This window comes from uncultured Nostoc sp., assembly GCF_937863485.1.
Classification (GTDB): Bacteria; Cyanobacteriota; Cyanobacteriia; order Cyanobacteriales; family Nostocaceae; genus Nostoc.
Genome location: NZ_CALMFY010000243.1, coordinates 1 through 56,987 on the forward strand (window position 1 = coordinate 1; position 56,987 = coordinate 56,987).

The 56,987-nt window shown below is 42.1% G+C and carries 57 protein-coding genes, 2 tRNA genes and 3 pseudogenes (1 of these 62 running past the window's edge); 41 read left to right on the forward strand and 21 right to left on the reverse strand.

The genetic code is table 11. The features are described 5' to 3' along the window. Positions 1-55 precede the first annotated feature (55 nt). Positions 56-304: a hypothetical protein gene (locus Q0541_RS33030; RefSeq protein WP_298921086.1), complete on the forward strand. Its 249-nt coding sequence runs from the start codon at positions 56-58 to the stop codon at positions 302-304. 96 nt (positions 305-400) lie between these two features. Here the strand turns inward: Q0541_RS33030 and Q0541_RS33035 are convergent, their stop codons facing one another. Next, complete coding sequence (locus tag Q0541_RS33035) at positions 401-952, reverse strand: DUF2267 domain-containing protein (RefSeq protein ID WP_298921087.1); 552 nt, start codon at positions 950-952, stop codon at positions 401-403. Between the two features lie 284 nt (positions 953-1,236). Between Q0541_RS33035 and Q0541_RS33040 the strand changes: the two genes are divergently transcribed. Next, complete coding sequence (locus Q0541_RS33040; RefSeq protein WP_298921089.1) at positions 1,237-2,034, forward strand: dienelactone hydrolase family protein; 798 nt, start codon at positions 1,237-1,239, stop codon at positions 2,032-2,034. Positions 2,035-2,282: 248 nt separating this feature from the next. Beyond that, entirely contained in the window at positions 2,283-3,167 is an 885-nt protein-coding gene (locus Q0541_RS33045) for a glycoside hydrolase family 75 protein (protein WP_298921091.1), read from the forward strand. Between the two features lie 390 nt (positions 3,168-3,557). Here the strand turns inward: Q0541_RS33045 and Q0541_RS33050 are convergent, their stop codons facing one another. Next, positions 3,558-4,517 carry an orange carotenoid protein N-terminal domain-containing protein gene (locus Q0541_RS33050; protein WP_298921094.1) on the reverse strand — a complete coding sequence of 320 codons (960 nt, stop codon included), beginning with the start codon at positions 4,515-4,517 and terminating at the stop codon, positions 3,558-3,560. A 1,030-nt stretch (positions 4,518-5,547) separates the two neighbouring features. Between Q0541_RS33050 and Q0541_RS33055 the strand changes: the two genes are divergently transcribed. The 14 genes and pseudogenes from Q0541_RS33055 to Q0541_RS33120 all read left to right on the forward strand — a co-directional run bounded on the left by Q0541_RS33055 (position 5,548) and on the right by Q0541_RS33120 (position 17,981). Then, the gene (locus tag Q0541_RS33055) at positions 5,548-6,282 is read left to right on the forward strand and encodes an SDR family oxidoreductase (protein WP_298921097.1); all 735 of its coding nucleotides are present in this window, start codon (positions 5,548-5,550) and stop codon (positions 6,280-6,282) included. A gap of 141 nt (positions 6,283-6,423) precedes the next feature. Continuing rightward, the gene (locus Q0541_RS33060; protein WP_298921099.1) at positions 6,424-6,630 is read left to right on the forward strand and encodes a hypothetical protein; all 207 of its coding nucleotides are present in this window, start codon (positions 6,424-6,426) and stop codon (positions 6,628-6,630) included. Positions 6,631-7,310: 680 nt separating this feature from the next. Then, the gene (locus tag Q0541_RS33065) at positions 7,311-8,183 is read left to right on the forward strand and encodes a restriction endonuclease (protein WP_298921101.1); all 873 of its coding nucleotides are present in this window, start codon (positions 7,311-7,313) and stop codon (positions 8,181-8,183) included. 55 nt (positions 8,184-8,238) lie between these two features. Then, positions 8,239-8,514, forward strand: a pseudogene (locus Q0541_RS33070) (XisI protein); the annotation flags it as partial. Positions 8,515-8,552: 38 nt separating this feature from the next. Further along, positions 8,553-8,756 (forward strand): hypothetical protein, encoded by a 204-nt coding sequence (locus tag Q0541_RS33075; protein WP_298921103.1) that lies wholly within the window; start codon positions 8,553-8,555, stop codon positions 8,754-8,756. After that, on the forward strand, positions 8,702-9,280 hold the full coding sequence (locus Q0541_RS33080; protein ID WP_298921105.1) for a hypothetical protein: 579 nt from the start codon (positions 8,702-8,704) through the stop codon (positions 9,278-9,280). The genes Q0541_RS33075 and Q0541_RS33080 overlap by 55 nt, the downstream gene beginning before the upstream one ends. A gap of 205 nt (positions 9,281-9,485) precedes the next feature. Continuing rightward, a tRNA-Met gene (locus Q0541_RS33085) sits at positions 9,486-9,561 on the forward strand. Then, positions 9,561-9,635, forward strand: a tRNA-Met gene (locus tag Q0541_RS33090). Before Q0541_RS33085 ends, Q0541_RS33090 begins: the two co-directional genes overlap by 1 nt. Before the next feature lie 662 nt (positions 9,636-10,297). After that, the gene (locus Q0541_RS33095) at positions 10,298-11,821 is read left to right on the forward strand and encodes a slipin family protein (RefSeq protein ID WP_298921108.1); all 1,524 of its coding nucleotides are present in this window, start codon (positions 10,298-10,300) and stop codon (positions 11,819-11,821) included. A 273-nt stretch (positions 11,822-12,094) separates the two neighbouring features. Then, positions 12,095-13,042: a DNA adenine methylase gene (locus tag Q0541_RS33100; RefSeq protein ID WP_298921110.1), complete on the forward strand. Its 948-nt coding sequence runs from the start codon at positions 12,095-12,097 to the stop codon at positions 13,040-13,042. Continuing rightward, positions 13,005-13,748 carry an HNH endonuclease gene (locus tag Q0541_RS33105; RefSeq protein ID WP_298921112.1) on the forward strand — a complete coding sequence of 248 codons (744 nt, stop codon included), beginning with the start codon at positions 13,005-13,007 and terminating at the stop codon, positions 13,746-13,748. The genes Q0541_RS33100 and Q0541_RS33105 overlap by 38 nt, the downstream gene beginning before the upstream one ends. 258 nt (positions 13,749-14,006) lie before the next feature. Beyond that, entirely contained in the window at positions 14,007-14,960 is a 954-nt protein-coding gene (gene ppk2, locus Q0541_RS33110; RefSeq protein WP_298921114.1) for a polyphosphate kinase 2, read from the forward strand. 587 nt (positions 14,961-15,547) lie between these two features. Then, complete coding sequence (locus tag Q0541_RS33115; protein WP_298921116.1) at positions 15,548-16,156, forward strand: hypothetical protein; 609 nt, start codon at positions 15,548-15,550, stop codon at positions 16,154-16,156. Positions 16,157-17,480: 1,324 nt separating this feature from the next. After that, the gene (locus tag Q0541_RS33120; protein WP_298921118.1) at positions 17,481-17,981 is read left to right on the forward strand and encodes a hypothetical protein; all 501 of its coding nucleotides are present in this window, start codon (positions 17,481-17,483) and stop codon (positions 17,979-17,981) included. A gap of 214 nt (positions 17,982-18,195) precedes the next feature. Here Q0541_RS33120 and nifD read toward each other — a convergent pair whose 3' ends face one another. The 7 genes from nifD to nifB all read right to left on the reverse strand — a co-directional run bounded on the left by nifD (position 18,196) and on the right by nifB (position 25,930). Continuing rightward, a complete protein-coding gene (gene nifD / locus Q0541_RS33125; protein ID WP_298921237.1) occupies positions 18,196-19,584 on the reverse strand; it encodes a nitrogenase molybdenum-iron protein alpha chain in 1,389 nt (462 codons plus the stop codon). A gap of 156 nt (positions 19,585-19,740) precedes the next feature. Next, positions 19,741-20,634: a nitrogenase iron protein gene (gene nifH, locus Q0541_RS33130; RefSeq protein WP_298921119.1), complete on the reverse strand. Its 894-nt coding sequence runs from the start codon at positions 20,632-20,634 to the stop codon at positions 19,741-19,743. A gap of 353 nt (positions 20,635-20,987) precedes the next feature. Then, on the reverse strand, positions 20,988-21,344 hold the full coding sequence (locus Q0541_RS33135) for a group 1 truncated hemoglobin (protein ID WP_298921122.1): 357 nt from the start codon (positions 21,342-21,344) through the stop codon (positions 20,988-20,990). Positions 21,345-21,662: 318 nt separating this feature from the next. Further along, positions 21,663-22,562: a Fe-S cluster assembly protein NifU gene (gene nifU / locus Q0541_RS33140; protein ID WP_298921126.1), complete on the reverse strand. Its 900-nt coding sequence runs from the start codon at positions 22,560-22,562 to the stop codon at positions 21,663-21,665. Between the two features lie 111 nt (positions 22,563-22,673). Further along, the gene (nifS, locus tag Q0541_RS33145) at positions 22,674-23,882 is read right to left on the reverse strand and encodes a cysteine desulfurase NifS (RefSeq protein WP_298921128.1); all 1,209 of its coding nucleotides are present in this window, start codon (positions 23,880-23,882) and stop codon (positions 22,674-22,676) included. Positions 23,883-23,894: 12 nt separating this feature from the next. Then, a complete protein-coding gene (locus tag Q0541_RS33150; protein WP_298921130.1) occupies positions 23,895-24,269 on the reverse strand; it encodes a 4Fe-4S binding protein in 375 nt (124 codons plus the stop codon). A gap of 209 nt (positions 24,270-24,478) precedes the next feature. Next, entirely contained in the window at positions 24,479-25,930 is a 1,452-nt protein-coding gene (gene nifB / locus Q0541_RS33155) for a nitrogenase cofactor biosynthesis protein NifB (RefSeq protein ID WP_298921239.1), read from the reverse strand. Between the two features lie 1,344 nt (positions 25,931-27,274). On the opposite strand from nifB, the pseudogene Q0541_RS33160 reads away from it, so the two are divergent. Then, positions 27,275-27,364: pseudogene (locus Q0541_RS33160) on the forward strand (Uma2 family endonuclease); the annotation flags it as partial. A gap of 13 nt (positions 27,365-27,377) precedes the next feature. Beyond that, positions 27,378-27,676 (forward strand): annotated as a pseudogene (locus Q0541_RS33165) (zinc-binding dehydrogenase); the annotation flags it as partial. Between the two features lie 90 nt (positions 27,677-27,766). Here the strand turns inward: Q0541_RS33165 and Q0541_RS33170 are convergent. Then, a complete protein-coding gene (locus Q0541_RS33170) occupies positions 27,767-29,119 on the reverse strand; it encodes a PQQ-dependent sugar dehydrogenase (RefSeq protein ID WP_298921133.1) in 1,353 nt (450 codons plus the stop codon). A 799-nt stretch (positions 29,120-29,918) separates the two neighbouring features. Between Q0541_RS33170 and Q0541_RS33175 the strand changes: the two genes are divergently transcribed. Genes Q0541_RS33175 through Q0541_RS33190 form a run of 4 tightly spaced genes read left to right on the forward strand, consistent with a single transcriptional unit; the run spans position 29,919 to position 31,182 of the window. Further along, on the forward strand, positions 29,919-30,266 hold the full coding sequence (locus Q0541_RS33175) for a hypothetical protein (protein ID WP_298921135.1): 348 nt from the start codon (positions 29,919-29,921) through the stop codon (positions 30,264-30,266). A 14-nt stretch (positions 30,267-30,280) separates the two neighbouring features. Beyond that, positions 30,281-30,649: a hypothetical protein gene (locus Q0541_RS33180; RefSeq protein ID WP_298921137.1), complete on the forward strand. Its 369-nt coding sequence runs from the start codon at positions 30,281-30,283 to the stop codon at positions 30,647-30,649. Between the two features lie 51 nt (positions 30,650-30,700). Beyond that, complete coding sequence (locus Q0541_RS33185; RefSeq protein WP_298921241.1) at positions 30,701-30,925, forward strand: type II toxin-antitoxin system HicA family toxin; 225 nt, start codon at positions 30,701-30,703, stop codon at positions 30,923-30,925. Further along, positions 30,922-31,182, forward strand: coding sequence for a type II toxin-antitoxin system HicB family antitoxin (locus tag Q0541_RS33190; protein ID WP_298921139.1), 261 nt, complete (start codon positions 30,922-30,924; stop codon positions 31,180-31,182). Before Q0541_RS33185 ends, Q0541_RS33190 begins: the two co-directional genes overlap by 4 nt. A gap of 589 nt (positions 31,183-31,771) precedes the next feature. Here Q0541_RS33190 and Q0541_RS33195 read toward each other — a convergent pair. After that, positions 31,772-31,975, reverse strand: a complete 204-nt coding sequence (locus tag Q0541_RS33195; RefSeq protein WP_298921141.1) for a hypothetical protein — start codon at positions 31,973-31,975, stop codon at positions 31,772-31,774. A gap of 513 nt (positions 31,976-32,488) precedes the next feature. On the opposite strand from Q0541_RS33195, the gene Q0541_RS33200 reads away from it, so the two are divergent. From Q0541_RS33200 to Q0541_RS33245, 10 genes are all read left to right on the forward strand, one after another. Continuing rightward, complete coding sequence (locus Q0541_RS33200; protein ID WP_298921143.1) at positions 32,489-32,965, forward strand: hypothetical protein; 477 nt, start codon at positions 32,489-32,491, stop codon at positions 32,963-32,965. Positions 32,966-33,242: 277 nt separating this feature from the next. Then, a complete protein-coding gene (locus tag Q0541_RS33205) occupies positions 33,243-33,482 on the forward strand; it encodes a hypothetical protein (protein ID WP_298921145.1) in 240 nt (79 codons plus the stop codon). A 581-nt stretch (positions 33,483-34,063) separates the two neighbouring features. After that, on the forward strand, positions 34,064-34,825 hold the full coding sequence (gene cysE, locus Q0541_RS33210) for a serine O-acetyltransferase (RefSeq protein ID WP_298921147.1): 762 nt from the start codon (positions 34,064-34,066) through the stop codon (positions 34,823-34,825). A gap of 41 nt (positions 34,826-34,866) precedes the next feature. Then, the gene (locus Q0541_RS33215; RefSeq protein ID WP_298921149.1) at positions 34,867-35,136 is read left to right on the forward strand and encodes an Asr1405/Asl0597 family protein; all 270 of its coding nucleotides are present in this window, start codon (positions 34,867-34,869) and stop codon (positions 35,134-35,136) included. Between the two features lie 307 nt (positions 35,137-35,443). Beyond that, the gene (locus tag Q0541_RS33220; RefSeq protein WP_273768326.1) at positions 35,444-35,641 is read left to right on the forward strand and encodes a DUF2949 domain-containing protein; all 198 of its coding nucleotides are present in this window, start codon (positions 35,444-35,446) and stop codon (positions 35,639-35,641) included. 371 nt (positions 35,642-36,012) lie between these two features. Beyond that, complete coding sequence (gene nifV, locus Q0541_RS33225) at positions 36,013-37,146, forward strand: homocitrate synthase (protein ID WP_298921152.1); 1,134 nt, start codon at positions 36,013-36,015, stop codon at positions 37,144-37,146. Continuing rightward, positions 37,133-37,420 (forward strand): nitrogen fixation protein NifZ, encoded by a 288-nt coding sequence (locus tag Q0541_RS33230; RefSeq protein WP_273768324.1) that lies wholly within the window; start codon positions 37,133-37,135, stop codon positions 37,418-37,420. The genes nifV and Q0541_RS33230 overlap by 14 nt, the downstream gene beginning before the upstream one ends. After that, positions 37,395-37,598 (forward strand): putative nitrogen fixation protein NifT, encoded by a 204-nt coding sequence (gene nifT, locus Q0541_RS33235; protein ID WP_298921155.1) that lies wholly within the window; start codon positions 37,395-37,397, stop codon positions 37,596-37,598. The genes Q0541_RS33230 and nifT overlap by 26 nt, the downstream gene beginning before the upstream one ends. 115 nt (positions 37,599-37,713) lie before the next feature. Then, a complete protein-coding gene (locus tag Q0541_RS33240) occupies positions 37,714-38,256 on the forward strand; it encodes a (2Fe-2S) ferredoxin domain-containing protein (protein ID WP_298921157.1) in 543 nt (180 codons plus the stop codon). A 135-nt stretch (positions 38,257-38,391) separates the two neighbouring features. Then, positions 38,392-38,967, forward strand: coding sequence for a Uma2 family endonuclease (locus Q0541_RS33245; protein ID WP_298921160.1), 576 nt, complete (start codon positions 38,392-38,394; stop codon positions 38,965-38,967). A 47-nt stretch (positions 38,968-39,014) separates the two neighbouring features. On the opposite strand, the gene Q0541_RS33250 is transcribed toward Q0541_RS33245, so the two are convergent. The 4 genes from Q0541_RS33250 to Q0541_RS33265 form a co-directional block, all read right to left on the reverse strand. Continuing rightward, on the reverse strand, positions 39,015-39,200 hold the full coding sequence (locus tag Q0541_RS33250) for a PIN domain-containing protein (protein WP_298921163.1): 186 nt from the start codon (positions 39,198-39,200) through the stop codon (positions 39,015-39,017). An 18-nt stretch (positions 39,201-39,218) separates the two neighbouring features. Then, positions 39,219-39,620: a hypothetical protein gene (locus tag Q0541_RS33255; protein WP_298921165.1), complete on the reverse strand. Its 402-nt coding sequence runs from the start codon at positions 39,618-39,620 to the stop codon at positions 39,219-39,221. A 331-nt stretch (positions 39,621-39,951) separates the two neighbouring features. After that, positions 39,952-40,896 carry an XDD3 family exosortase-dependent surface protein gene (locus Q0541_RS33260; protein ID WP_298921167.1) on the reverse strand — a complete coding sequence of 315 codons (945 nt, stop codon included), beginning with the start codon at positions 40,894-40,896 and terminating at the stop codon, positions 39,952-39,954. Between the two features lie 528 nt (positions 40,897-41,424). After that, the gene (locus Q0541_RS33265; RefSeq protein ID WP_298921169.1) at positions 41,425-42,807 is read right to left on the reverse strand and encodes a 1-acyl-sn-glycerol-3-phosphate acyltransferase; all 1,383 of its coding nucleotides are present in this window, start codon (positions 42,805-42,807) and stop codon (positions 41,425-41,427) included. A 150-nt stretch (positions 42,808-42,957) separates the two neighbouring features. On the opposite strand from Q0541_RS33265, the gene Q0541_RS33270 reads away from it, so the two are divergent. Together Q0541_RS33270 and Q0541_RS33275 are read left to right on the forward strand one after the other, a co-directional pair. After that, positions 42,958-44,772, forward strand: a complete 1,815-nt coding sequence (locus Q0541_RS33270) for a proline--tRNA ligase (RefSeq protein WP_298921171.1) — start codon at positions 42,958-42,960, stop codon at positions 44,770-44,772. A 374-nt stretch (positions 44,773-45,146) separates the two neighbouring features. After that, the gene (locus tag Q0541_RS33275) at positions 45,147-45,761 is read left to right on the forward strand and encodes a GerMN domain-containing protein (RefSeq protein ID WP_298921174.1); all 615 of its coding nucleotides are present in this window, start codon (positions 45,147-45,149) and stop codon (positions 45,759-45,761) included. Positions 45,762-45,934: 173 nt separating this feature from the next. Here Q0541_RS33275 and Q0541_RS33280 read toward each other — a convergent pair whose 3' ends face one another. From Q0541_RS33280 to efp, 3 genes are all read right to left on the reverse strand, one after another. Continuing rightward, positions 45,935-46,282 (reverse strand): metalloregulator ArsR/SmtB family transcription factor, encoded by a 348-nt coding sequence (locus Q0541_RS33280; protein ID WP_273768314.1) that lies wholly within the window; start codon positions 46,280-46,282, stop codon positions 45,935-45,937. Positions 46,283-46,358: 76 nt separating this feature from the next. After that, positions 46,359-46,916 carry an acetyl-CoA carboxylase biotin carboxyl carrier protein gene (gene accB / locus Q0541_RS33285; RefSeq protein ID WP_298921178.1) on the reverse strand — a complete coding sequence of 186 codons (558 nt, stop codon included), beginning with the start codon at positions 46,914-46,916 and terminating at the stop codon, positions 46,359-46,361. 109 nt (positions 46,917-47,025) lie between these two features. Further along, positions 47,026-47,583 (reverse strand): elongation factor P, encoded by a 558-nt coding sequence (gene efp / locus Q0541_RS33290; protein ID WP_273768312.1) that lies wholly within the window; start codon positions 47,581-47,583, stop codon positions 47,026-47,028. A gap of 330 nt (positions 47,584-47,913) precedes the next feature. Here efp and Q0541_RS33295 point away from each other — a divergent pair, with 330 nt between their 5' ends. After that, positions 47,914-49,020 carry a peptidylprolyl isomerase gene (locus Q0541_RS33295; RefSeq protein WP_298921245.1) on the forward strand — a complete coding sequence of 369 codons (1,107 nt, stop codon included), beginning with the start codon at positions 47,914-47,916 and terminating at the stop codon, positions 49,018-49,020. A 96-nt stretch (positions 49,021-49,116) separates the two neighbouring features. On the opposite strand, the gene Q0541_RS33300 is transcribed toward Q0541_RS33295, so the two are convergent. After that, the gene (locus tag Q0541_RS33300) at positions 49,117-49,719 is read right to left on the reverse strand and encodes a Uma2 family endonuclease (protein WP_298921182.1); all 603 of its coding nucleotides are present in this window, start codon (positions 49,717-49,719) and stop codon (positions 49,117-49,119) included. Between the two features lie 89 nt (positions 49,720-49,808). On the opposite strand from Q0541_RS33300, the gene thiL reads away from it, so the two are divergent. Then, positions 49,809-50,852: a thiamine-phosphate kinase gene (gene thiL / locus Q0541_RS33305; RefSeq protein WP_298921184.1), complete on the forward strand. Its 1,044-nt coding sequence runs from the start codon at positions 49,809-49,811 to the stop codon at positions 50,850-50,852. Between the two features lie 181 nt (positions 50,853-51,033). Here thiL and Q0541_RS33310 read toward each other — a convergent pair whose 3' ends face one another. Then, positions 51,034-52,047 carry a type I glyceraldehyde-3-phosphate dehydrogenase gene (locus Q0541_RS33310; RefSeq protein ID WP_298921186.1) on the reverse strand — a complete coding sequence of 338 codons (1,014 nt, stop codon included), beginning with the start codon at positions 52,045-52,047 and terminating at the stop codon, positions 51,034-51,036. Between the two features lie 116 nt (positions 52,048-52,163). Continuing rightward, the gene (nadD, locus tag Q0541_RS33315) at positions 52,164-52,790 is read right to left on the reverse strand and encodes a nicotinate (nicotinamide) nucleotide adenylyltransferase (protein ID WP_298921188.1); all 627 of its coding nucleotides are present in this window, start codon (positions 52,788-52,790) and stop codon (positions 52,164-52,166) included. 403 nt (positions 52,791-53,193) lie between these two features. Between nadD and murC the strand changes: the two genes are divergently transcribed. The 4 genes from murC to Q0541_RS33335 all read left to right on the forward strand — a co-directional run. Continuing rightward, entirely contained in the window at positions 53,194-54,657 is a 1,464-nt protein-coding gene (murC, locus tag Q0541_RS33320; protein WP_298921191.1) for a UDP-N-acetylmuramate--L-alanine ligase, read from the forward strand. Positions 54,658-54,781: 124 nt separating this feature from the next. After that, entirely contained in the window at positions 54,782-55,780 is a 999-nt protein-coding gene (gene murB, locus Q0541_RS33325; RefSeq protein ID WP_298921193.1) for a UDP-N-acetylmuramate dehydrogenase, read from the forward strand. Positions 55,781-56,096: 316 nt separating this feature from the next. Then, on the forward strand, positions 56,097-56,444 hold the full coding sequence (locus Q0541_RS33330) for a YbaB/EbfC family nucleoid-associated protein (RefSeq protein WP_273768304.1): 348 nt from the start codon (positions 56,097-56,099) through the stop codon (positions 56,442-56,444). A gap of 62 nt (positions 56,445-56,506) precedes the next feature. After that, positions 56,507-56,987: the 5' portion of a low molecular weight protein-tyrosine-phosphatase gene (locus tag Q0541_RS33335; protein ID WP_298921196.1), read on the forward strand. Its footprint extends 23 nt past the window's final position; the window shows 481 of its 504 coding nt (coding positions 1-481); its start codon is at positions 56,507-56,509; the stop codon falls past the right edge of the window.

Genomic DNA, 56,987 nt, shown 5'->3' on the forward strand with positions numbered 1-56,987 from the left:
TGTTCAGAGTATCAACAACTGTGATTTTTTACAAATGATTTAGGATTGCTATACCATGATTCATGAGTTACGAGAGAAGCTAGCTGCCCATAATCAAACACGAACAATGATGGATAAGACGCAGAATGCATTAGAAGAAGCAGAACGTGGGTTGAATACTTATTCTGAGCAGATGCTGCTGAGTGTTGCATCTCGCTATGGCAAAAATAGTGATGAGTACGGGATGGCTGGTGGAACACGCAAGTCAGATTATCGACGGAAAGGACGCGCGGTAGTCAACCAAATGATCAAGCTTGCGGAGTGATTGTCTAAATAAACTCACATTAATGGTTGTGAATCAGTAAACCTATAATAAAAAAGCCTGTTTGTGATGATTATTCGCAAACAGACTTGACTTTTTTTAACTTTCTAATTCAGCCTGCTCCCAAAGCTCACGGATACGGTCAGGGAGCAAGCCAGCAATTTCCTGAATCCGCTCTTGGGAAAGTTGGTCTTTGGTGGCAGAAAACACCGCTTTAACTGCTTGCTCTACCTCGACTGTTCCTGGGAGTCCTCCTTCATTAGCAACCCGCCTGAGAAATAAATTGGAATCAATTCCAAGGGGAGCCGGGCCTGTCAAAGGTTGACGGATTCGACTTAAAAATTTCACAATGGGATTGGTGTCTTTCCAGAGGTCAGCTATTTCAAACTGGAGTGCTTTTTCATCAGTAGGTATAGCCTCTGTATGTAGTTCTGCCTCGACGCGATCAATTGTGTCCGTGGTCATCACGTCACGCATAACGCGAAACACAACTTCGGTAAAGTCTCTTGCATCATAGGGATCTGCAAATCCGGCTTTGACCTGGACTTTTTCTAGGAACGAGCGATGTTCGTCGGGGATTACAGATCGAGAATCTTCAATCTCCGTTGGGTCAATTTCTGGAACATTTGTTCTAAATGATTCATCAGGCATTGTTTTTTCTTGTGCTTTTTAATATTGAGTCTTTATGCTTACCTTCATTAAGGTCGCACAAATCAAAAACCCTTAGTATCATCCAGAAGTTTGAGATATCATCTATTCAAAAGTTAGAAATTCATCTAATCTGTTCACAGCAGCAAAGTCATACTTAAGGGTAAGCGATTTCCATTCATTGAGTAGAGCAATACTCCTGGTGTTTTTGCCCATGTAGATATCGCCCATTGGTGTCGAAAAACAGTCAGAATAGATGAGTTGGTATAAAATCAGCCGAAACAAAGATGGTAGAAACGACAAACATCGAAATTAACACCGCAAAAGTCAAAGTACCTAACAACGACTTAGAAATCGATGCTTACTTAGCTCAACCAGCACAAAAGGGAACCTTTGGGGCAGTTATAGTTTTTCCAGAAATTTTTGGAATCAACAGTAATATTCGAGATATCACCGAATTAATAGCTAAACAAGGTTATGTAGCAATAGCACCCGCGCTGTATCAACGTATTGCTCCCGATTTTGAGGCTGACTTTAGCCCAGAAGATGTTGGCTATAGCCCAGAAAGCTATCGGCTTGGCTTAGAATACTATCAACAAGTAAAGTATCAAGAGATATTCAGTGATATTCAAGCTGCGATCGCTTACCTGAAAACTTTACCCAATGTCAAAGATGATGCGATCGGGGCTATTGGTTTTTGTTTTGGCGGTCATGTTGCTTACATAGCTGCAACTTTACCCGATATCAAAGCAACAGCTTCGTTCTATGGTGGTGGGATTACCACTGCTAGTTATGGTGAAGACACTCCAACCATTAATCGTACCTCGGAAATTAAAGGTACTATTTATGCATTTTTTGGTACAAGAGATGCATTAATTTCACAAGAGGAAAACAAGCAAATTGAGGCAGAATTAAAAAAACATAATATAAATCATCGTGTATTCCGATACGACGCCGGACACGGATTCTTCGCCGGATTCTTCAAAGACCAATACCCATTTTTAGCCCAGCACCCAAGTTATAATTCTGAAGCTGCTCCTGATGCTTGGAAGCATGTTCTAGAACTGTTTCAAAATAACTTGTGATCTGATTTCAGGCTAATCAATTTTAGTAAAAAATGTTCGTAGTGAGGACTTTAGTCCGAAGTCTTCATTACATAACAAAGTTTTTGTTATGGGTATTTTGCCGGACATCATTTAACAATTCAGAATTGAAAATCTCCATCAAGCTAGAAAATTGATGAGGTTATGTATAAACGTAGCCTGTTGTAGACATCGCTAAATTTTATTTTTTAAGTGTAGTTTCAATTTAGTTTTTTAATTTTGAGTCAAGTATGCAGCAATTCAAAGTAACATCAGAAAGTTTGAATATACGTTCAGCACCTATTGTTGACGATGGCAATCGAATAGCAGTTCTTCCAAAAGGACATATTGTATCTAAAATCGAAAATTCGGATAATCACAAGTGGTGGAAGGTTGCAACTATTATCGAAGGAAAAACTTTAGAAGGTTTTGTAGCTCATAAATTTCTTAGTCCAGTCACAATCTTTGCCATCAAGACTCTTCTTGAGATTGGTGAAATTCCTATTCATCAGGCAGATGGAGAATCTGCATTTTTCTATGAAGCAGGTATGAGCATTAATGCTGATGGTGCGCCTAATACTTATCATCCAGCAGATACAGGGATTGATTTTTTGGCAAATGCTGGGCATCCGGGTAACTGGTGGGCACTAGCTGTAGATAGAGACGGAAATCCGTTTATTCAAGGCAGTACCGATCTATATCCTGGATACTATATTTCTACAACTGCATTATTCGACTCTGGATTTGTCAAACAAGATCCACGCCGATATGTTGATTCAACAAAGATCCAGTATATTGTTCTTCCGGAAAACGCTGATTTCAGAAAGCTTACAGGCGTTAAATTAGGAGATTTTGCAGTTGTTTACAACACTAATAATGAAAAACTCATTTTTGCAATTTATGCTGATATTGGGCCTAAGAACCAAATAGGGGAGGGTTCAGTAGCTCTGTCTCAGGCTCTTGGAAACGATCCATTCGTGCGCTCAAGAGTTAGGCGAGGAATTCCCAAAGACATCATTTATGTTGTTTTCCCAGGTTCTGGGAATGGACAGCCAAGAAAAACTTCAGATATAGAAGCTGAAACTAAACGGCTTTTTGAAATATGGGGTGGCGTAGAACGGATAAAGTCCTTATAAAAGTGTAGCTTATACAAATTTAGGGCGATCGCAATACCAAAAATACTGACTCCAACAAATCGTAAATCCAAAATCAAAAATTGAGTGACGTTGATTTGAGTGAACAGCCAATTTACACTAGTTTGCCTACATTTGATTAAAGCTCGGTTCTAGGTGAACCGAGCATTGATTGAAATTTTAGTTGATGATCGTCATGGTGCTTAGAGGATGTTTTAAAAGTCCCGAAAGTTATAATTTTGCAGTTCTGCACTGGGTTAAGTACAACGCCAAATTCAGGTTTTAGCTATGTACTAAGATGCAATGCTTTGCTAACTATGAGAGCAAAAAACCTTTTTAAAACATCATCTTAGATAAGCGCAATTGCTTTTGTATTAACAGAGCAAAGAAGTTTTACTTGCGAGTTAGGTTAAGCAGTTCTTTGGGAGAAGCAAGTAAGTCAATAGCCACGAAGTAAATTTGATCTTGAGGATTGAGTAAAAATCGCCAAGCAATGTTCATGCCAACATTACCTCCAAACCAAGGAGTTTCGACGGTACCAGTAATTTTATGCTGTGTATAACCATCTTCTATAGTTTCCGAGACGCCTTTGGTTGGCTTCATCACTAACCCTTGTCCCTCATCTCGTAGGTAGGAAGTGATCGCTTCTCGACCAACAATTGGTTTTTGGAAGGGTGGTTGCAGCGCTCCGTTGTTAGCAAATAAAGCAACAGCAGCTTCAAAGTTATCTCCATTCATGGCTTCAATGTATTTCAGCACTGTCGGTGCTGTCACTCCCTCAATAGTAAATTGGGGACTTAGGGATGCACGTGGGAACTTAAAGTTTATGACTTGCGCCTGTTTGTCTTTAGCCAGAGACGGATCGAACCCCATATTTACTACAGTATTGCGTAGTACAGTAATTTGCTGACTTTGATCGATTCTCTGAACTGCTTGTAACACTGTTTTAACTTGAGTTGACATTTGATAGCCAACTGGCATGGGAGTGACGATACCCTCTTTCATCCACTCTCCTAATTGCCACCAGAATCCCAATTTAGCGTTGACACCAAAGTATGAATAGGAACGGCTGATAGGAGTATCAGCATTACCTGCTAAATCTCTCATTAATTGTGTTTGTTCATCATGAGACATCTGCTTAATTTGGTTGAATATACCTTCCATTAATTGGAGATTTGCTTTTCCGGGAGCAGCCGGAGTAATTGTACGACCTAATTCAGCGTAGGCATACCAGAGAAATGCCAGTTGATCCTCAATGTTGAGTTCAGCAAACATTGCTGTAGTGGCTGGAACAGCATCTGCCACTTGAGTGTTAGAGAAAATATTGCGTGCGGATTCGATAGTATAACTCATGCTTATTACCTCAAAGATTTACCTATTCAGTGGTTGCTTTCAGCTACATTTTGTAGCTTGGGGATAAATCTAGGGGATTTTTCCGGGATGATACAACTATCCCTAGATATCCAAGTCCGAATCATTATCATTCCCTACTCTGGTATCATAACTGGCAAAGGTTAATAAAAGACTAAGATTTAGAAGATTTATCTGATGTATATCATTGAATTAAATGTATATTAACTATTAGTTTTTCAATTTTATAGTCTAATAAAAGTAGTTTTTTTAAAATCTATCTTCCTTGAGGAATGTATTTATCTATATAGGATCTATCTATATAGATAAATATATCTTCGTTTAAGAGTTTTTTAGCAATGAAAATATAATTTTGTAATTGCTCAACTTTGTTTTTTTTTAATTACTGTATGTGTTGCAGCAGATCGATCTCTAGGCGGAGGCTGGGTTAAATAAAGTGAAATCCGTATAATGTAAGCCTGTTGGTTCATTTATTAGTAAGACGCAACTTCCAAATTTTTTGCGATCGCCAGGGCAAACGCATCTAAATTACTCTTGATCACAACCAAGGTTAAGAATTAACGAAAAAATCAGCATTTCTCGTTTAGTTTAGTTTCCAAGACTCAAAGTGATGCCTAAATCTTTAGCAATAAGCATAGGTTAATGAGATTAGTTCCCCATCTATTGAGAATAGATTGCTCTTGTTGATATAATGCAGCCGCCCTGTTGCGATCGCCGTTTGGTTAGGGGATAGCTCTAGCTCAATCTTTTGGCTGCCGAGTTGGGGTCAAACTATGATCTGACAATAATTGCTCCTTATGAAGTAAAAAATAAATGTTTATACTTGTATAGTATTTATATAGCAGCAAAAACACTATCCCAAAGCCTAAAAAATAATCTCTTGTAGATTAAAGAAACACTTAAACTGATTTGCCAAATTAAGCTTAATATTCTTTACATTAAAGAGCTTCCGTCTCAATTAGGGTAAATATATGGACAATTTCCGTAACCTAAACAATAAAAAGAATTACGCATGTCAGAAATTGAGAAGAAAGTCGTTTTAATTACGGGTGCAAGCAGCGGCATCGGTGAAGCTAGCGCCCGCTTACTCGCTGGTAGAGGCGCACATGTGGTATTAGGTGCGCGTCGCACCGATCGCCTGGAAACTCTTGTGACGGCAATTCGCAACGAGGGTGGTTCAGCGCACTATAAGCAGTTAGATGTCACGCAACGCAATGACATGGAGGAATTTGTCGGATTCGCTCAAAAGACGTTTGGCCGCATCGACGTAATTGTGAACAATGCAGGCGTCATGCCGCTTTCAAAACTGGAAGCCCTCAAGGTTGAGGAATGGAATCGGATGATCGACGTAAACATTCGAGGTGTCCTGCATGGTATTGCTGCTGGATTACCAATTATGAAAGAACAGGGATTTGGTCAGTTCATCAACATATCATCAATTGGTGGACATGCAGTAAGTCCCACCGCAGCCGTTTACTGTGCTACGAAGTTTGCAGTGGGTGCTATTTCCGAGGGACTGCGCCAGGAAGTCAGCGACATCCGGGTAACAGTGATTTCCCCTGGAGTAACGGAATCAGAACTGGCCGATAGTATTTCGGATAGCGAGGCGCGTCGGGGGATGCAGGATTTCCGGCAGATTGCTATTCCACCAGAGGCTATTGCTAGAGCGATCGCATTTGCGATCGAACAACCTAACGACGTTGATGTTAGCGAAATCATTGTGCGCCCCACCGCCAGCCCTTATTGATTTTAAGGATTGGATACCAGCTTCTTTAAAGAAAAACTTATTTCATTTGCGATCGCTGGAGAATCAGCAAATTATGTTACGCTGTCAAAGCTATTTGCCAGATGATGAATAGACCTAAATTCCGAAAATTAAAACCATCTAATGCAGCTTTCTCTTTTTACTGATTCCATACATCCGGCTCTTGCACCAACAAATCTTACAAGCTCACGTCATCCTATTCACAGATGGGTAAATTTCATAGCTGGATATTCACCTGAGTTCGTCTCAGCATGTATCCAAGAAGCTGGTTTATCTTCGGGAGATACAATTTTAGATCCTTTCGGTGGTTTAGGAACTACACCAGTCTAGTTTTGTAGAGTGCGTTGTCGCAAAGCGCAACGCACCACAATATCACCCAAATATCTGAGAGCGATGTCTACGACAAGCCGCTTTGCGTCTACGCAATTATTTGGGCTTGACAAAATTTTGAGTAATTGCACACATCCTAAGTTGTCGCTGTTGGTTTCTTTCCATTCTTGCTCTCCACACTGGCAATGAACTCAGGTATTCTTTACTTTGAAAAATTTCCGGCGTTGCTGAATTAGGGGATGATTTCGCACAATTGATAACGAATTAATAATGGTTTTAACCGCCAATTCATCCCGCATTTATGCAACGCCAAATTTCCGTATAGATCAGCCTAAGAGAATTCTGGCAAATCTGCAATGGTTTTTGCTACAAGTGCGATATTTGTCATGAATGCGCGAACTACTGAAATGAGAAAGCAAACTGGGGTTTAAGAAAGTAAAATGCCATTTTGCTAACTAAATTCGACTTTATCGATATTTCTGTGCTGTAATGACCAGTTAGGATTATCGTGATGGCAGTGCGATCGCAAAGCATAACGCTTAAATACAGCCTGTATTCTGTCTAAATGTGTGTATTAGATAGAAAAATTCTGGATAACTATCCCAAATCGGGTAATTATACGGAAAGTTTCCGTCTAATAAATAGTTAGACTTTCAAATAGTTTATAGATAAGTGTCTATATGAATAGTACGGAATACGAACTTTTCGTTCGAGATATACAGCAGATTTTGCTGAAAGCACAAGCTTTAAAATCCATCAGAGTTGATCACAATATAAAGCTTAAAGGGGTAAGTGGCCAAGAACACCAGATTGATGTTTATTGGGAGTATCGTATCGCTGGAGTTACTCACCGCGTCGCATTAGAATGCAAGCTTCATAAAACAAGGGTTGACATAGGTATTGTTAGAGATTTTTGGGGTGTTCTAGATGACGTATCTGGTTTACGCGGAGTCATTATCTCACCAGTTGGCTTTACATCAGGTGCAAAAACATATGCTACTAGCAAAGGTATTGGGCTTAAAGTTTTGAGAGAAGCTAAAGATACTGACTACAAAGAACGATTAAGGGCTATTCACATCAATTTAACTGCAAGGCTTCCTTTAAATCCTAGGCTGCAAATGAATCTCGATGAAAGCTGGCTTGCATCAAATTTAACTCCTCAACGACAAGAATTAATCCGGAGAATAGAATCCACATCAGTGATTGAAACTCAAGGAGTAATTATTGAGGATAGAGATAGCGGAGAAACAATTATACTTTCTAAGCTTTTAGCTTATTTACCAGTTCTCGACTTAGAAAATATTTCAGGTACTCATACTTGGAAAAAGACTTTTATAAACGGTTATTGGGTTGAGCAGTCAAGTCAGTTGGAGCTTAAGTTATCAAGTGTAAAGGTTGATTATGAAGTCGGAGAAGCAACTGATCAGATTGTTATAGATGGTGGTGACATTGCTAATACTTTAGTTCAAGATGCATTAGAGGGAACCCTTCTTTTTGTGAATGAGAAAGGTAGCGTTATGGGAGATATTGAATTAGAGGGAATTCATTATTGATAGTCAATTAACTCATCCCTCCCGTAGCTACAATATACTAGCTCCTAAAATCTAAAATGATAAATCAGATCATGAAGTAGAAGTTCAACTTATTCTTGATACAGAGCGAGATCATTATCAGGGGATGAATGTTGGCTGGCAAGGGTCTAACCGTATTTATCGCTGCATTATGCATTTTGATATTAGAGATGGTAAAATTTGGCTTCAGCAGAATTTGACCGATCAAAATCCAGCCGAGGAGTTAGTTGCTATGAAAGTATCAAAGGAAGACATTGTGCTAGGTTTACAACCTCCATACAAACGACAGTACACAGAGTACGGTATCGCTTAAATTTTCCTATTTATTAGGTACATTGTTGCAAAGGCGCAATGCACCATAATCTCAAGCAATTTGATAATATTAACAAAGTGAGCGATGCCGAACAGTCGGTCGTAGACATCGCCTACGACCCAAATCTAAGCGATGTCTACGACGGGCTAACGCCTACGCCCTCTTCAACAGAGAAAGCAAAAACACTATGGCAAAGCGTAAAAAAAGCAATCTCCAGTGGATTAAAGAAACGCTTGAATTAAAACCTGACCATCGCTGGGAATCTCCATCAGGCTACAAAATATTTGTCGCAGATCGAGGCGCTGTTCGCTTCAATGTTCCCCAGGATTGGGTTTTTGAGCCACAAGAAAAATCATTCAAGTTCCTCGATAAAAAACCGCCCAACGATGATTGCTGTCTGGAAGTATCTTTTAATCGTCTGCCACCCAACGACTGGAGCCAGTTTCCGCTAAAATCCACATTGAAGAAAATCATGGAAGACGACAGTCGCAACGTCATTGCTAAGGGAGAAATTTTTACCATTAAGCGCCAAACCGCCAGGATTGTTTGGACAGAGATGAAGTTTATTGACACTCAGGAAGAACCACGCGAAGCTTTTTCGCGGACTTGCATTGGTTTGGGGTCGAATGTTCAGTGCTTGATTACATTCGATTATTGGGTAGATCAAGCAGAGCCACTAATACCCATTTGGGATGAAGTGATACGTAGTCTCACATTAGGGTTATATATCCGTGACCCAATGACTGGTCTAGCTTTCCCAGACTGAGCCACAAGAATGAATCGTGAGCATAGGTCAAATTGAGGTGATGTCTACAATGGGCGTAGTTGTAGCACCTCAGAATTTCCATGTGCTAAATTTGGAGCTGGATAGTAACAAAGTTACAAAGCTATAGTTTAGGTTCTATATGCCTAACTGGTGCGCCAATCTCTGGTATGAGCGTATACCGCCGAGTGCTTGAAACTATACCATCGTTTGATTAGCTCAGTTGGTAGAGCAATCGACTCATAATCGATGCGTCACAGGTTCGAGTCCTGTATCAAACCCCAGGAAGTTAGCTCACTGGTAGAGCAATCGACTCATAATCGATGTGTTGTAGGTTCGATTCCTATACTTTCCACCAACCCTGTCCGGGTCAAAAGACACTACCCCGTCACGGTAGCCAATATGGTACGGGAGAAATCCCAAAACGGTTCGAGTCCGTCATTTTCCAACCTCTGCGGTGCAAGTGTTCTGCTGTCGGTCATTACTCGTAAGGGTGATGTTCGGTAGCCACTGTCAAGGAGCAAGCGCAACTGCATTTCTCCCTAACTTGAGTATGTCCCTTCGTTTCCTACATCTAGTTTTTCTTCAGAATTCTGGATTAGCAAAGCGAACGGTATATTTGAGCGCGGTTCTCTTTTTCTAGATTGCCATTGAGCAGTCTGGGAAAAGTAACAGCAATCTTAATCCAGCTTTGGAGAAGTTTTTGCCCGCACCTAAACTGTAAACACTTGCACTGGCAGAGTAAAAAAATATTTTGTAGTATATAGTAGTATAAGCAGCTAAAACCAATTCTTTAGCCTTTTTCCACAGGTTTGTAAATTCCAAGAACCTCAAGATAAATTCTGTCTACTTGATTACTTAAGCTCTGAGACAGCGATTTGCATCGTAGGTGGTATTTGAGTTCAAGCAAGGTTATAAATGTCTTGATCAAATCTTTTTAGCTGGTTGCGATGGCTACGCCCGCCGCAGGCATCGCCTAGCTTACCTAAGGTATCGCCCAAATTATTTATGCAAATTACTATGTGGGAAACATTTTATATCAAACCTAACGAAATCGGCATTTTATATCACCGCAGTGACTTTAAGAAAATTTTGCAGCCCGGTACACATACTTATTTTGGTTGGCATTGGCAAGTCAAAATCTACGATCTCAACCAGCCACAAGCTCAGATTGAAAACTTAGAACTGTTGTTGCGAAATCATCAGACTGAACTGCAACAACATTTATTGATTATCAGAACCGGATTTAACCAAGTTGCCTTAGTCCGCTGCGGTCAGAATTGGGTAAGCATTGCACCAAATAAATTGATAGCTTTTTGGCGTGGTTTTATTGAGGTAGAATCTTATCTCTTCAACTTGGAAGAAAGCTGGGAATTACCTGGTTCCTTTGTGCAGCAATTGCGTTCAGTTGGGTTGAATGGACTCAAAAAGTTCCAAATCTCAGAGTCTGAGATTGGTTTACTATATCTGCAAAATAATTTTGTGCGACCTCTAGAACCAGGAGAGTATGCTTTCTGGTCGGTAGATAGAGATGTTACAGTCAGGACTCTCAGCCGGATTGTGCCTAACCCAGACTTTCCCCTCGAAGATGTACTCATTGAAAAACATCCTGACTTTATTGCTGCCTATTGTGAATCAGTGCAATTACTGGCTTCGCAAGTTGCAATTGTGCGGTATCGGGGGAAAGTGATTTCTATTTTGCCACCCACCAGCCGCAAGCTGTTTTGGCAGGGTGTTGAAGTAGAAATTATCGACATCAGCGCTGATGCTCAGTTACAGTCTGCCTTAGTGGCTGAGTTGGTTGAGGGTTCAATAGAAGTGAAATTGCTCAGTCGTAACTGTTTGCATATTTGCCAAGTTCCCGCCCAGCACGTTGGACTAGTATACATTAATCAAGAGTTTCAAGGGCAGCGATCGCCAGGAGTACACGCTTGGTGGTTATTTGGCCGCTCTTTTCAAACTGAAACCATCGACCTCCGGCTGCAAAATATGGAAGTATCCGGTCAAGACATCCTCTCTAAAGATAAAGTACCTCTGCGGTTGAATTTGACTGCTGGCTTCCGCATCCAAGACCCATTGAGGGCAAAAAACGGGTTGTCAGATATTTCCGGGTTCTTATACAAAGAATTACAGTTTGCTTTGCGTGGTGCAGTCGGCGAACGCAACTTAGATGGTTTATTGGAAGATAAAGGTGCAATTGATAGAAGTATATCTGAATACATTCGTCAGAAAGCCGCAGACTATGGGATTGAAGTAGATTCTGTAGGTGTCAAAGATATTATTTTACCTGGTGAGATTAAGACTATCTTGAGCAAGGTAGTCGAGGCAGAAAAAGCCGCTCAAGCAAACGTAGTCAGACGTAGAGAAGAAACGGCTGCTACCCGCAGTATGCTAAATACTGCCAAAGTGATGGAGGATAACCCCGTCGCATTGCGTTTGAAGGAACTGGAAATATTAGAGCGGATTGCAGAGAAGATTGATCGGATTCAAGTTAACGGCAGTTTGGATAGTATTTTGACGGACTTGATTAGTATTAATCGGTAGTGACATATTATATCATGTCCGGTTGCTTACCGATAATATGTCATTTGAAATGACGCAATCACAGGGTTTTGGGATTGCTTCTCTACGAGACGCTCCGCGAACGTTTCACTTGCAATGACGGTTATTGAGGTGCGTTGCGCTACGCGACAACGCACCCTACGGATTTTATGTAATTACTTTTGTGAAGTTAGTATCTCACACATAATCTGTTGAGCCGTTAGCCCTCTTAATTCTCGTGATAGAGTTATCTAAATCATTTGTTCTCTATTTGAGATGACTAGTATCCCACATCCAATTCAATATCAAGGCAGTAAGAGAAATCTAGCTTCAGACATTCTCAGATTTCTACCCAACAGAGTAAAGAGGCTGGTAGAGCCATTTTCAGGAACTGCTGCAATTAGTATCGCTGTCTCTAATAAAGAAATTTCACAAAAATTTTGGATTAATGATCTAAATAAACCTCTGGTTGAGCTATTGGAGTTGATTGTGGAGGAACCAAATGAAATAGCAAATGCTTATACTGATATATGGAATGAGCAGCATGATAATTCTGTAGAACACTTTTATCAAGCCAGAGAAAGATTCAATAAAACTAACAATCCAAAGCTTTTTCTATACTTGTTGGCTCGATGTGTAAAAGGTGCTGTACGGTATAACTCTGAAGGGTTCTTTAATCAAAGCCCTGATAAAAGGAGAAAGGGAACCCAACCTGAGAAGATGAGGAAAAATATAGAAGGAGTTTCTAGGCTTCTTAAGGGAAAGTGTATATTTACATACTTGGACTACAAAGATGTTCTAGCTGAAGTTAGAAATAGTGATTTTGTCTATATAGACCCCCCATATCAAGGTGTATGCGGTAATAGAGATTCAAGATATTATTCTGGGATTAATTTCGATGATTTTGTTGTAGCTATCAAAGAGTTGAATCGAAAGGAAATAATGTTTGCAATAAGTTATGATGGCAAACGAGGAAATAAAACCTTTGGGAGGGAATTTCCTGAAGAATTAGGACTTAAAAAAATTGAAATTGAAGTTGGACGCTCATCTCAAGCAACATTATTAGGTAGACAAGAAATTACAGTAGAGTCTTTGTATTTATCGTCAAATTTATCGTGCGATCGCAATTTAGATTTGGAGAGCTATATTAGCAAAGCACATAAACAGATTACTCTTCTGGAACGGCATGGACAGTTCTCAACAGCACCCTCACTTACCCGATGATTTCATCCAACTTTGTCAGTCAGTAACCGCTAAAAGGCCAAAAGCTGTTATCGATCATATCTTGCAATATGGTTTTGTAACAACAGAAGAGTTGAAACAAAGGTACGGTTACAATCATCCTCCCAGAGCAGCTAGAGATGTTCGGGAACATGGAATTCCTCTGGAGACATTCCGCGTTACAGGAACTGATGCAAGGAGAATAGCTGCTTATAAATTTGGAGATATCAGTAAGGCTAGATTTTCTAGGCTATCTGGTAGAACGGGCTTATCCAAACAGTTGAAAGATGAATTGATCAAGAAATATGGCTGTAAGTGCTTCATCTACTTGCAGAAAGTTGATAAGCGCGAATTGCAAATCGATCACCGCGTTCCTTTTGAAGTTGACGGAGAGCCAGAGCTAGAGTCTGAAAGCTTTATGTTACTTTGTGGTTCAGCTAATCGGGCAAAATCTTGGTCATGTGAGCATTGTGAAAATTGGAAAAGGATAAAAGACAAATCTATTTGCTTGTCATGTTACTGGGCGTATCCAGAAAATTACACGCATGTTACGATGCAACAAGTTAGGAGGATAGACATTATGTGGCAAGGGGATAATATTGAAATTTTTGAAAAATTAAAACAACAGGCCGTAAGATTAAACAAAGAAATACCTGAATTTATCAAAGAGATCGTTGAACGAGAAATTAGGCAAAACGGTGACAGATAATACCATTTCATGTAAAGCTACATTGCGCCATGTCGTTTTTTGCTGCCGTCTCCTTGGGAAGCGCCGCATTAGCAATTTTAAAGGTTCGTCCAGTGAGCGATCGCTTTTCGATGGGTCTTGCTGCATTGTGCAATTAAACTAAAAATTGAAATTGACTATAACGAAAGATGGATAAAGATTTTACATTTTTAGTTTACTAATACTAGCAAAGGTGTATATTTAAACTCAATAAAATATATACTTAATAGATAAGCAATTATGCCAATTCAATGGCATGGAGTAACTGCGATGTCAATTGATGAAATTAAAAACCAGCAAAATAATGGTCTAGCTCAACCCACTACAGATTTAATAGAAAACCTAGCAAAGGCAAAAGACAAGAAAAAATCTAAAAAATCAAAAGGGATTTTTGAAGTTAGCACTGAAGCTATTGCCAAAAAAATTCCCAAAAACACTTTTGAAACTGAACTAGAGCAACTCCAGATTGAGTTAGTCAAAATGCAATACTGGATTAAGCACGTTGGCTATCGGGTTGTCGTAATATTTGAAGGGCGCGATGCTGCCGGCAAAGGAGGAGTAATTAAACGCATTTCTGAGCCACTGAATCCTCGTGGCTGTCGTGTAATTGCCTTGGGAACCCCCTCTGATCGTGAGAAAACTCAGTGGTATTTTCAGCGCTACGTGCAACATCTTCCGACAGCAGGCGAAATTGTCCTGTTCGATCGCAGTTGGTACAACCGAGCCGGAGTTGAACGGGTGATGGGTTTTTGTACTGAAGCAGAATATCAAGAATTCATGCAATCTTGCCCTGAATTTGAACGAATGCTGGTACGTTCAGGCATTGTTTTAATCAAGTATTGGTTCTCCGTCAGCGATGAGGAGCAAGAGCAACGCTTTCTCTCTCGCAGTTACGATCCAGCAAGGCGCTGGAAACTCAGCTCGATGGATTTGGAATCACGTAATCGCTGGGTAGAATTCTCCAAAGCAAAAGATACCATGTTTGCATATACGAATATTCCAGAAGCCCCCTGGTTTACGATTGAAGCGGATGATAAAAAACGGGCGCGGCTCAACTGCATTCATCATTTGTTGAGCAAAGTTCCTTACGAAGATATGACGCCTCCTCCCTTAGAGCTTTCGTCAAGACCTGTGGCACAGAATTATGTTCGCGCCCCCCGCAATGAGCAGTTCTTTGTCCCTCAAGTGTATTAAGCAACATCAGACGTTGTGTTGCAGCTTCTCGCTAATGATTAGACCTCTTGCATAAATACTTAAATTGTCATATTGAGCGGAGCTAAACATTTTGTAAGATTCTTCTCTGCACTGCGTTCCGCTCAAAATGACATTCCTGATTTTTTGACTTTTGCAAGAGGTCTATTGAATATGCCAAGAAGCCTGAGTCTCCTTGTAGCGTTAAAAAACACAATACATCAATAATATATCTCAAATGGCATCGGTGGCGGGTCTTCCTGTTTTTGCACAGTAGCATTACAGAAAGGTGGGTTCGTAGGTAAGTTTCCAATCAAGCTGCATTATCAAATAGCTTCAGAATCTGTTATTTGACGATCGCATTCGCCATTCACAGCGCCTATTTCTTGTGCATCGCACACATCATCTCTAAATATGCAGTCACATATTATCGAGTTGGGTAGACGCCGAATAGCTGGTCGTAGACATCTCTACGACCAGCTATTCGGGAGCATTTCACACAGAATCCTTAAGATATCTCTACAACAGGGGTAAAATAGAAACAATTCCCTTTTATTGAAAACGTCATATACTCAAAGCAGTGCAAAACTATGGCGTACAGCGACTTTACTCTAGAAAAAGCTGCGGCTGTTTTGGGAATCACCACCCAAGAAGCCGATCTGTTTCCTAAGCTTGTACCTCTTTCTATTCCTTCGTGGTTAAATGAAACTTTAGGAAAGCGAACCCAATTAGCTCTGATTAGTGAAAAGGCTCGGAGCGAATTTATTATTGTACCGATTTTACTAACCTGTCGGGATCTCAGCCAAGATAGCTTGGCTATTTTCTCTGGACAAAGACTTGACGTTGATCCTGTACAGGGCTTGATTGGGGAATGTGATTTTATTTTAGCAATAGCTCCACCTTTACCACCGTTGCGAAGCCCAATTCTTACTGTTGTGGAAGCGAAGAAAAATGATGTTGAAGCTGGGTTAGGACAGTGCATCGCGCAAATGGTGGCGGCGGATTTATTCAATCGTTCATCTGGACAAGCAGAAATACCCGTGTATGGATGTGTGACAACAGGAGAAGTATGGCAGTTTCTGCAACTTTCGCAAAAAGTGGCTTTGCTTGATAAGCAAAGATATTACTTGGATAACGTCGGAGCCATTTTGGGAATTGTACAGACAATTGTTCAGAAATTCAGTAGTGAATTTGTGTAACACTTTGTTCTTGCAAGTGGATGAATCTACTACTGAGTTGGGGCGATCGCTACAACACCCTACTTCTTATGCATCCCGTAGATAATACTTAAAGGCGCTCGCTACAACAGTCTACTTCTTTTACTGTAATGTCTACGACGGGCTATTCGGCGTCGCACTATCTCGTAAATTAGTTTTATCAACACGCAATCATCGGGATTTGGGCAAAGTACCTAGATTGTTAATAGAGGATTGGACGGTTTAATGCGATCGCCTAGTTTATTGTCGAGTGAGGGCGATCGCTACAACGGTTTACTTCTTGTGCATCTCACAGATAATCTTTAAAGACGATCACAACACAGCCTACATCTTTTCCATTTCACACACAATATTTAAATATTATCGAGTTGGGGCGATCACACATAAAAGCAATTAAATCATTTCTATTACCCTCCGTTGCTAAATATATTTGCGAATTCCACGAATCATCTGGAAATTTGCGGTTCTTTCATTATTGACATAAATCCTATACATAATATTTAGCATTGCTGTGCGGTTGGTGCTAAGTTTCTAACTAAATATACCGTGACTTTAAGTAAGACTAAGTTTACTGACTTTCCGTATAAGTTCCGATGCTATAGAAAAAATGCAAAGTTATACAAGAGGTGTTGAATAAACAAAATAACTGATAATCATGAGCAAACATCTGAAAAAAATTATTGCTATCTGTGTTATTTTTCTATTTGTTTTCTGTGTGTTTATAACGCCGTCATACGCAGCTAACCGTACAGGTAGCCATAGGTCTGGGGGAACAAACAGCCACGGAAAGGGAAGTCATTACGAAGGAGGACATTTCATTGAACAAGTCTCTGGCAATCTGATCAAAACAAGAGATATTTGTATTAATGTTAAAAAGTCTCATGATTGTATCAATTAGTTAAGTTATTTAACTGGTTGCGGCGATAATTATTTTTTCTGTCGCCGCTAAAAAAGCTTGCATTAAGTAGGTGGGTGGGGAAATTTATAACTATGTCATTGCAAACGTAGCAAAGCAAAGTGAATTAATGACAAGGGTTTAGACCATTTTACATTTTGTTACATAGTTAGGTTTATTTGAACCAACCTACTTATATTATGTTGAAGTGTGATCACTCTTAACCCTGCTTTTATAAATCCTCTGGCATTATCACAGAAATTAATTGATTACGATTCTTCCGATAAATTATGAGCAGCTATCGTAATGACTTTTATTCGGCAGATATTCTACCCGCGACTTGAAACCAACATTTAGTTTATGAGCAATAAAAGTTGGTTTCCTGCTTGGCTACCTTATTCAAAGTCGTGGATGATGGCTATTAAGTTAGCAATACCAGCCTACTTCGGTGCAACCGTAGTTTTGGCGTTTGAATTCTGGCGCTACTCACTTGTAGGCGGCCTTATAGCCGTCACAGGTAACGCAAGTAACAATGGTCTAATTTTTTTCTTTGCCGTTGCTGCTATTGCATTGCTGTTAGCTCTCATCTGGTTTTTGATTTTGACAAGAGTATATGCGCTTTTGCTCAAGCTTCTGTGGTCAAATCCACCGCAATGGCTTATTCTGCCAAAATTTAGATCCTTAGTTATTCGGGATTTTGGAATACTTGTGTTATCGATTTTGCCAATTGTTGCGATTTTTGCAATCTATATTTTGTTTGTTAGCAGCTTTAAGCAAACTTTTGCTGATTTAAGAACACCAAGATTAACTTATGATCTTTTCCTGCTAAGATTCTGGTGGCTTTGGTTTATTTCTGCTGCTTGCCTTTACCAAAGGTGTACAAGGAAAAGTTCTATCTATGATAAATTATAGGGCTATTTTTAATCTAAAAAATCATCATTTAAAATGGTCTTTGATTTTACAGTTTTTCTTTGAGCAAAATGCAAACAAAATCTTAAAAGCAGACTGAATAAGAGTTATACTATCTGAAGCATCAAAACAGATTGTTCCTAAATAATCCTGCAACTTGGATTTAGGCTAAAAATAGGCTCTTTTTTATCCCACCGCTAAAAAACCTTGCATTATATCAATTGTAGGAGCGATCGCTAGGTTCGGAGTAATCCCAAGAGTGCATTTGACGGAAAGGTAGACCCATCTTTTGGAAGACGTACTTCTCTTTCACACCAGAGGCTACAAGGTCGGGCTTGAGCGCTTTGATAAATTCCTCGAATTCGTAAGCGGTAACGTCGTCATAAACGATGGTGCCGTTTTCGATGTAGCCAGTGGTACGTTTGTAGTCGTCATTATGAGCGAACTCATAACCTGTACCAATCATCTTCATACCCAAGTCTTGGAAAGCTGGGACAACGTGGCGAGGACGCAGACCACCAACCATGATGGCGACAGTCTTACCTTCCAAGCGGGGGCGATACTTTCCAAGAATCGTATCCATTGTGGGCTGATACTTGGCGATGACCTTCTCAGCATTTGCTTGGATTGTCTCGTCAAACTTAGAAGCAATTTCCCGTAAAGATTCAGCAATCTTGGTGGGCCCGAAGAAATTGTACTCCAACCAGGGTATTCCGTAAGCTTCTTCCATGTGACGGCTGATGTAGTTCATCGACCGATAGCAGTGGATGAGGTTCATCTTCACATTGGGGGTCATCAACATTTCGTTGAGGGTGCCATCACCTGACCACTGAGCGACTACGCGCAAGCCGATTTCTTCTAACAGGATACGGCTAGCCCAAGCATCTCCACCGATGTTGTAGTCACCGATAACAGCTACGTCATAAGGGGTACCTTCAAACTTGAGTGTACCGTCTTTCTTGGCTTGGTCGGATTTGGTGAACACCCAGTCACGAACCATGTCGTTAGCAATGTGGTGTCCCAAAGATTGGGAAACACCCCGGAAGCCTTCGCAACGCACAGGTACAACTGGCTTGCCAATTTCTTTCGATGTCTTCCGAGCAACAGCTTCGATGTCATCCCCAATTAGACCGATGGGACATTCAGATTGAATGGAAACACCACGGTTGAGGGGGAAAAGTACATCTAGTTCTTGGATAAGCTTGACAAGTTTCTTGTCACCACCAAAGACGATATCTCGTTCTTGGAAGTCGGAGGTGAAGTTCATGGTACCAAAGGAGTCAATACCTGTAGTACCGATGTAGTAATTACGACGACCAGACCAAGAATAATAACCGCAACCAACAGGCCCGTGGCTGATGTGGATCATGTCCTTAATAGGGCCCCAAACCACACCTTTAGAACCGGCGTAAGCACAACCACGAGCGGTCATGACACCAGGAAGGGATTTAACGTTAGACTTAACGCCGCAGTCGGACTTACCTTCTTCGTATACGTTTAAATGTTTTTCCCGCTTTTTAGCGGCTTTTTCAGGATAAGCACTGAGAACTTCTTTAATTAGTTCTTTTCTTTCTTGGATGATGTTTTGATTTTCTGGAGGTGTCATACTTAACCTTTGTGACTCGTAAGGATCAGGCATAGGGGGACTTGGAGTCCCCTCTAAGGTTAGGGGGGAGATGTAGAGGAGAGGGTCAAAGGTAAAAGGTAAGATATGGAACTCTTCCTTTTTCCTTGTGCTAGAGCATTATTTCTTAGCAGCGACTTATACTACAGGAACCTCAGTAGCAGTCTTGCCAACCAACATTGCAGCATTTTCCTCGCTTTCGAGAATACCGAATTCAATCAACAATTCTTCTAGTTCTTCCATCTCGATAGGTGTAGGAATAGCTAGATTCTTGTTGTCGATGATCTTGGTAGCCAATGTCCGATATTCGTTAGCTTGGTTGCTTTCGGGTGCGTACTCGTTAACAGTCATCCGGCGCAATTCTGCGTGTTGAACGATGTTGTCACGGGGTACGAAGTGAATCATTTGGGTGTTCAACCGTTTTGCCAAGGTTTCGATCAATTCGATTTCCCGGTCAGTGTTACGGCTATTACAAATCAAACCACCCAAGCGCACGCCACCAGTGTGAGCATACTTGAGAACACCACGAGCAATGTTGTTAGCAGCGTACATCGCCATCATTTCACCTGATGTGACGATGTAGATTTCTTGTGCCTTACCTTCACGGATAGGCATTGCGAAACCACCGCACACAACGTCACCTAACACGTCGTAAGATACGAAGTCTAGGTCTTGGTAAGCACCGTTTTCTTCTAAGAAGTTGATGGCGGTGATAATACCACGACCTGCACAACCTACTCCGGGTTCTGGACCACCAGATTCTACGCAAAGAACGTCACGAAAACCCTTGAGCATCACTTCTTCGATTTCGATATCTTCTACTGCGCCACGTTCTGCGGCGAGGTGAAGAACGGTTGTTTGAGCTTTGCTGTGCAGCATCAAACGCGTGGAGTCAGCTTTAGGGTCGCAACCGACGATGAGGATGCGTTGACCCATTTCTGCCATAGCTGCCAAGGTGTTTTGGGAAGTGGTAGATTTACCGATACCGCCCTTACCGTAGAAAGCTATCTGTCTAATCTTTTCTTCAGTCATGATTCGTATTTCCCTGCAATTGGTTGGTTGGTGGGTCTTTGCCTTTGTCAGTTGCGTTCACACCTGTTGAGCGACAGTAGTGAGCACGTGTAGAGCATCGTTGGTAGCGTTGGCATAGGTGCCTGCTGGGGGCGATCGCTCCACAGCTAAAATTATTGAAAGCAGGTACATCTATTTCCTCGTTAAATTTTGTTTGTCTTTTTTATTTTCTTTTGTCCTTAGTCATTAATCATTTATCCTGATTAATGACTAAGAGCTTACGCAATTTACAAATACGTCATAATGTGTTTCAGCTGGAAAAACTAAATAGGACTTGATGTTGCTATTTGTCAACAATCAATGCATAAGTCCTATTACTTGTTCAAAATAGCGCCCTTGAAATTTGAGACGCGCTCTAGTGCAGCTTGGGTGTCTTCTGGCGACTCTCCACGTACAGCCATTGATTCACTCAGGAGTTTTGCGATCTCATCGAAGTGTTGTTGCTGTAAATTCATTCCAGCGTGTGTTTTGTCCATTGGACGACCTGCGTATTGCTTTGGCCCCTCAAAAATTTGAGATAAGAAAGCAACTAGATGATTACGTTGCTTGACCATATCTGTACCAGCAAAAATGGGATTGAGGAGACTGTCTGTTGCAATGCGTTTGTGGAGTTCATCTACTATTTGTTCAATAGCTGGTTGTCCGCCAAGTTTGTCGTACAATGTACTCATATCCTGTTCCTTTGAAGCGAGTTAGATGATGAAATTTGCTTTTTAGGCGCTTAATCTATGAAGCCTATATGCTGTTAGCAGTAATCGTGGTAGGACTGATACCAATTCGTAATTCGTAATACCTTGGGGGAAGCAATCCTTCAGGTGTTTACGTAATTCTTAATTAAGAAAGTTAGACTTGAATCTGTCACTTTCTTTTGGCGAATTGGTATGAAGCATTGAGTGGAGACAATGATTCGGTTCAAATCCTACTTTCTGTTTCTGGCTGAATGCATATTAGGGCATATTTGTAGAGTACGTTAAGTCCTACAGCAATTCCTAAACTGCTTCGACTACAAGGCTCTTGCTGACACGCTCTTGTAATCTGGCTTCGATCGCAATTTTTAGGGTTGCTGTACTACTTGAACAGGAACCGCAAGCACCTTGCAGGACAACTTTAACGCGATCGCCTTCTACATCATAGAGTTCTACATCTCCCCCGTCAGCGATGAGTACGGGTCTTACTTCTTCATCGAGAACTTTTTGAATTAGAGCAATCTTTTGCACGTTAGTGAGCGATCGCTCTTTAGACGTAACAATTTCTGTGGCAACTTTTACGCCATAATTGTTGAGATCAGGTGCGGCGAATTCCTGTTGCACTGATTTAATAATATCATCAATGTTTGCCAAACAGGAACCGCATCCACCACCAGCTTTCACATAATTTGTTACCTCTTCAGCACCAGTGAGATTATTTTCTAGAACGACGCGGCGAATTTTGGCCTCGCTGATCCCAAAGCAACTGCAAACTAACGCGCCTTCATCATCATCATCATGGGTAGCTAGAGGTATGCCGCGATAATTATAGATAGCGGCTTCTAGCGCTTCTTGTCCCATGACAGAGCAGTGCATCTTCGCTTCTGGTAAACCACCAAGGTAATCTGCAATGTCTCTGTTGGATACTTTCAGGGCTTCATCTAAGGTTAAACCTTTGATCATTTCGGTTAATGCACTAGAAGATGCGATCGCACTAGTACAACCAAAGGTTTGAAAACGAGCATCTAGAATCTTATCAGATTCTACTTCCACTTTCAGGTGTAGTCTCAGAGCATCACCACAAGCAATGCTACCGATTTCTCCCATTGCAAGCTTAACCCCAGCTTCGCCAGATTCTTCAATGGCTCCCTGATTCAGGGGATTGTAAAACAGTTCTAATACTTTATCGGTGTAGTCCCACATAACGAATTTTAGATTTTAGATTTTGGATTTTAGATTGAGATATGGGGCATTGGGGGGCATCGGGCATTGGTTTTATTCTCAATGCGCTATGCCCTATTCCCTATTCCCTAATTAACGATGAGCCAGTGCTTGCTCTTGTTCTTGCAGCCAACCCGCATTATCATTTTTGAAGGGTGAGAGGGCGCGTAAACGTTCCACAATACTGGGCATTACCTCTATCACTTGATCGATTTCGGCTTCTGTGGTGTAGCGACAAAGGCTGAAGCGAATGGAACCGTGCAAAGTTGTGTAGGGTAAGCCCATAGCCCGAAGGACGTGGGAAGGTTCTAGTGAGCCGGAGGTGCAAGCAGAACCGGATGAGGCACAGATACCGTATTTATTCAACGATAGTAAGATAGCTTCACCTTCAATATACTTGAAGCCGATATTGGTGGTGTTGGGCAATCTCTGCGTAGGGTCACCATTGACTACACAATCAGGAATTGTCGCCAGTAAAGTTTGTTCGAGGCGATCGCGCAGCCTTGTTTCTCTTTTGTTTGCTTCTTCTAAGTGTAACAGTTCAAGTTCCGCAGCTTTGCCTAAGGCAATAATTCCCGGAACATTCTCTGTTCCCGCCCTACGTCCGCGTTCTTGGTGTCCCCCAAGAATAAAGGGACGGAACCGAACCCCGCGCCGGATATACAAAGCACCAATTCCTTTCGGCCCGTGCAGCTTATGACCAGACACGGTTAACATATCCACGGTGCTAGTCTTCATATTCAAGGGGATTTTTCCCACTACTTGCACCGCATCTACATGGAAGATAGCGCCATATTCTTTGACCCGCAACCCAATCTGCTCAATCGGGAAAATCGTGCCGGTTTCGTTATTAGCATACATAATTGTCACCAGGGCGGTGTTACCCGTCAAGGAAGCTTCTAGTTCATCTAGATCCAGCTGCCCTTGATGATTTACTGAAAGATAGGTAACACTGTAACCTTGGGTTTCTAATTGTTTGCAGACATTAAGTACTGCCGGATGTTCAACTTGGGTGGTAACGATGTGTCGCTTTTCTGGGTGCGCCAATAGCGCAGCTCGAATCGCGGCGTTATCTCCCTCAGTTCCACAACTTGTGTAGACAATTTCTGACTGATCGGCTCCCAGGATGGCTGCAAGTTGTTCTCTTGCTGTTCTCAGTGCTTTACCGACTTGCCCACCAAAAGTATGCATACTGGAGGGATTGCCGTAATAGTCCGTCAGGTAAGGTAGCATTACCTCTATAACTTCTGAGTCTACCTTAGTGGTGGCATTATTATCGAGATAGATGCAGTTATTTTGCATTGTTGTTTTCAATTACGAATTACGATTTATTAAAGCTTCTGCTCCCATTGTTTGGGGCTGACGCTTTTGCAACTGTTCGGAGTATTTCTGAGAATAGCTGTTAAACCAACGTTCCCAGTAATCTTGTTTATTTGTTAATTTAGCAACTACGCGGTTGTAATCGGCAAACCAGCCTTCCCAATAATCGCTAGGCTGCTTAATGCAACCGTCGCATGTAGGACAACCAGCTTTACACTGAGGCACGGTATGAATGCTACCAATACAATTTGTACAAAGTTCAGGGTCAATCCAGTGCTGTCCGTCAACCACTTTAACTGCATTTGTGGGACATCCCGATAGACAGAGATTGCAGGAAATACACTGGCTAGTAATAATTTTGTAAGCCATTATTATTCTCCTTTTTTGGGCAAGGGGTATTGGGCAAACAGGGCATTGAGGATTGGGTTTAGGGCAAGGGCATTAGGGATAATTCTTGTCCCATGCCCTGTTTGACCCATGACGCCACTTGCTTCTCCTGTCGAAGACGCTCTTGCTAGCAAGATCCCCGTAGGGGTACAACCGGGGGAACCCCGGCAACGCAGTGGCTCCCCTATGCCCTATTCCTTATTCCCTAATTCCTTAACGTATTGCTCGTAAAACTCCAAAGCAACCTTCTCAATCACGTCGTAAGCTTCAACAGTCTGTATTCCAGCTTTTTGCAATTTTTCTTGAGGACTGTTACCAATCTTGGAGGCTAAAACTGCTTTGCAATCTGCGATCGCTTTCATAATATGCTCAAAAGAAGCTTCCTCGCCGTATCCACTTTGGCAGTATTGGTCAATTTTGCGATGACCGACAAAGCGAACTTCGCTACCATCCACTTCGTAAATTTGGAATTCTTTCGCATGACCGAAGTGCTGGTTAACCAATCCGCCGCCTTTGGTTGCTACTGCAACAAGGACTTTGGGATTGTTGGCAAATTTCTTGCCGACTAGCGCCTTGTCTTTGGCTACTTTCAGTTCTTCTTTAAACTTCTCAATACCGTCGTGAACTTCTTGGCGTTTGTCCATGTCGTATTCTGGAGTCATTTCCAAGAATTTCTCTTTGGAAAATTCTTGGCTGCGGTCTTCTCCCAATAATCCGACTGCATCGGCACGGCACTGGCGACAGTGACGCATCATTTTCATGTTACCAGAGCAATTGTCTTGAACTTCTTTGAGTTCTTTGGGTGTGGGGCCGCGTTGACCGGTTAAACCGAAGTGTGTGCCATGTTCTGGTGCAGAAATCAATGGCATGATGTTGTGCAAGAATGCACCTTTTTCACGAATGACTCGATTCACTTCGACTAAGTGCTGGTCATTAATTCCGGGAATCATCACGGAGTTAACTTTGCACAAGATGTCAGCATCTTTCAGGGCTTGCAATCCTTCCATCTGTCTTTCGTGGAGAATTTTCGCGCCTTCAAGACCTCTGTAACGCTTGCGCTTGTAGTGAACCCAAGGATAAATCTTAGCACCGATCTCTGGATCTACCATGTTAATGGTGATCGTAACGTGATCTATATTTAATTGTTTAATGCGATCGATGTAGTCAGGCAGCATTAAACCATTGGTTGATAAGCATAGCTTAATATCTGGTGCTTGCTCTGCAATCAACTCAAATGTGCGGAAAGTCTTATCTGGGTTCGCCAGTGGGTCGCCAGGGCCGGCAATTCCCACAACTGTCATTTGGGGTATCTTGCCGCCAATGACCAAAGCTTTGTGTGCTGCTTGTTCTGGTGTTAGCAATTCGCTAACTACTCCAGGACGGCTTTCGTTAGCGCAGTCATATTTGCGGTTGCAATAGTTGCATTGAATGTTGCAGGCTGGAGCAACTGCAACGTGCATCCGCGCGTAGTGGTGATGAGCGTCTTCGCTGTAGCAGGGATGTTTAGCAATGCGTTCTTCGAGCGTTTCATCCCTTTCCACGGTGGCGCTGCTGGTGCTGTCGCAGCCGCAACCACCTGATTTTGCTTGGGTTGGCGATTCCGTAGCGTTAGAGTTGAGGAGTCGTGTAGACGGTGATGTCATTGAGTTTCGCAAAAGGTCGGTGGACTTGGCTGCCACTGTGGGAGATGCTGTTGCTACTCTTTCATGCCCAGGAATTGAAGTCGCGTTTTCCACACTGCCTGCAAACCCTTGGGTTCGGGCGACTTGTGTTCAAGTAGGGCAGGCGATAGATATTTGATGTTCGGCTGGTGTGTGTCAATGTTCGGTTCTTGGGTAGAATTTGTGCTTACAGCCGCGACTTCTATTCACTTCAGGCATGGTGCTATGTCATCCCTCCACTCACTCTTCGCTTCGTTTTGTGTTGGAGCGTTAAGTGATTGGCGATATAAGAGTTATATCAGCCGTCTCCTAGCCAGACGGTGCGTCTATCTAGGATAGAATTTATTGGATTTATTACGCTTGTACTCAAATAATAAAAACCCTAATTCTTCAAGCATTACAAGAATTAAAAAATTTTTTTTCAGGTAGGGGTTCTAGTATTTTTTGGTTGGGGTTCTAGTGTTTATGGACAGGGGTTCAGGATTTATTTGTACTCAGCCCAAATCCTATTCCAGCAAGGAATTTAATCTACTTGCAACTGGGTTTGGGTTATTTTAATGTGTACTCAGATTGCCCTCAAATTTCGTCAAAAGCAATAAATGCCAAGGGTTTGAGGGTGAAAAACTGGAGTAATCTATATCGTTCTACTCCAGAAATGTACGAAATTTAATTCTGTATCTAACATATCATTTTTTTGAGGGTAAAAATGCACTTCATCTTTTTTTAATTTTTGCTTTGGCAATGATATTCAATTGTGGTTATAAATCTTATCTGGCAAGCTATACAGGCTTGGGGAAATAGATGTATTGCTGCACATATTTTTCAAAAGGTTTAAGTTTTCAGTTCTTTTTTTTATTCCCACAATTAGGAGATGGGTAGGAAACTCTCAGATTTTGTGTTTGAAAGAAACAACAAACTATAATCTAACATGATTGAGCGATCGCAATGAATTTTCTTGATTGCTCACTACAAACCTTGGCGAAAAACCTAACCCCCTAACCCCCTTCCCCATGCTGTAAGGGCGAAAATTTAAAGTCTCTGACGCCACGTGCTTCTCCCTTGGCGTTAGCCTCTCCCTTTGGGAGAAGGGGAGACGCTGCGCGAACAAGTCGGCAGAGCCGCCCAACGCAGTGGCTCCTCCTTTTAGGAGAAAGAAATAGAAGTGGGGTTTTCCAGATACCGTGATAAATCTGGGACTTTAAATGGCTTTAGCGCAAAGGCAAAGGCGTTGGCGTAGCCTTTAGTAGAGTTGCCGGTCGTAGGGCATCACTCTTTGTTGCTGATACTACTTAGCTACAATCAAACCAAGCGTGAAAAATCTTAGTTATGATAGCCATCCTCCAACAGCCGTCAAAAATGGCCGTTGAGGAATATCTGGAATGGGAAACTCAGCAAGACCTTCGCTACGAATATATCGCTCTCACAAACCAAAAAAGTCCTCCAACCCAACGGAATTTATATCACCACAGTACCTTGCCCTGAAGTCTTCAGAGCGTCTTAACAGCGTTCCTTCCTGGTCAAAAAGCTAAATTTTTCTTTAAGAAACCCAGCACTCAAGATTTGGTTTATCTTAAAGAATTGATAAAAGCGGGTAAAATTCGTATGGTGATTGATTGCACATATCCCTTAGAATAACTAGCCACTGCTCATAGTTATAGCGAAAGTGAACGTGCAGTTGGAAAAATTGCGTTGGCGCAGCCCGTCGTAGACATCGCGGTTTTCAGTTGATTGGAGGACAGTAAGGTGAGTGGTTGATTTAGCTGGGGCAGAGGAGCATCCCAAATTTGCAAAGAAAATTTGGTGTTACTTAACCTGTACTCACGGCGTGTAGGAGAGCTTGTAGATAGTACCGCTCTGGTCATCCGAAATTAACAAATTACCTTGCTGATCGACTGCCATATCCACCGGTCGCCCCCAGACTTCTTGCGTTCCTGGAACTAGCCAATCGGTGACTAAATCTATCTCGTCCCCTAGAGTCTTTGTCGTACTATTCCAGGGAAAGTAAGCTATTTTGTAGCCCGTTTTCTTGTCCCGATTCCATGAACCATGCAGCCCCACCACTACCCCATTTGAGTACAAGCTGGGAAATTTAGTATTTTGTAAGAAGGTTAGTCCCAAGGGAGCCGAATGGGCTGGGATACCCTTGCTAATTCTGTCCAATGCATTGCAATAAATATGTCCATCACGATTGAACTGATAGTCGCGGTCAAAGGGCATATTGTTAAAGCCATTTGCCGTGTCAGGATTGGGGTTGCAAAATGGCCAACCGTAGTTACCGCCATCTCGGACTTTCGTCAACTCCTCCGGCGGGTGGTTGTCCACATAAGACTGGATAACCTTACCGTATTTGCCACTGCCATCGTTGTAGGGATAGGCGATGTTGTCTCGATTATTTACGGCTACCCAAAGGTCATTTGTGTTAGGTAAGAATGCTAATCCTTCGGCATTGCGTAAACCTTGGGCAAAAAGCCGCCGATTGGTTCCATTAGCGTTGTACTGGTAAATCGCGCCGCGCTTTGGGTTGCTGACAGTATCTGCCGTGCAGGCATTGCACGTAGAGGCGATCGACACATACAGTTTGTGATTGGCATCAAGTGCGATATTTTTCAGTTCGTGACCATAAGTGCCTTTGAGTTCCGATGTGCTGTTATCTGGTAAACCAGTTATAACGATTTGCCGATTTTTTGCAATTCGGTCTCCAGAGTTGTAGATGAAGCGGTTAATTTGATGAGTCTCAGAGATATAAATGTATGTGGTGTTATCAATCTTATGAAACACAATGTCGTGTGGCTGGCGTAGACCCGTTACGAAGTCAGAAATAATTGGGTTATTGCTGCCATTTGACCGGACAATTAACACTTTACCGGTACTGGGCTGTGACACTAGAAGATCTCCATTGGGAGCAACTGCTATAAAGCGAGCCTTGTTAATCCGAGCATAAACAGAGATGGAGAAGTTGGGTGGCACTTTCAAGTAACGGTTAATATTGAAGGGCGCAGAACTCATTGCACTAGGCACTTTCACCTTGGTTTGAACAGATGCAGCTGGCGGGGCACCGAACGCTGGGGTGGGAAGAACCTCTAAGGATATCAGACTAGTAAGTGAGGCGATCAAACTAACTAACGATCCGGATAGTATGCGTCCGAATATTGTTGGATTTAGATCAAACAACTTTGAACTTCCTTCTACTGTGGTAGTGATTTATATTACACCTGACTATTTGCTGGTCAAGAGTTAGAGCTAGCTTAACCCATAAGTGGACATTTTTTACAATACTTCGTTAGGCATACTTTTGTAATCGGATTTTTTCCTAATTCATCTAAAAATGGGTGAACTGAGAGTTACAAACAAAGGCAGAGCGATCGCTTTCACAAACCAAAAAGTCCTCAAATCGAACGGTGTTTATATTACCACAGCCTAGCCATTAAACCGTTGTGCAGAGCGTCTTCACAGCATTACTTCCCGGTCAAAAGCTAAATTTATCCTTGACAAACGCAACTTTAAGGACTCGGTTTTTCTCAAAGAATTGATTAAAGCAGGTAAAATTCGTGCAGTAATTGCACATATCCCTTACAAGAATTAGCGGCGGCTCATAGTTATAGCGTGAGCGTGCAGTGAGGATTGCGTTGGCGCAGCCTGTCGTAGACATCGCAGTTTCCAATTGATTTGAAAAACCAACGCCAAACTAACCCCCTAACCCCCTTCCCGACGCAGGAAGGGGGAAAATTCAAAGTCTCTGACGCCACGTGCTTCTCCCTTGGCGTTAGCCTCTCCCTTTGGGAGAAGGGGAGACGCTGCGCGAACAAGTCGGCAGAGCCGCCCAACGCAGTGGCTCCTCCTTTTAGGAGAGAGAAATAGAAGTGAGGTTTTCCAGATACCTGTGATATTTCTGCAATAACCCTGAAATTCGGAAACATTACTCAAGCTAGTGGATATACTCGTAATCAAACTCTCAACAGAAGCGAGTATTATGCCAGACTTGTTAGCTATTTGGGGTGTAACTCAGGCCGCCGGGTTGATTTTTAAACCTATTTTGGAAGACTTAGCCAAAGATGCTGCTAAAGATTGGGCTAAAGATTTATTAAAAGGTATCCCTGGCAAGATTGTCCAGAAACTTAAGAAGGAAGACATAGAAATTGCTGCTGGGAAAGCGTTAAAGGAATTTTTGCAACTCATGCAGCAGCAGTTAAAGGTTCGTTGCAAACTTGCTGAACCTGAGATTAAAGATTACACCAAAGACATCAAGAAATTTATCAGCAATAAGTCGGTTACAGGAACTCTTGGTAAGGCTTTTGATATTAATTGTGAATCTCTATAGTACAAACTACAGTAGTGCAAGAACTAGCACAGGGATGGAAAAATCAACTTGATATTTTATCTTTCGTCTTATCTTTTCTCAAAAAATATGTTCAACGTGATAATTTACACTATATCAAACACAACGTAATGAAAGAACTTATTAAGAGTTGGCTGACTAGTCCTGAAATTTATGATTTCCTTTATGAATGTGCTGTTGATGATTCCTTTAATCCGATATTTTGGGTTTTCCCAACTGATAGCACCTCTAATAGGAATCAGGTTCCTTCCCGGCAAATAGCACTTGAGGCAATCATTGAGCAATATCCTCATTCTCAGCATCCCCAGACTTTAACACTGTTGCGCGATCGCACAGAGAATGACCCAGATGAAAAAGTGCGGTAATTTGCTCAGAAGAAGTTAAAGCAGTGGCAAGGGTAAATGTAAGCTGAGTATATCCCCAAAAAAATTAGAGAACTCAAAAGCTTGTTATTGCAAGCAGGGTTTACTTATAAACCTGCAAAGGGTAGCCACAGTAAATGGATGCATCCGCAATTGCCTAAAGCTATCATTATCGCTGGCAAATATGGTAGCGACGCCAAACCTTATTTAGAAAAGCAAGTCAATGAAGCACTAGAAGAACTAAATAAAATTAAAGAAGACGAGGAGACAGAAGAATGAAATATACAATCGTGATTCAATGGTCAGAAGAAGACCAATGTTATGTGGTTTTGCTACCTGAGTTTACGCATATAATGCAGCCTTGTACTCACGGAGAGACTTACGAAGAAGCTCTAAAAAATGCTCAAGAAGTTTTAGAAATGCTGATTGAATCATCTTTAGCTGATGGTGAAACTCTACCAAAGCCTAAGACGCTAGGAAAATCTTTGGAAGTTGCACAGATAAGCAAAGAGAGTAGTGGTAAATCAAGAGAGTGAAAATGTAAACAGAGGCTATACTAAGAAAATTTACTATTCACAGTTGAAACTGCAAAAGAAAGGCTCGCAAAAACTGAAGGTCTTACAGGAAATAATAAGCGAGAGTTAGATTATTTCCTCACGCTAGAGCATATTATGCTACTAGCAAAAGCAAAAGCTCGTCAGTACATCAGCGCGGAGTAAGTAATCAAAATGTCTGAACAAGCTCAGGCTCAACTCAGTACAAGTGCGCTCACCAGCCGCTCAGTAACCATCGTAGACATTGCATCCACCAATGGTAATTCTATAAGAAAATCTATTGACGGTTGCTAGTGGGCAACGGTCAATAGACTTTTTTAAGTTTCTTGAAGAAAAGTAGGTGCTTATTAATAAACGTTAGTAGGATAAGTGGGAGTAAGAAACAACTAATGGGTCATGTAATTAAGTCCATTAGTAGTTAAGACTGGCGCTAAAGTAACTTAACCCAAAAAACAGGATAAATTACTTAAAATGCCACACTTGATTCCTGTAGAGACACGATTCGCTGTCGTGTCTTTACATTTAATAATTTCCATCTACTAAACTTCATATGTCTGCATATTCCCCTAACTTAGTGATGTTTCTTGGGTTTATTGCTGTGGTCATAGTAGTTTGCATCACCACTACCAATTGCAGTATTTGTATTACCATACTTGGTATTACCAACTTCACCAACAATAATCACCGTCTTATTACCACCTGATTTTTTACCACCACCAGACAAATTGGCTTCTTCATTGGTGCTTAATGGGGTAAACAATGTACTTTCGATCATTTTGATTCTCCTTTGATTGTTAGCAATTTAAGTCATGCCAAACACTTTGATACCTTACTTGTTCCACTAGTAGTAGGTAAGTGAGGGTCGTAAATTATACTAGGCTGTTAATTGCCTGGTGTTTCGGCATAAAAATAATCATATCAGGGAAAACGCATCGAAATTACTCTTGATCATAAAAAAGTTTAAAATCAACAAAAAATCAGCATTTATCGTTTAATTGGCTTTTCTAGACCCCATCTTACGCACTTCATTCTGTAATACGCGATGAATGATTTCCAACATCGTAATACACGACGAATGATTTCCAACATCTGGCTAATGGTGGTTAAATAGCATTACAAATCACCAAAAATTCCCAGTATTAATTACTTAATAGGCTATAAAAATTTATTTACTGGTAAGTGCTTACAGTAAAATTATACGAAAATGTGCGATCGCATCCACCAATGGGAATTCTATACTTAGCAAAACTTGCTACTTAACCACTAGAACTACCAAGGTAGATATACAATGGCCTATCAAAATATTACAGCCTCCCTTTCACCACAAGATATTCAAGAAGTTAAAGCCGCGCTACAGAAAGTCCAACAAAAGCTCCCCTTCCTGATTACTCTTAGCACGGAAGAACGGCGGAAGTTGGTAAAAATGGGCGATAAAAGCCTAGCCTTTGTGAATAATAGCGTCACTGCTGCTCAGTCTAACCCCGAAATCCTTCCAGCCACTTTTGACGTTGAAGAACTTGTTCGGGATTATCAATTAGCTGCTGTGCTGACTGAACTTTTAATCTCAATCCAGCAACTCACTGAACAGGTAGATGATACCCTAATGGCAGTCGGTAGTGAAGCTATGACTAGCAGTTTGACTGTTTATGATTACGTCAAGACAGCATCAAAAAAGACTCCAGGCTTAAAAAGTGTCGCTGAACAGTTGGGCGAACGCTTTAAAGCTATTGGTAAAGGGAAATCTGTAAAAATTTCTGTCTCTTGATAAATTAACACTCGTAGGCAGTCTGATATCATTTTCAAAAATCTTTGCAATATAGGGCTTCTCGTTTGTATGCAATCCACTTTCACCTCACTTCTATTCCTGTGTCCTAAAAGGAGAAAGGCTTTGAATCTTACTCCCCTTCCTTTGTAGCGAAGGGGTTAAGGGTTAGGTTTCTATTGCACTCAACACAGAAGCACTATAAATAAATTTGCTGTAAGGGCGTACAGATGTACGCCCTTACTTTGTTCATCCACCTCTAAACTCCGTCAACGAGTCTTTGAACTGGATAAATCCACCTCTAAACTCCGTCGTCGAGTATTTGAACTGGATGAATCCACCTCTGAACTCCGTCGTCGAGTATTTGAACTGGATGAATCCACCTCTGAACTCCGTCAACGAGTCTTTGAACTGGATGAATCCACCTTTTATCTCCGTCGCCGAGTATTTGAACTGGATGAATCCACTTCTACAGGTTTCGTGGGTAGAGGCAAATAGCTGTGCTACCCTACAGCGATGAGAACATTTACCTATTCTGCTATTCTAATATTTTGCGTAGACGCGAAGCGGCTTGCCGAAGGCATCGCTATTCCCACACATCTATATAATAAGAAAATATCTAATATGAGCTATAACTATATTTTGAAACGTATATATACATACAGACAGCAAATCCTAAGAGAAAATAAAGAAACTTGTCTTTCGCCTAACTAAATAATAGGATACTAATAGTAGTAGCATATACAAAAAATTGATTTTTAATCTCATCAAACTCATATTTGAGTGCATCTGAGTACAACTTAATCTATTGCAAAATCTCTTGACTAAATCTTAGCAAACTCTTACAGGTAAAGTTTCTTGTAGCGAGTACAGAAATTCTTAAACCCTGCCCCAAAAATACTAGTACCCCTATCATTAAATACTAGCGCCCCTACCCCAAGACATATTTTAAGTTTATCTTAAGTCGGAGTTTCGGCGTTTGAGTACAACTTTAATCAATCCAATAAATCCAATCAGCATTGGGTTTCCTGTCCAGTTGGAAGTCGCCTGATATAAGCATAAAAATAGCACAAGGCTCTTTCAACCAGATAGACAGTACCGATGCAACAGTCTTTAGACAATATCAAGAATCCCCAGACTATCAAAACGCAGGATTCTGCACATACATCCCTGCTGAAAAATCTCTTCTCTGGCGTTTTTTTTGAGCCATTATTGAGTGATTTTCGCATTATCTTTGAGCGCGATCCAGCAGCATGTAATTGGCTAGAGGTGGTGTTTTGCTATCCCGGATTGCACGCACTCTGTTTGCATCGTCTTGCTCACTGGTTACATGGTCGAGGAGTGGGTTTTATTCCCCGGTTTATTTCTCATTTAGGACGATTTTTGACCGGAATTGAAATTCACCCAGGTGCAGAGATTGGTCAGGGTGTGTTTATCGACCACGGAATGGGTGTTGTGATTGGCGAAACTGCGATCGTGGGCGACTATACACTGATTTACCAGGGCGTCACCCTTGGCGGGACTGGTAAACAAAGCGGTAAGCGTCATCCCACAGTGGGTAAAAATGCAGTGATCGGGGCGGGTGCGAAAGTTTTGGGTAATCTTGAAATTGGCGATCGCGTCCGTATTGGTGCAGGTTCGATTGTCTTACGGAATATCCCCAGCGATTGCACAGTCGTGGGAGTTCCCGGTCGAATTATTTCCCGAAATGAAAACGCCAGCCTTTCTCCTTTAGAACATGGAAAGCTACCCGATGTGGAAGCAACGGTGATTTATTCTTTGCTCTCACGCATTGAACAACTCGAAAAACAACTGCAAACTTTAGAAATGAGGAAACAGCAGACAGGAGTTAGTAGTAAGTAATTATTCTCCTTCATCCCCGTCATCTTCCCCACTTTGCCAATATGAGAGAATTAAATGCCTCACAACTTAGTTCTGAGCCTTTAGGCGATCAAGTTTTGCAAATTCCTTTGAGCGATCGCTGGCGAATCTATCACCGTTTGCAAGAGTTAAAAATTAATAGTTCTTGTCCCCCCGATGGTTCTTTACGAGTGCAAGTGAACAATTTGCTAGAAGTAATTCTAATTCGCAGTACAGTTATGCAATTTCTTGCTTCTCGTCAGGAATTATTGAAGTGGCTAGAGCGTTGCTGGCATTACAGTGATGAAAAATGAAGTGTTTTTGTTAAACCTAATTCAGACATTATTAATCTTGAATTCATGACGCAGGCACTGCACTTCATACTTTTTGTTCATAGATGCACAAACTTATTCGATGTTTAGAAGTTGAAGCTACTGTCCGCTAGCAGATTTTGTTGCAGACTGAGAGGGATTAACCGAGTTTTAGATTTTGTTTAGTCTACTAAATCTGAAATTTCCCTGACATCTAGCGACAATTACAAGGGCAAAATTACCAAACAAGACTGGAAATTTCTGATTTTTAATTTTTTCCCAAATTAATAAATTGAAAGTTCAATCAATTATGCCTACTCGGAACAGAGATATAAAACTCCTCAATTTTTTGCACAAGGAACTTGAACTTTCAAATGCGGATATTGCTGTAGCTTTGCGACACCGTGAGTCAGAAAATGGCCCGTTAGCCATGCTCCTCTGGCAGTATGGTTTAGTTGACTTGGAGCAGCTAGAAAAGATTTTTGACTGGCTAGCAGAACACAGTTAGCTAATTTGTACCCATTACCTTTGAGTACCATCATCTGCCTAAATTACACCCCAATGCTCTAGAAAATCTGAGGTTACCAAGATGATTACATCCTTAATTGCTGGATTCTGTGTCTTACTTTGTTCCGGATTTGCTAATAGCTATATTAGTTCATTGCTACTCGAACAAACTTCAACTGACATCGGTAAAAACGATTAGTAAAATATACATGGTTTTAGTTCCCTGTCATACAGATGTAATGCTGATAATCGGTCAATAATTAAGGATCATGTATCCTACATTATGAATTGTGATATTTTTAGCATTTACCATCGCTGGGGATTGTAGAGAGAAAGGATATTAAGAATACTTCCAAGAGAGGGATATTTGCAATGAATCAAATCATAATTAATGACACTACATTGCGTGATGGCGAACAAGCAGCAGGTGTTGCTTTTAACCTAGAAGAAAAAGTAGCGATCGCTAAATTTCTCGATGCCATTGGTATTCCCGAATTAGAAGTTGGTATACCAGCAATGGGTGACGAAGAAACACGAGCGATCGCAGCAATTTCTAACTTAGATTTACAAGCAAAACTCCTGGGCTGGAACCGTGCTGTGATCTCAGATATTAAGGCTTCTATCGCTTGCGGTCTGAACCGGGTGCATATCGCCATTCCCGTCTCTGGTATCCAAATCGCCGCCAAATTCCACGGTCAATGGCGAGTAAGTTTGCAAAAACTCAAAGACTGTATCAGCTTCGCCGTCGATCAAGGTCTTTGGGTAGCAGTCGGCGGAGAAGATTCTTCTAGGGCTGATGAAAACTTTCTCTTAGATGTAGCACTTTATGCTCAAGAATGGGGTGCATCTCGGTTCCGCTTCTGCGATACCGTAGGAGTTCTCGATCCTTTCACGACCTACACAAAGGTCAAACGGCTGGTTTCAGCTTTGATGATTCCCCTAGAAATCCACACCCACAATGATTTTGGTCTGGCAACAGCGAATGCCCTTGCGGGTATCAAAGCTGGAGCCTTATCAGTGAATACCACAGTCAACGGATTGGGTGAAAGGGCGGGAAATGCAGCGCTAGAAGAAGTTGTGATGGCGATTAAACGCATCTATGGCGTTGATTTGGGTATCAACACTCGCAGTTTGCTGGAACTGTCTCAACTAGTTGCAGCTGCATCAGGTGCAGATGTACCACCCTGGAAAGCGATCGTTGGCGAAAATACCTTTGCTCACGAATCTGGCATTCATGCTCACGGAGTACTACAAAACCCCATCACCTACGAACCATTTGCTCCCGAAGAGGTGGGTTGGGAACGGCGTTTAGTATTAGGAAAACATTCTGGACGGCATTTGGTTTCAAACTTGCTAGAGCAGCATGGAATTTTCTTGAACTCTCAAGAAACCCAGTCTGTTTTAGACGCAGTGCGCCATCAATCGGTACAGAAAAAACGCAGCCTGACTACAGAAGAACTATTAAATTTGGTCAGAGAACAGAGGTATTCTCATGCAACGCGATGAATTAGAACTAAACTTGCCACCGGCTTTTGAAATTGGTGAAAAAGTCAGAGTTCGCAAACTGCTCAAGAACGATGGTACTTTTCCTGGTAAAGAAGTCGGGCAAGTTTTAGTGAAAAAAGGAGATATCGGTTACATAGCAAGTATAGGCACATATTTGCAGAGTTCATATATCTATGCTGTGCATTTCTTAGAAACAGGGTTTGTCGTCGGCTGTAAGAAAAATGAACTAGAATCTGTTGAGGAATCTCATGAAAGTAATGCTACGCATGAATGACGCCGGTACCTTAGTAGTCTACGTTGCTAAAAAAGACCTTGAGGAAGAAGTAGTCAAACAAACCGATGGAAATGATGGCAAGATTCTCACCCTAGCAAATGGTTGGGAATTGGAATTTCGTGATTTGCCAGACACAGCAAATTTACCGCAAACTGTAGAAGCTAAACGCCTCTCGTAAAAAAAAAGTTAGGAGTGATGAATGATAATTTATGATTATTAACTCCTAACTTTTAACTCCTAACTCCTGCACAGACGCGATTAATCGCGTCTCTACTCCTAACTTTTTATCAATCATGGGTAACAAGTATCTGACATTATCAGAATTGAATCTTGAGGGACAGTTACTAGGTTTTGTTGGTGGTGATCCAGGAAAATATAAATACTTGCAATTGGCAGTTCCATCTGGAAATGTGGAAATTAAACTGCCTAAAGAGTTGCGCCGTTCTCTGAGTTTATCCTTAGTTCCTGGCCAGCAAATTCGCGTTTGTGGTCATAGTAAGGTAGACTCGCGCACAAGTAAAATAAAAATCAAAGCCTATCGGGTGACACCAATTGATGCGTGTCCAAATCAAGATTTACCGCCTGAAACCAAAGCGAGGATTATGGTATGTCAAAAGTCAGGTTGCATCAAACGTGGTGGTAAAGGGTTTTTATCAGAATTAGAAAAAACTTTGAGCGATCACGGTTTGTTAGACAAAGTTACCATTGAACAAACTGGTTGCCAAAAATGCTGTAGCAGCGCCCCCAACTGTGTTTTAGAACTTGGTAAAAAGAAATACAAGAATATTCAACCTGAAGCGATCGCATCTTTGCTAGAAAGTCACTTAACACAGTAATAAACTTCTCTAGCTATTCTTCAAATAATACACAACTTTGTAGGGGTAAAATTTTACCCCTATTTGTTGTTGGTATCCTCTGTGTAGCACCCTTGTCAATTAAGATAAAAATAACTCTGCATTATCGTAGTTGTTATGAGCCTTACCACTGCTAAACGCTTTACTATAGCTGAATATCACCGTCTAGCTGAACTCGGCTTCTTTGAGGAGGATGAGCGAGTTGAGCTAATTAAGGGTGAAATAATCCAGATGGCAGCAAAAGGTACACCGCATTCTGTTTGTGAAACACGCCTAGAGCGAGAGCTATATAAACTAGTAGGCGATCGCGCAACCCTGCGAGGACAACAACCAATTACTTTGTCTAACAACAGTGAGCCTGAACCAGATAGAGTAATTGCAAAAAATAGAGATGATGACTATCTAGCGAATCATTCCAGCCCATCTGATATTTTACTCTTGATTGAGATTGCTGATTCATCCTTAAAATATGATCAAGACGAAAAGCTACCTATTTATGCGGAAGCAGGTATTTGTGATTATTGGATATTCAATTTAGTAGATTATTATCTAGAATGCTATAGCGAACCTTATCAAGCTTTGCAAGGTAAATTTGGTTATCGTCGCAAGTTGATTTATCTGCCAAATGAATCAGTTAATCTGCGCTGTTTCCCTGATTTAGTTGTGGATTTATCTAAGGTGTTTCCAGGTTGACGTGTAAGAGCGATCGCTAAATATCTATATGTTATAAAAATATTGCATTATATTATAGGCGAATAGCCAGCTTGGTGAACTAGTATGGATGCCATCGTTGTTGGCGTGACATAACCCTCTATTTGCTCAGACTCAATCAACTCCCAGAGTTTTACAGAATCTTCCACAAATGGTTCTCGGTCTAGGAGAATATTTAAAAGAATATCAATATCTACTAAAACCCGTCTAATCATTTTGTGTTGCCCTAATCTTTAATTTCCAGGTTTAGCAACTTCAACATCAGAAGAATACTGAGCGTTTCCTGATTTCCCACCCTTAAATATTCCGCGCACTCGTTTCAAACGTGGCAACTCTGTCACGGTTTCTTCTGTCGCTTCTGCTACTTCTGGGAGTAAATGTGCAACACCAAATAGTTTTCCCAAAGGAGATGTTTTTAGAAAAGCTTGCCTTTGAGCGTGAGTCATCATCTCACTTGACCCTACTCTTATTTCATCACTGCTCATATAGCTTTGCTTCTCACCATTGACTTTCGTGTAGCTGACAGAATTCTGCTGCTGCTGTTCGTGAAATCTGAAGCCATATAAATCTTCTCCAGGAGTGCTACGTGCGAACCCAAGATACTCCATCTGCACTTTATCTCTATAGTATGACACAGCTGTATCTAGAGCTTGCAGAATAACTAGCGGCTCGTCTGCTTGTGTTTAACGAATCTTATGAGCTTTACCAAGATTGTTTGGATAATTACCTGAGTAGTTTTTATATTTGATAACTATCTTAGAGAAAAAATGCCCTTACTTTCTAGTAAGAGCATTGAGATTTACTTATTTAATGTTTAGTAAGGAAATCTATACAGTTTGGGATACTTTTCGCTTAAGCTTTATCCAATGTTCCATTACTCCAGCTATTATTTTTCCTGAGGAAAATGTAGTCTTTTCTCTTGTCCATAATCACTGAAGATAAATCAAACTGTATTGTGAATAGTCCCTACCCAATTGCTACGCTAATTAATTTCTTGCGCCGTTTGCTGCCAGCTAAGGCCAGACCGACGATTCCTAAACCAGTGAGACTAGCAGGCTCAGGAGTCGATTGGACAATACCAGATTTCTTGAATTCAAATGCAATGGTTTGTGTGCCGTTGAATTTGTTGGCATTATAGCCAGTGGTTAGCAACTGCTGCGTTACATCACCCTGTGCTAAAAACGAAATTCCATTAAGATATTTTCCAGAGTCAATGACATTGAGATTAAATGTATTGTCATTGCCGTTATTAGTAAAGTAACTACTGGTCAAATCACCATAACTGGCAACACCACCACCTGTTTTTACCTGACCTTCGTAAGAATTCCCTCCTCCTGCCAAACCACCATATGTAGCAACAGTGTAGCCTTCTTTGATATTAGTAACTGTCTTTGCCTGAACACCACTATAAACACCTAGTTGTTGTACCCCTGAAGCATTCACTGAGGAGAAATGAATACCAAACAAATCCCCGCTGCTCATTGCATTATCAAAGGTCTTACCGGCCATGTTAAAAAACAAATCACCATATCCAATCTGACCGCCTGTAGCACCCTGTTCAGCCTCTCCTGTTAACTTCATATTGCCATTGATTGCCACAATGACGCTGGTAGCAGTTTCTTTGATAGCCATACCAGAGATATCGTAGGGATTTACTGTCCCTGGTGCGGCACCAACCCAGTAGTTCCCGTTCATTCCATCTGTGTTTGAATCAAATGCATACTGCCAGCCGCTAGCATCAGTGGAGTTTTGACCCACCAAAAGACCGGTAGTGTCGTTCAAACACTCCAAAGATATGCTAAATGCTGTTCCTTTTAAGTCGGAGGCATATGCTCCTTGACCAGCCACAAAGAAGATTCCAAAAGTGGTAATGCCAATCTTCAGTAAATTGAGTAAGCTGTGAGTTTTCATTATTTATAACTTGATTGATTTAGGGAATCACAATTTCCTGGACTTCTCTATTTGTAAGTGGAATTACAAAAACAAAAAAGCGTGATTCTTCTGAAAATATAATTTGGAAAAGTTAACGGTAATTTTATAAAACTCAAATAACCAATTACATATTTAGTTGAAATTACTTTTACTTTACCTAATTGTCTTCAATGTGAAATAGGAGTAAAGCCAAGTAGGCCTAGTAGCCTAAGGTTTTTTGCACCCTTTTACTTAGATAGTTTTGAAAAATTTTTGGGTTTGTGTAAGCTTAATAAACCATATCTCGCCAGCATCTCCGTACAGGGCATCTAAACCTGCGATCGCTAGAAATTTCTTGTCTGCATTGATCTACTTTAGAAAGTAATATCCGCTTCGGATGAACACTTGGGCATTTACATTGCACTCTTGCTAGTTAAGGGAGTCAGGAGCCAAGGGGTCGAAATCAATAAGCCTCCTGACGACTGACACCTATATTCTGCTTCCTAGCTAAAGATGCAACCCTCCTAATCAAATCAATCCTTCCAACGCGTGTTGTAAATCATTCGTCACTTCAGCAACAGCTTGCCTAGCACCCAAACGATTTTCTCTATACGCCGGGTAGTGCTGAGAAACAGATATCGGTTCACCCACAGTAATTTTGACTTTTTGCTTACCCAATTGCGGACGCCAGACAGCTTTATCGCCTTTGATTTTGGCAATCATCTGCCATAAAATTAAAGTTGTCTCAGCAAACCTTTCTACCGTTGGATTTTCACGAATATAATTACCAGAAACTGCCACAAAACTTTCTACTAAACGCATATGCCACATCCGCGCATTCGCTTCTTCCGCAACGCGATCGCCTAAAGCTTTCTCTACAGCGGATACTCCTTTTACATCCTTAAAATCTTCTCTAAATATATAATTCCAACCTGCTTGTTCTACCCGCCGACAGCGGTCACTCAAAGTACCTTTTGACTGCAAATCAAAATACTGTTCTGATATTTGTAGCGCTGCATTTAACAAAGCTTGTAAACGAACTGCTAGCACTTCATTTCTATCTTCAATTTCTCCTACTACCGTTTTGGCATCTGGCAGCTTGAGATGATAAAACCGCGTGTAAAATTGTTCCATCAGCGAAAGTAAATGTTCTGCCAAAGTCAACAACCGGGGATAAAGCGACTCCACGGAAGCATGTTCTGATGGATTCACAGGTAAACCACTAGCCGCTTCCAATTCACTTAAAAGATTTGCGATCGCATCCCAAGGAGCATCAACGTAACTATATTTAATCCCAACTGGTACAATTAAAACCTGTTGATCGCGTCCAGCTTTGTGCAAATCTTCAGCACACCAAAAGCCTAATTGGGCGATACCGGGTTCCAGGGGGCTAATATTCTCTGATAAACCATTGGTAGCACCTTCTGGCGCAGCAGCCATCGGGAATTTCCCATTGGCAAACAACTCACGCGCCGAACGTAACCCCGTCCAGTCAGCCTTACCCCGCTGAATCGGAGTACCACCTAAATGAGACATGATCCAGCCAACGTGGGCACCTGCCCATAGAGGAATGCCGCGATCGTAGATAAAATGAGCGTGAATCGGAAATTCTAGCGCTGTACCTTGCGATCGTGCTACCTTTGGCACCAGTTGAGACAGCAAGTAGCCCAAACAAAGTGGATCATCTGTTTTAGGATGGCGAAATGCCAGCATAAAACGGATCTTATCCTCCTGAAACTGGCGATAGACATCTACCAGAGCCTCTACATTGTCTGCTTCAATTTGGGTAATAGCTGTTTGCCAGTTTATCCAACTGGGTAGCAACAGATGGACAACTCGTAGTAATAAGGGGTTAAACGCCGGCGGAATAAATTCTAAGGGTGCTTGTGCTTGATAAATTACATCTGGCAAGGTAGTTGTCTCCTAAAGTTGTGATCAAAAAAGGCGGAAAGCTATAAATAAAAATGAAAAAGAAATAACACTGTATACTTTGTACTTCATCCTTAATACTTCATACTTTAGTTGACATAGAAATTAGTGAGCAAAGAAAGGCTATAAACGATGCGACTGTCACAAATGTTATTCGTTACACTCCGGGATGATCCAGCTGATGCTGAGATTCCTAGCCATAAATTATTACTCCGTGCAGGTTACATTCGTCGCATCGGAAGCGGTATCTATGCTTATCTCCCACTGATGTGGCGGGTACTGCAAAAAGTTTCCCAGATTGTGCGGGAAGAAATGAACGCTACAGGCGCACAAGAATGTCTTTTACCGCAATTACAACCCGCTGATTTATGGAAGGAATCGGGACGCTGGGACACTTACACCAAAGCTGAGGGGATCATGTTTTCCCTAATTGATCGCCGTGAGCAACAATTAGGATTAGGCCCAACTCATGAGGAAGTAATCACAGCGATCGCTCGTGATATGATTCGCTCTTATCGCCAGCTACCACTGCACCTCTACCAAATTCAAACCAAGTTCCGCGATGAAATTCGTCCCCGCTTTGGTTTGATGCGTGGACGGGAATTTATCATGAAGGACGGCTATTCCTTCCATGTCGATGAAGCCAGCCTCAAAGAAACTTACCAGGATATGTATAAAGCCTACAGCAATATCCTGCGACGTTCTGGTTTAGCTTTTCGGGCAGTGGACGCCGATTCTGGGGCAATTGGTGGTTCTGGTTCCACAGAATTTATGATTTTGGCGGAAGCTGGTGAAGACGAAGTTCTCTACACTGAGGATGGTAAATACGCCGCTAACGTAGAAAAGGCTGTTTCTTTACCAATTGACGCCGAAATCTCACGGTTTACAACCTATGAGAAACGCGATACACCTGGAACAGAAACGATTGAAAAGGTTTGTCAACTCCTTAACTGTTCTCCCACTCAATTAGTGAAAAACGTCCTTTATCAGACAGTTTATGATAATGGGATAACGGTGTTGGTTCTGGTGAACATCCGAGGCGATCAAGAAGTTAATGAGGTCAAGTTGCAAAATGAATTGACCAAATTAGCTCCTGAATATGGTGCTAAAACTATTATTAGTTTGAATGTACCAAATGTTGAAGCGCAGCAAACATGGACAGCGAAATCTCTACCTTTAGGTTACATTGCGCCAGACATCGCAGATGAGTATATTACCGCCAATAAACAGATTCATCCCAAGTTTTTGCGCTTGGTGGATCAAACAGTCGTTGATTTAAAAAATTTTGTTACAGGCGCGAATGAAGCTGGCTATCACGTAGTTGGTGCTAATTGGGGTGAGCAGTTTAAGTTACCAAGCAGTGTAGTAGATGTGCGGAAGGCAAGACCAGGCGATCGCGCCATCCATAACCCAGAACAAACTCTCTTCAGCGCCCGTGGAATTGAAGCAGGTCACATCTTCCAATTAGGTACTGAATACTCTGAAGCGATGGGAGCAACTTATACCAATGAACAGGGCGAAGAAAAGCCGCTATTTATGGGTTGTTTTGGTGTCGGTGTGTCACGACTAGCACAAGCTGCCGTAGAGCAATCTTACGATAAAGATGGGATTATTTGGCCAGTAGCGATCGCACCCTATCACGCGATTGTCACAATTCCTAACATTAAGGATGCTCAACAAGTTGAAATCGCTCAAAAACTTTACACAGAACTGAATCAAGCGGGAATTGAAACTCTACTAGATGACCGCGATGAACGAGCGGGAGTGAAATTTAAAGATGCTGATTTGATTGGCATCCCTTATCGGATTGTAACCGGGCGAGCGATCGCTAATGGCAAAGTCGAAGTTGTAGAAAGAGCCACCCGTAAATCTCAAGAAATTGTCATTGATGAAGTTACAACTACACTTCATAACTGGATTACCGCAGCGATAGAGGGTAAAAATTAAACGCATAGGTGCTTCACCTTCCCGCAGGACAAGGGTGCAAAGGTTTACGCAGAGGAATAAATACTTCACTTTGCGTTCCTCTGTGTTTTCCAGCCTGCGGCAAGCCGCAAAAGCGTCTACAGTGTTCCTTTGCTTTGTAAATTTAATTTTCAATCATCTCTAGAAAGAATGAGATTTACATAATTTGGAGGTGACGGATTAGAAGTAAAAATTCTAGAATTGAATAAGGGACTTGCATAATTAAAAATAATTGTATTTTGATGCATCAAGCCTCCTCCAAGTTGTGGGAAACTCTCCACTTATAAGTATCGTCTTTAACCAGGCTGCTCCTCACATAACTCCCATATCAGCCCTCAGTCAGGAAGGTTTTGAACATGAAAGACCAACAAGGATCTAATCGTATTTCTTCAGGCGCAATTGCAGCCGTGTCAGCAGTGGTTGTAGCGGTGGGTGGCAGTGTAGCTTGGTTTACTTCCCACTCCAGTAATACTCCCACACCGTCAAACCCCTCTCAACAGATCGCTCAACCAGTACAGCCATCAACTAGGCAGCCAGGTAATGAGCAAACGCCTAACGTTTATTGGCTAAGATCAAAGGACAAAAATATTGCTTTGGTTCCCCAGCCTGTTAAAGTGGCTTCTATACTACCCAACCAGCCTTTAGAAGCAGCTTTTCAAAGTTTGTTAGCAGGCCCACCAACAGGAGGGACAGATTCAACAACCATCCCTAAAGCAACCAAACTCTTGGGGCTGAAGTCAGAAAATAACGAGGTTCACGTTAATTTATCTGAAGATTTTACCAGCGGTGGTGGTAGCACCTCAATGATCGGTCGCGTAGGACAAGTTGTTTATACTGCGACAACTTTAAATCCTAAAGCCAAGGTGTACATTGACGTGAACGGCAAACCGTTGGATGTTTTAGGTGGTGAGGGTCTAGAGTTAGAACAGCCACTAACTCGTGAAAGCTTTCAGAAAAATTATCCGCTTTAAAAAAGTTAGGAGTAGAGACGCGATTAATCGCGTCTGTGCAGGAGTGAGGAGTTTTAACTCATAACTCTGCCAATTTTAGATTTTGAATTTTGGATTTTGGATTAAAAAAAATTTAAAATCTAAAATCTAAAATCCAAAATTGAATGACTCATAACTCATAACTCTTATTAAGCTTACCGATTACCATTTAACACACGAAAATTACGGGCTTGCTGTTCTAACCTGGTGGCGAGGCGATCGCAAACCCGATTACACAAATCAAAAATCATTTGATCTTCCACCCGGTAATAGGCGCAAGTTCCTTCACTGCGGCGGCTAAGGATACCCGCTTGCCACATTACCTTCAGGTGTTTTGACACATTTGCCTGAGAAGTCTGGGTTGCCTCTACCAACTCTTGCACGCATTTTTCTTCATCCCGTAATAAGTGGAGCAGCCGCAGGCGCATCGGCTCACTTAACAGGCTGAAGTATTCAGCTACTTGTTGCACCACTTCTGGCGGTAAAGGCAACGTTTGTTTCATCAGGATTAACCCGCAAGGACTGAAAGTTTTAACGATGACTCATTTGAGATGACTCATTTCATATATAGATTAATACTTAATCAGGGTTAATTCGCATCAAAGGTTGACCATATTCTACAGCGTCACCATTTTGGAGGAGAATTTCCATCACCTGTCCGGAGACTTCGGCTTCGATTTCATTCATCAGCTTCATGGCCTCAATGATACAGACTGTTTGACCCTTGCGGATGCGATCGCCCACTTCCACAAATGCCGCTTCCCCCGGTGCAGAAGCGCGATAAAACGTTCCCACCATTGGGGAAGGCACTTCTACTAATCTCTGATCAATGATTGAGGGAGGATTTACTGACAGCTGTAATTGTGTCCCAGCTCCAGTATTCTCAAATACGCGACCTGTGGCCACCTCTGTTACCGGACTCGTGGTGACCTGATTTGCCCCAGATGAACCCGATGGCAATCCCGAACCTACCACACCGCCTAAGGTCGCTTGACCTGCCGACAACACCTGATTGCTGACACTCACAGCCTTACGGACTGTTAGTTCAAAGTCATCGCTTTTGAGCGTAACTTCTACAATATCTGTTTGTGCGATAGTTGCCAGTAGTTGGCGGATTTCATTAAAGTCCAATGGCACAGTTTTTATTACCTCGACCTATCCGTAAATGAGTATCTTAAGTGTGGCAGGGATTTAATCCCTATGTAGGGATTTAAATCAGGAGCAAGCATCTCGGTGGAGATGAAAGTTATTCCCTGCCTAAGTATTTATCCTCACGCGTATCAATCTTGATGCGTTCTCCTTGGGTGATAAACAAGGGAACCATCACAGTTGCCCCAGTTTCCACAATTGCTGGTTTTGTACCACCTGTAGCCGTGTCACCTTTAACGCCTGGGTCTGTTTGGACTATTTCTAGAACCACAGAATTGGGCAGTTCTACTTCAAGCACTTGCTCGCCCCAACGGATGACGCTGACTTCCATACCTTCTTTGAGGTATTTTATGCGATCGCCAATCTGCGTTACGCTCAATCTGCCTTCTTCGTATGTTTCCATATCCATAAAGACAAACTCATCGCCTTCTTTATAGGTATGCTGCATTGTGCTTTTTTCCAGAGTAGCTTGCGGCAATGTTTCGCCTGCTCGGAACGTTTTTTCCATCACGTTCCCACTCTGAACATTTCTCAGTTTGGTACGTACAAAGGCAGAACCTTTGCCTGGCTTAACGTGGAGGAATTCGAGCACTCGCCATACAGACCCGTCTAATACAATTGAAACACCAGGTCGAAAATCGTTACTGGAGATCATGAAACTTTCAAATTTTGGAAGACAATCGGCATTTATTGTACCCTTCAAGCGGGGTAATTAGTTATTATTTAGTCATTGGGCATTGGGCATTGGGCATTGGGCATTGAGCATTGGGCGTGGGTTATTCTTTTTGTCCCCCTTGTCCCGCTACTCCCTACTCCCCACTCTTTCTTAGCTTCCCATCTGCTAATCTGGCTCTTTGCATTTAATTTTGACTCAGCACCCAGCACGGGCTAAATGCCCTACTATCGTTAACAGCACTCCTACTGTGGGAAGATGATTGATGGGTTACGTCCAGTCAACAATTTAATGCTGCATTTGAGTTATCCCATGTCTAACCTATTAAAATCCTGGCTGAAGAACAGCCTAATGGCAATATTGCTGGTAACAATATTTTTAGGCATAACTACAGCTGGGTGGACTCCCTCCAGTAGCGCCGCGCTGCCAGCCGGCAACGCAATTACCGATGGCAAGGCTCTGTTGCGGTATGCACTCCCGATAGATAACAAACCTGTACGAGAACTACAAGCGAGTTTAGAGGACATCTCTGCCCAACTGCGGGCGAATCGGCGGTGGGGTGCTATTTCCAAAGACATCAGCCAAGCATCCCGTATTCTCGATAAACCCTCTCAAATATTAACAAGTGTTCCCGAAGAACGCCAACCCCAAGCCGAAGCTTGGATTACCGAGTTAAAATCTGGGGTAGGTAAATTACAAGAATTGGCAAACAGCAAAGATAAAGAACAAGTTCTGCAAGACAGAGGCAAACTTCTGAATCTCATAACTGGGTTAGAAGAGTCAATGGTGAAAGAATTCCCCTTTGAAGTACCTGCCCAGTACAGTAACCTACCACAACTTAAAGGTCGTGCCACTGTAGAATTCAAAACCAATAAAGGCGATTTGACCCTCGTAGTGGACGGTTATAGCGCCCCTGTCACTGCTGGTAATTTTGTAGATTTGGTGCAGAGGGGTTTTTATAATGGTTTAGAGTTTACCCGTTCTGAAGAATCTTACTTTCTGCAAACTGGAGATCCAGCCGGCAAAGACGTGGGTTTCATTGATCCAAAGACGGGCAAATATCGCGCCATTCCCTTAGAAGTTTTAGTTCAGGGTGATAAAGCACCTACCTATGGCATTACACTAGAAGAAGCTGGTCGTTATATCGATATGCCAGTTCTGCCTTTCTCTGCTTTTGGTGCAGTGGTGATGGCTCGTCCCGAAAGTGAAGTAAATGGTGGTTCATCACAATTTTTCTTCTTTTTGTTTGAACCAGAACTCACCCCCGCCGGACGCAACCTATTGGATGGTCGTTATGCCGTTTTTGGCTATCTCACCGAAGGCAAAGAAATTTTGGATAAACTGAAAGCGGGTGACAAAATTGAATCGGCAACTGTGGTTCAGGGAATAGAAAATCTGGTTGAGCCGCAAGCAGCATAAGAGGAGAGCAGGGGAAGCAGGAGATCAGGCAGATGAGGGAGAATAATTACTAACTCCTGTACAGACAAAGATTTTTCGCGTCTCTACTTCTAACTCCTAACTCCCCTGACTCAGATTCCCAGCGGTAAACACCTGATCAACTGCGTTCACGAAGTGTGCCGCAGGTATCGCTAATTCTGGAAAAGCCCGTGATCCAATTTGCTCACTAGCAATAAAAATTGTTTCTTCATAAAATCCATCTTCCAGTAGTAACACTGAAATTTTTGCCTCTATTGGGTCTACAATCCAATATTCAGGAACCTCTAAGGCTGCATATTCGGAGCGTTTATGACGATAATCCCGTTTCACCGATTCTGGACTGACCACCTCGACAATTAGTAACGGAGGTGACTCAAATACTGCTGAGGCATTCAACAATTCTCTAGCTTGCTCCAGTGTTACTACACACAAATCAGTTAATCTAGATTTATTTCTACCCGTTCTCACCCCGCTTTCCCGAAAACACAGCCAAGTAGAGTTACAACGTTTGATTTCTGCTTTCAGGGCAGTATCCAAAAAATCGACAATCAGGAAATGTTCAATAGTCGGTGGGTTCATTAACTCCAGCTTGCCATCCACCAGTTCATAATGAAAATCGTTGCCATGATCATAGGTTAAGTATTCCTCAAACGTGATACTGGTTACTGGTGTTGTTACCATCCCAACTGACTCCTAGACGATACTTTTATATTAAACAGTAAAGCAAATCATCAGTTTTCTTAGTAATTTTGCAACACGGAAAACCGATTGTGAACAGTGAATTATCTTCCCTACAAGTACAAGATATTGGAGAACAAGGTCTTTTAGAAAGATTGCAGCGCTTCTGTCCTCCAGAAATTATTGGAGATGATGCAGCAGTGCTTGTGACTGCACCAGAGCAATCTTTGGTGGTGACTACAGATGTGCTGGTTGATGGCGTACATTTCAGTAATGTCACCACTTCCCCAGAAGATGCTGGTTGGCGAGCTGCTGCTGCCAATTTATCAGATTTAGCAGCAATGGGTGCTTCGCCATTAGGAATCACCGTCGGTTTGGGACTCCCCGGTGAAGTTAGGGTGAGTTGGGTTGAGCGACTATACCAGGGAATGACAGAATGCCTGCAAAAATACAATACCTCAATTGTCGGGGGTGATATTGTGCGATCGCCTGTAATTACTCTGGCAATTACCGCTTTTGGTCAAGTTAACTCAAGTCAAATTATCCGCCGTTCTGCTGCTGTTGTCGGGGATGCGATCGTCGTTACAGGTGTTCATGGAGCCTCCCACGCTGGCTTAGAATTACTCTTACATCCCGAATTGGGAGAAAACCTCAACAACGAAGAAAAGACGGCTCTAATCCTCGCACACCAACGCCCACAGCCACGGTTAGATGTCTTACCAATCCTCCAGAAAATTTTAAATTTCCAATCCAAAATCCAAAATCTAAAATCCAAAATTCCTGTCGCTGGTATGGATAGCAGCGATGGTTTGGCGGATGCGATTATCCAAATTTGCCGTGCCAGTGGCGTTGGCGCTGTGCTAGAACGCAGACAAATTTCCTTCCCAGCAGCTTTTGACCATTGGCTGACACCAGAGCAAGCGCTAAAATATACTTTATACGGTGGCGAAGACTTTGAATTAGTGCTGTGTTTGCCACAAGAGCCAGCATTAGCCTTGGTGCAACATCTTGGTGAGAGGGCTGCGATCGTGGGCAAGATTACACCCGGATCAACAGTACTATTTCACGACGAACAAAAAAAATTCCCTGACCAAGTTCTGAGTCTTAGCCAGGGATTTCAACACTTCAAAAGTTAGAAGTTATGAGTTATGAGTCATTCAATTTTGGATTTTAGATTTTAAATTTTTTTTAATCCAAAATCCAAAATTCAAAATCTAAAATTGGCAGAGTTATGAGTTTTAATTCCTCACTCTTCATTCCTAACTCCTCACTCCTGCACAGACGCGATTAATCGCGTCTCTACTCCTAACTCTTTAATTAAACCCACTTCTGGGCTACCAATTCTGCCAAATCCAAGACTCGTTGGCTGTAACCCCACTCGTTGTCATACCACGCCATAACTTTCACTAAGTCATTGCCCATAACCAAAGTCAAGCTGGCATCAACAATCGAAGAAGCATCACTACCTTGATAATCGGAAGATACCAGTTCGAGATCGCTATAGTCCAAAATGCCTTTAAGTGAACCTTCGGCAGCATCTTTGAAAGCTTGGTTAACTTCTTCAGTAATAGTACGCTTCTCAACCTGAACTACGAAATCTACCATTGAGACGTTCGGGGTAGGTACACGCAAGGCAACACCATTTAGCTTGCCTTTGAGGTCTGGGATAACCAGCGCCACTGCTTTTGCTGCACCAGTGGAGGTGGGTACAATATTGATCGCTGCTGCCCTCGCCCGTCGCAAATCCCGGTGAGAAGCGTCTAGCAAGCGCTGGTCACCTGTATAGCTATGGGTGGTGGTCATCGTACCTTTGATGATGCCGAACTTATCGTTCAACACTTTGGCGATCGGCGCCAAGCAGTTGGTAGTACAGCTAGCATTACTGATAATGTTGTGTATGTTGTGATCATAGCCGTGATGATTCACACCAATCACAAAAGTGCCATCCTCGTTCTTACCAGGAGCGGTAATCAGAACTTTCTTAGCTCCAGCATTCACATGCTTCAGCGCTCCTTCTTTGCTAGTAAACACCCCCGTTGCTTCGATAACTAGGTCAATTCCCCAATCTCTCCAGGGCAACTTTTCTGGGTTGCGATCGGATACGCACTTAATGGTCTTACCGTTAACGATGATAGAGTTATCATCGGCACTAATCTCAGCACCTTTGATCTTCCCTAGCATCGAGTCATACTTCAGCAGATGAGCATTGGTTCTAGGGTCTGACGTGTCATTAATAGCCACAAGGTCGATTTTACTATTCTCTCTACCCACCCAGCAGCGCGCAAAGTTACGTCCAATCCGCCCGAAACCGTTGATTGCAACTCTAATCACAGTGTCTTGCCCTCTGTATTTATGCTTATATGTTGATATCGTTGACCCCAATCATATCGCAAACGGGGGGAGCAATAATAACCATAAACTGTTAGATCAATAAAAAAACACATAATTTATTCAGATTTGTTCGAGTAGAGATTGTTGTTAGTGATATATGATCTGACCAATTCCGGGACTAAATAACGAATTGACTGGCGTTCGCGGCAAAATTTGCGAATTAGACTTGACGAAACTCCTACTAAAGGTATATTTAAGAGTTGCCAGTGAATGGTGAAAGACTGCTCCCTGAGTTGTTGCTCCACTTGCTTGCAGATTAATTTGCTTTGAGTTATAGTCTCACCACCTAGCAGTCGGGGTGCGATTAACCAATCACACATTTGTGCTAGTTCGTGTCCACGGTACCAACGGGGTAAGGTTTGGAAAGTATCCAAGCCTACAATCCAGTACCAGTGAGTATTTAGGTAAGAAGCAGATAAGTCGATCAGGGTGTTAATGGCATAGGAAGTCCCAGAGCGATTTGCCTCCACTAGTGAGACAGTAAACGCTAGGTTGTCTTTTATGGCTAATTGCAGCATTTCCACACGATGCTCAAACAAAGCTGCTTCTTTATGAGGAGGATTTAGGGATGGCACCCAAATTACCTTTTCAAGGGATACTTCTTGCATTGCTGTCTCAGCTACGAGCAGGTGTCCCCAATGAATTGGATCAAATGTGCCACCAAAAATTGCTAGTTGCTGCATCCAGTTATGCTTGGGTTTTATGCAATTGAAAAATAGTTTCATTACCAATGTACTATTGTAGTCAATTCACGCCTAGACTTGATGCAATTTAAAATCAGTTTCACTAAACAATGTATTATGTAGCCAATTCCAGTAAGGTAGCCAAAAATATGTATTTGACATTACAAGAATTTCTTTCCCGATGTAGCCAAAATTTTGAGAATAATCTTAAGAACAGTTCAAAAATAGCAAAAACCTCCAACCAAGGTAAAATCATTCTGAACCAGCAAAACCAGAGCATAAACATCATCTGGGCATTAAACATAAACATGAGATAGGAGCAGTTACGGTAAAAATCAAATTCCTGTTATGATACGCGTGTCATTTGTGATTATGGTGTGGTGTGGTGTAAGAGGAGCAATAAATGACTAATTCTGTAGATTTTAGTGGTAGACCATTTCATTTCATTGGCATCGGTGGCATAGGTATGTCTGCTCTGGCATACGTTCTCACCAAGCGTCAATTTCCAGTATCAGGTTCGGATCTTCGTCCCAACCACATTACGCACAAATTGGAATCTATTGGTGCTCATATTTTTGGTAGACAAGAGGCAAGCAATCTTGAATTCTTTCGCCCTCAGGTATTGGCTAATGCAGTAGTATTAAATTCACAAGAACAATTACCTACTGCTACTAAGTCAAAACTACCTCAAGTCATTTGTTCAACAGCAATTAACACGAATAATTTAGAATACAAAGCAGCGCTGGAATTAGGTTGTCCAATTTTACATCGTTCAGATGTACTAGCCGCTTTAATTTCCGATTACTACAGTATTGCAGTAGCAGGAACACACGGCAAAACTACAACCAGTAGCATGATTGGCTATATGCTTCTGGAAGCAGGTCTAGATCCCACGATTTTAGTGGGTGGCGAAGTCAATGCTTGGGAAGGTAATGCTCGATTGGGACAAAGCCAATATTTGGTGGCCGAAGCAGATGAATCTGATGGTTCTTTGGTAAAACACGCTCCAGAAATTGGCATCATCACCAATATTGAACTCGATCATCCTGACCATTACGATACATTAGAAGAAGTCATTGACATCTTCCAGACATTTGCTGAGGGTTGTAAAACGTTAATAGGTAGCATTGACTGTGCTACAGTGCGCGATCGCTTGCAACCCACAATCAGCTACAGCTTATACTCAGATACCGATGCTGACTACACCGTAACTAATATTGATTATCGTGCTGATGGCACCACGGCTTTAGTTTGGGAAAGAGGCAAAGCTTTGGGCGTATTGAATTTGCGGCTGCTCAGTCGGCACAATCTCAGCAATGCTCTAGCAGCGGTGGCTGTTGGTCGCGCGTTGGGCTTAGAATTTGGAGCAATTGCCAAAGGCATTGCCACCTTTGAAGGAGCAAGACGACGCTTTGAGTTCCGAGGTGAAGTTGGTGGTATTACCTTCATTGATGACTATGCTCATCACCCCAGCGAGATTCGTGCTACTCTGGCCGCAGCACGCTTACAGGCAAGACCAGGGCAAAGAGTGGTTGCCATCTTCCAACCCCATCGCTATACCCGGACACTGACCTTTTTAAAAGAATTTGCCGAGTCCTTTACCCATGCTGATTTGGTTGTGCTGACTGATATTTACAGTGCAGGCGAACCCAATTTAGGGCAAATTAGTGGTGAATATCTAGCGGCGGAAATTGCTAAACAGCATTCGCAGACAGTTTATCAACCAACTTTACCCGCAGTGTGTGAGTACTTGCTGCAAACACTACGCCCAGGAGATTTGGCGCTGTTTTTGGGGGCTGGGAACTTGAATCAGGTGATTCCTGAAGTAATTACAACACTTTGTGAGCCTGCTAAAGCCACATCCTAAGTGGAGACTTTGCGAAGTTTTATTTCTGAGCAAAGCGCCCCTCTAGCAACGGTTTCATAGGTTAACTCTATTACCGTATCTTTGCGGTAAATAAATGTAAAAATTTTACCAAAACAAAGTAAAGATGACCATTTCCCAGGCAGCTGGAAACGTCTGCACAGTTTCTGCTTTGAATACAAAGAAACACCAAACAATTAATTCGGTGGAGAGTGAAGTAATTTACTTACCCAGTACTGATTGTGTGATTAAGTCCCAGGCTTCCTTGTCAGCGTTTACTTCCTATAGGGTTGGGGGAGCTGCTGATCTGTACGTTGCCCCCCGAAACTTAGAAGCACTGCAAGCAAGTCTTAAATACGCAAAAGAACGTGATTTAAAGGTGACAACACTGGGAGCAGGTTCTAACTTGCTAGTGAGCGATCGCGGTATATCAGGTTTAGTCATTGCTACTCGTCATCTCCGCTTCAGCAACTTTGACCCCCAGACAGGTCAATTAACCGTTGCTGCCGGAGAATCAATTCCCAGCTTGGCATGGGCGGCAGCAGAATTAGGGTGGGAAGGATTGGAGTGGGCTGTTGGTATCCCTGGAACAGCAGGAGGTGCCGTGGTGATGAATGCAGGGGCACATAATAGCTGTATCGCAGATATGTTAGTTAGTGCCCAGGTACTTTCACCCGATGGGACGCTGGAAACTATTACCCGGGAACAGTTAAGTTATAGTTACCGGACTTCATTATTGCAAGGTGGCGATCGCATAGTCACCCAAGCCACCTTACAACTCGCGCCAGGTGCGGAGCCAGCAAAAGTTGTGGCAATCACCAAACAACACAAAAAGCATCGGTTGAGCACCCAACCATACAACTTCCCCAGTTGTGGCAGTGTATTTCGCAATCCCAAACCTTACACAGCAGGCTGGTTAATTGAACAAACTGGTCTCAAAGGCTACCAAATTGGTGGAGCACAAGTAGCACTACTCCATGCTAATTTTATCGTTAACCGTGGTGGGGCAAAAGCTAGTGACATCTTCTGTCTCATTAGTCACATCCAACATCAGGTACAAGAACGTTGGTCTATTCGGTTAGAGCCAGAAGTCAAAATGCTCGGAGAGTTTCAAGCTGCTTGTTGAAACTTTTAATCTTGGAAATGGAGCGTTGGAGATTTGGAACTGGAAAGATGAGGGAGATAGGATGTAACCAATGCCCAATACAACTCTTGGAGAGGCTGGCGCTTAGGGCGTAGCTATGCCGCAGGCTTTACGGCTCCTTTCGGCTTCGGTTCCATCAAGACCAGGCGTGATGCTCAAGGCAAGCCGCTCAGGACAAGCTCAGTACAAGTGCCCAATGCCAGGATGCATTAATTATTGGTAAAAAAAGAGGCAAATTACTTACCGCATCTATAATTGAATTTGATTTGTTATTCAACGTATAAGCGTACAACTAATTATGACAGGAAAAGGACAGGGATTCGGCTTTGGCTTAGGAAAAATGAAGGAACTGGCCGAAGCTTTTAAGAAAGCCCAGCAAGTTCAAGAAGGCGCAAAGCGACTTCAAGAAGAATTGGAGCAAATGGAGATTCAAGGAGAATCTGGCGGTGGTCTGGTGAAAGTGATTGTCAGTGGTAACCAAGAACCCAAGCGGGTGGAAATTTCTCCAGATGCTTTAGCTGAAGGTGCAGAAGTACTTTCTGATCTAGTGACAGTAGCAATGAAAGAAGCCTACACCAAGTCCACTGCAACAATGCGGGAACGTATGGAAGAATTGACCAGTGGATTGGAACTTCCTGGATTTTAGTCAAGAGTCATTGGTCATTGGTTTAATGACTTTTGACTTTTGACAAAGGGCAAAAAATATCTATGGCTTACAAGTTGCTATTTGTCTGCTTAGGTAACATCTGCCGATCACCATCGGCAGAAAACATTATGAATCATCTAATTGAGCAGGCTGGCTTGAGCGATGGCTGTGCCGACCCCAAAGGTATCCACATCCTTTGTGACTCTGCTGGTACATCTAGTTATCACATTGGTAGCCCACCTGACAGACGCATGAGTGCTGCGGCTGCCACAAAGCTAGGAATTAAACTGCGTGGTCGAGCCCGCCAGTTTCAAGAGTCAGACTTTCAAGACTTTGATTTGATTTTGGCGATGGATCAAGAAAATTATGAGAACATCCTCACTCTTGATCAAACTAAGCAATATCACTATAAAGTGCGTCTGATGTGCGAGTTTTGCTCTCGACACACTCTAAAGGAAGTTCCAGATCCCTATTACGGTGGTCAACAGGGATTTAATCAAGTTATTGATTTACTGATCGATGCTTGTGAAGGTCTGCTTACAA

What these genes read in the sequence shown, in the direction of transcription:
- Q0541_RS33030 (WP_298921086.1), top strand. Translation starts at nt 56, where the DNA reads ATGATTCATGAGTTACGAGAGAAGCTAGCTGCCCATAATCAAACACGA.
- Q0541_RS33035 (WP_298921087.1), bottom strand. Translation starts at nt 952, where the DNA reads ATGCCTGATGAATCATTTAGAACAAATGTTCCAGAAATTGACCCAACG.
- Q0541_RS33040 (WP_298921089.1), top strand. Translation starts at nt 1,237, where the DNA reads ATGGTAGAAACGACAAACATCGAAATTAACACCGCAAAAGTCAAAGTA.
- Q0541_RS33045 (WP_298921091.1), top strand. Translation starts at nt 2,283, where the DNA reads ATGCAGCAATTCAAAGTAACATCAGAAAGTTTGAATATACGTTCAGCA.
- Q0541_RS33050 (WP_298921094.1), bottom strand. Translation starts at nt 4,517, where the DNA reads ATGAGTTATACTATCGAATCCGCACGCAATATTTTCTCTAACACTCAA.
- Q0541_RS33055 (WP_298921097.1), top strand. Translation starts at nt 5,548, where the DNA reads ATGTCAGAAATTGAGAAGAAAGTCGTTTTAATTACGGGTGCAAGCAGC.
- Q0541_RS33060 (WP_298921099.1), top strand. Translation starts at nt 6,424, where the DNA reads ATGCAGCTTTCTCTTTTTACTGATTCCATACATCCGGCTCTTGCACCA.
- Q0541_RS33065 (WP_298921101.1), top strand. Translation starts at nt 7,311, where the DNA reads ATGAATAGTACGGAATACGAACTTTTCGTTCGAGATATACAGCAGATT.
- Q0541_RS33075 (WP_298921103.1), top strand. Translation starts at nt 8,553, where the DNA reads ATGCACCATAATCTCAAGCAATTTGATAATATTAACAAAGTGAGCGAT.
- Q0541_RS33080 (WP_298921105.1), top strand. Translation starts at nt 8,702, where the DNA reads ATGGCAAAGCGTAAAAAAAGCAATCTCCAGTGGATTAAAGAAACGCTT.
- Q0541_RS33095 (WP_298921108.1), top strand. Translation starts at nt 10,298, where the DNA reads ATGTGGGAAACATTTTATATCAAACCTAACGAAATCGGCATTTTATAT.
- Q0541_RS33100 (WP_298921110.1), top strand. Translation starts at nt 12,095, where the DNA reads ATGACTAGTATCCCACATCCAATTCAATATCAAGGCAGTAAGAGAAAT.
- Q0541_RS33105 (WP_298921112.1), top strand. Translation starts at nt 13,005, where the DNA reads ATGGACAGTTCTCAACAGCACCCTCACTTACCCGATGATTTCATCCAA.
- ppk2 (WP_298921114.1), top strand. Translation starts at nt 14,007, where the DNA reads ATGCCAATTCAATGGCATGGAGTAACTGCGATGTCAATTGATGAAATT.
- Q0541_RS33115 (WP_298921116.1), top strand. Translation starts at nt 15,548, where the DNA reads ATGGCGTACAGCGACTTTACTCTAGAAAAAGCTGCGGCTGTTTTGGGA.
- Q0541_RS33120 (WP_298921118.1), top strand. Translation starts at nt 17,481, where the DNA reads ATGATGGCTATTAAGTTAGCAATACCAGCCTACTTCGGTGCAACCGTA.
- nifD (WP_298921237.1), bottom strand. Translation starts at nt 19,584, where the DNA reads ATGACACCTCCAGAAAATCAAAACATCATCCAAGAAAGAAAAGAACTA.
- nifH (WP_298921119.1), bottom strand. Translation starts at nt 20,634, where the DNA reads ATGACTGAAGAAAAGATTAGACAGATAGCTTTCTACGGTAAGGGCGGT.
- Q0541_RS33135 (WP_298921122.1), bottom strand. Translation starts at nt 21,344, where the DNA reads ATGAGTACATTGTACGACAAACTTGGCGGACAACCAGCTATTGAACAA.
- nifU (WP_298921126.1), bottom strand. Translation starts at nt 22,562, where the DNA reads ATGTGGGACTACACCGATAAAGTATTAGAACTGTTTTACAATCCCCTG.
- nifS (WP_298921128.1), bottom strand. Translation starts at nt 23,882, where the DNA reads ATGCAAAATAACTGCATCTATCTCGATAATAATGCCACCACTAAGGTA.
- Q0541_RS33150 (WP_298921130.1), bottom strand. Translation starts at nt 24,269, where the DNA reads ATGGCTTACAAAATTATTACTAGCCAGTGTATTTCCTGCAATCTCTGT.
- nifB (WP_298921239.1), bottom strand. Translation starts at nt 25,930, where the DNA reads ATGACATCACCGTCTACACGACTCCTCAACTCTAACGCTACGGAATCG.
- Q0541_RS33175 (WP_298921135.1), top strand. Translation starts at nt 29,919, where the DNA reads ATGCCAGACTTGTTAGCTATTTGGGGTGTAACTCAGGCCGCCGGGTTG.
- Q0541_RS33190 (WP_298921139.1), top strand. Translation starts at nt 30,922, where the DNA reads ATGAAATATACAATCGTGATTCAATGGTCAGAAGAAGACCAATGTTAT.
- Q0541_RS33195 (WP_298921141.1), bottom strand. Translation starts at nt 31,975, where the DNA reads ATGATCGAAAGTACATTGTTTACCCCATTAAGCACCAATGAAGAAGCC.
- Q0541_RS33200 (WP_298921143.1), top strand. Translation starts at nt 32,489, where the DNA reads ATGGCCTATCAAAATATTACAGCCTCCCTTTCACCACAAGATATTCAA.
- cysE (WP_298921147.1), top strand. Translation starts at nt 34,064, where the DNA reads ATGCAACAGTCTTTAGACAATATCAAGAATCCCCAGACTATCAAAACG.
- Q0541_RS33215 (WP_298921149.1), top strand. Translation starts at nt 34,867, where the DNA reads ATGAGAGAATTAAATGCCTCACAACTTAGTTCTGAGCCTTTAGGCGAT.
- Q0541_RS33220 (WP_273768326.1), top strand. Translation starts at nt 35,444, where the DNA reads ATGCCTACTCGGAACAGAGATATAAAACTCCTCAATTTTTTGCACAAG.
- nifV (WP_298921152.1), top strand. Translation starts at nt 36,013, where the DNA reads ATGAATCAAATCATAATTAATGACACTACATTGCGTGATGGCGAACAA.
- Q0541_RS33230 (WP_273768324.1), top strand. Translation starts at nt 37,133, where the DNA reads ATGCAACGCGATGAATTAGAACTAAACTTGCCACCGGCTTTTGAAATT.
- nifT (WP_298921155.1), top strand. Translation starts at nt 37,395, where the DNA reads ATGAAAGTAATGCTACGCATGAATGACGCCGGTACCTTAGTAGTCTAC.
- Q0541_RS33240 (WP_298921157.1), top strand. Translation starts at nt 37,714, where the DNA reads ATGGGTAACAAGTATCTGACATTATCAGAATTGAATCTTGAGGGACAG.
- Q0541_RS33245 (WP_298921160.1), top strand. Translation starts at nt 38,392, where the DNA reads ATGAGCCTTACCACTGCTAAACGCTTTACTATAGCTGAATATCACCGT.
- Q0541_RS33250 (WP_298921163.1), bottom strand. Translation starts at nt 39,200, where the DNA reads ATGATTAGACGGGTTTTAGTAGATATTGATATTCTTTTAAATATTCTC.
- Q0541_RS33260 (WP_298921167.1), bottom strand. Translation starts at nt 40,896, where the DNA reads ATGAAAACTCACAGCTTACTCAATTTACTGAAGATTGGCATTACCACT.
- Q0541_RS33270 (WP_298921171.1), top strand. Translation starts at nt 42,958, where the DNA reads ATGCGACTGTCACAAATGTTATTCGTTACACTCCGGGATGATCCAGCT.
- Q0541_RS33275 (WP_298921174.1), top strand. Translation starts at nt 45,147, where the DNA reads ATGAAAGACCAACAAGGATCTAATCGTATTTCTTCAGGCGCAATTGCA.
- Q0541_RS33280 (WP_273768314.1), bottom strand. Translation starts at nt 46,282, where the DNA reads ATGAAACAAACGTTGCCTTTACCGCCAGAAGTGGTGCAACAAGTAGCT.
- efp (WP_273768312.1), bottom strand. Translation starts at nt 47,583, where the DNA reads ATGATCTCCAGTAACGATTTTCGACCTGGTGTTTCAATTGTATTAGAC.
- Q0541_RS33295 (WP_298921245.1), top strand. Translation starts at nt 47,914, where the DNA reads ATGTCTAACCTATTAAAATCCTGGCTGAAGAACAGCCTAATGGCAATA.
- Q0541_RS33300 (WP_298921182.1), bottom strand. Translation starts at nt 49,719, where the DNA reads ATGGTAACAACACCAGTAACCAGTATCACGTTTGAGGAATACTTAACC.
- nadD (WP_298921188.1), bottom strand. Translation starts at nt 52,790, where the DNA reads ATGCAGCAACTAGCAATTTTTGGTGGCACATTTGATCCAATTCATTGG.
- murC (WP_298921191.1), top strand. Translation starts at nt 53,194, where the DNA reads ATGACTAATTCTGTAGATTTTAGTGGTAGACCATTTCATTTCATTGGC.
- murB (WP_298921193.1), top strand. Translation starts at nt 54,782, where the DNA reads ATGACCATTTCCCAGGCAGCTGGAAACGTCTGCACAGTTTCTGCTTTG.
- Q0541_RS33330 (WP_273768304.1), top strand. Translation starts at nt 56,097, where the DNA reads ATGACAGGAAAAGGACAGGGATTCGGCTTTGGCTTAGGAAAAATGAAG.